The 57,671-nt window shown below is 73.9% G+C and carries 44 protein-coding genes, 1 other RNA gene and 1 pseudogene (2 of these 46 cut by a window edge); 9 read left to right on the top strand and 37 right to left on the bottom strand.

Annotated elements, in window-relative coordinates; translation table 11 throughout:
• The 7 genes from AC5K6T_RS24765 to clpS form a co-directional block, all read right to left on the bottom strand.
• A protein-coding gene (locus AC5K6T_RS24765; protein ID WP_493212361.1) for a PLP-dependent cysteine synthase family protein crosses the window boundary here: on the bottom strand, positions 1–690 show its 5' portion. The gene continues 261 nt to the left of window position 1, outside the view; only the first 690 of its 951 coding nucleotides appear in the window; the start codon lies at positions 688–690; its stop codon lies off the left edge, out of view.
• A gap of 14 nt (positions 691–704) precedes the next feature.
• The gene (locus AC5K6T_RS24760; RefSeq protein WP_493212360.1) at positions 705–992 is read right to left on the bottom strand and encodes a MoaD/ThiS family protein; all 288 of its coding nucleotides are present in this window, start codon (positions 990–992) and stop codon (positions 705–707) included.
• Positions 993–1,117: 125 nt separating this feature from the next.
• A complete protein-coding gene (locus AC5K6T_RS24755; protein WP_312025360.1) occupies positions 1,118–1,213 on the bottom strand; it encodes a putative leader peptide in 96 nt (31 codons plus the stop codon).
• Positions 1,214–1,304: 91 nt separating this feature from the next.
• Positions 1,305–1,727 carry a M67 family metallopeptidase gene (locus AC5K6T_RS24750; RefSeq protein ID WP_493212358.1) on the bottom strand — a complete coding sequence of 141 codons (423 nt, stop codon included), beginning with the start codon at positions 1,725–1,727 and terminating at the stop codon, positions 1,305–1,307.
• A gap of 383 nt (positions 1,728–2,110) precedes the next feature.
• A complete protein-coding gene (locus AC5K6T_RS24745; RefSeq protein ID WP_493212356.1) occupies positions 2,111–3,529 on the bottom strand; it encodes an amino acid permease in 1,419 nt (472 codons plus the stop codon).
• Positions 3,530–4,039: 510 nt separating this feature from the next.
• Positions 4,040–4,645: a DUF2017 domain-containing protein gene (locus tag AC5K6T_RS24740; protein ID WP_493212354.1), complete on the bottom strand. Its 606-nt coding sequence runs from the start codon at positions 4,643–4,645 to the stop codon at positions 4,040–4,042.
• An 11-nt stretch (positions 4,646–4,656) separates the two neighbouring features.
• Positions 4,657–4,974: an ATP-dependent Clp protease adapter ClpS gene (clpS, locus tag AC5K6T_RS24735; protein ID WP_493212351.1), complete on the bottom strand. Its 318-nt coding sequence runs from the start codon at positions 4,972–4,974 to the stop codon at positions 4,657–4,659.
• A gap of 180 nt (positions 4,975–5,154) precedes the next feature.
• Here clpS and AC5K6T_RS24730 point away from each other — a divergent pair, with 180 nt between their 5' ends.
• Positions 5,155–6,486, top strand: a complete 1,332-nt coding sequence (locus AC5K6T_RS24730) for a nicotinate phosphoribosyltransferase (RefSeq protein ID WP_493212349.1) — start codon at positions 5,155–5,157, stop codon at positions 6,484–6,486.
• Between the two features lie 129 nt (positions 6,487–6,615).
• A complete protein-coding gene (locus AC5K6T_RS24725) occupies positions 6,616–7,200 on the top strand; it encodes a nicotinamidase (protein WP_493212347.1) in 585 nt (194 codons plus the stop codon).
• Between the two features lie 275 nt (positions 7,201–7,475).
• Here the strand turns inward: AC5K6T_RS24725 and AC5K6T_RS24720 are convergent, their stop codons facing one another.
• Both AC5K6T_RS24720 and AC5K6T_RS24715 read right to left on the bottom strand, forming a co-directional pair.
• The gene (locus tag AC5K6T_RS24720) at positions 7,476–7,811 is read right to left on the bottom strand and encodes a hypothetical protein (RefSeq protein WP_493212345.1); all 336 of its coding nucleotides are present in this window, start codon (positions 7,809–7,811) and stop codon (positions 7,476–7,478) included.
• A gap of 121 nt (positions 7,812–7,932) precedes the next feature.
• The gene (locus AC5K6T_RS24715) at positions 7,933–10,278 is read right to left on the bottom strand and encodes an immune inhibitor A domain-containing protein (protein ID WP_493212344.1); all 2,346 of its coding nucleotides are present in this window, start codon (positions 10,276–10,278) and stop codon (positions 7,933–7,935) included.
• A 413-nt stretch (positions 10,279–10,691) separates the two neighbouring features.
• Here AC5K6T_RS24715 and AC5K6T_RS24710 point away from each other — a divergent pair, with 413 nt between their 5' ends.
• The gene (locus AC5K6T_RS24710) at positions 10,692–11,012 is read left to right on the top strand and encodes a hypothetical protein (RefSeq protein WP_493212342.1); all 321 of its coding nucleotides are present in this window, start codon (positions 10,692–10,694) and stop codon (positions 11,010–11,012) included.
• 128 nt (positions 11,013–11,140) lie between these two features.
• Here AC5K6T_RS24710 and AC5K6T_RS24705 read toward each other — a convergent pair whose 3' ends face one another.
• Positions 11,141–11,854, bottom strand: coding sequence for an RDD family protein (locus AC5K6T_RS24705; RefSeq protein ID WP_493212341.1), 714 nt, complete (start codon positions 11,852–11,854; stop codon positions 11,141–11,143).
• 117 nt (positions 11,855–11,971) lie between these two features.
• Entirely contained in the window at positions 11,972–13,564 is a 1,593-nt protein-coding gene (locus AC5K6T_RS24700) for an RDD family protein (RefSeq protein WP_493212339.1), read from the bottom strand.
• 263 nt (positions 13,565–13,827) lie between these two features.
• Here AC5K6T_RS24700 and AC5K6T_RS24695 point away from each other — a divergent pair, with 263 nt between their 5' ends.
• Complete coding sequence (locus tag AC5K6T_RS24695) at positions 13,828–14,304, top strand: SsgA family sporulation/cell division regulator (protein ID WP_493212338.1); 477 nt, start codon at positions 13,828–13,830, stop codon at positions 14,302–14,304.
• 216 nt (positions 14,305–14,520) lie between these two features.
• Here the strand turns inward: AC5K6T_RS24695 and AC5K6T_RS24690 are convergent, their stop codons facing one another.
• Positions 14,521–15,927, bottom strand: coding sequence for an FAD-binding oxidoreductase (locus AC5K6T_RS24690; protein WP_493212336.1), 1,407 nt, complete (start codon positions 15,925–15,927; stop codon positions 14,521–14,523).
• A 638-nt stretch (positions 15,928–16,565) separates the two neighbouring features.
• Between AC5K6T_RS24690 and AC5K6T_RS24685 the strand changes: the two genes are divergently transcribed.
• Complete coding sequence (locus AC5K6T_RS24685) at positions 16,566–17,912, top strand: tetratricopeptide repeat protein (protein ID WP_493213449.1); 1,347 nt, start codon at positions 16,566–16,568, stop codon at positions 17,910–17,912.
• A 96-nt stretch (positions 17,913–18,008) separates the two neighbouring features.
• Here AC5K6T_RS24685 and hppD read toward each other — a convergent pair whose 3' ends face one another.
• Positions 18,009–19,154, bottom strand: coding sequence for a 4-hydroxyphenylpyruvate dioxygenase (gene hppD, locus AC5K6T_RS24680; RefSeq protein ID WP_493212335.1), 1,146 nt, complete (start codon positions 19,152–19,154; stop codon positions 18,009–18,011).
• A gap of 122 nt (positions 19,155–19,276) precedes the next feature.
• Between hppD and AC5K6T_RS24675 the strand changes: the two genes are divergently transcribed.
• The gene (locus AC5K6T_RS24675; RefSeq protein ID WP_493212333.1) at positions 19,277–19,783 is read left to right on the top strand and encodes an Lrp/AsnC family transcriptional regulator; all 507 of its coding nucleotides are present in this window, start codon (positions 19,277–19,279) and stop codon (positions 19,781–19,783) included.
• A gap of 403 nt (positions 19,784–20,186) precedes the next feature.
• On the opposite strand, the gene AC5K6T_RS24670 is transcribed toward AC5K6T_RS24675, so the two are convergent.
• From AC5K6T_RS24670 to AC5K6T_RS24630, 9 genes and pseudogenes are all read right to left on the bottom strand, one after another.
• Positions 20,187–20,978, bottom strand: coding sequence for a S16 family serine protease (locus AC5K6T_RS24670; protein ID WP_493212331.1), 792 nt, complete (start codon positions 20,976–20,978; stop codon positions 20,187–20,189).
• Between the two features lie 165 nt (positions 20,979–21,143).
• The gene (locus AC5K6T_RS24665; protein WP_493212329.1) at positions 21,144–21,785 is read right to left on the bottom strand and encodes an IclR family transcriptional regulator; all 642 of its coding nucleotides are present in this window, start codon (positions 21,783–21,785) and stop codon (positions 21,144–21,146) included.
• Between the two features lie 335 nt (positions 21,786–22,120).
• The gene (locus AC5K6T_RS24660) at positions 22,121–23,917 is read right to left on the bottom strand and encodes a DEAD/DEAH box helicase (protein ID WP_493212328.1); all 1,797 of its coding nucleotides are present in this window, start codon (positions 23,915–23,917) and stop codon (positions 22,121–22,123) included.
• A gap of 421 nt (positions 23,918–24,338) precedes the next feature.
• Positions 24,339–25,814, bottom strand: a complete 1,476-nt coding sequence (locus AC5K6T_RS24655; RefSeq protein ID WP_493212326.1) for an MFS transporter — start codon at positions 25,812–25,814, stop codon at positions 24,339–24,341.
• Between the two features lie 346 nt (positions 25,815–26,160).
• Positions 26,161–26,595 (bottom strand): annotated as a pseudogene (locus tag AC5K6T_RS24650) (SUKH-4 family immunity protein); the annotation flags it as partial.
• 508 nt (positions 26,596–27,103) lie between these two features.
• On the bottom strand, positions 27,104–29,425 hold the full coding sequence (locus tag AC5K6T_RS24645) for a xanthine dehydrogenase family protein molybdopterin-binding subunit (RefSeq protein ID WP_493212325.1): 2,322 nt from the start codon (positions 29,423–29,425) through the stop codon (positions 27,104–27,106).
• Complete coding sequence (locus tag AC5K6T_RS24640; protein ID WP_493212323.1) at positions 29,422–31,653, bottom strand: (2Fe-2S)-binding protein; 2,232 nt, start codon at positions 31,651–31,653, stop codon at positions 29,422–29,424. Before AC5K6T_RS24640 ends, AC5K6T_RS24645 begins: the two co-directional genes overlap by 4 nt.
• On the bottom strand, positions 31,650–32,543 hold the full coding sequence (locus tag AC5K6T_RS24635) for an FAD binding domain-containing protein (RefSeq protein WP_493212322.1): 894 nt from the start codon (positions 32,541–32,543) through the stop codon (positions 31,650–31,652). The genes AC5K6T_RS24640 and AC5K6T_RS24635 overlap by 4 nt, the downstream gene beginning before the upstream one ends.
• Before the next feature lie 457 nt (positions 32,544–33,000).
• Positions 33,001–34,656 (bottom strand): beta-N-acetylhexosaminidase, encoded by a 1,656-nt coding sequence (locus AC5K6T_RS24630; RefSeq protein WP_493212320.1) that lies wholly within the window; start codon positions 34,654–34,656, stop codon positions 33,001–33,003.
• 100 nt (positions 34,657–34,756) lie between these two features.
• On the opposite strand from AC5K6T_RS24630, the gene AC5K6T_RS24625 reads away from it, so the two are divergent.
• On the top strand, positions 34,757–35,059 hold the full coding sequence (locus AC5K6T_RS24625) for a hypothetical protein (protein ID WP_493212319.1): 303 nt from the start codon (positions 34,757–34,759) through the stop codon (positions 35,057–35,059).
• Between the two features lie 904 nt (positions 35,060–35,963).
• On the opposite strand, the gene AC5K6T_RS24620 is transcribed toward AC5K6T_RS24625, so the two are convergent.
• Both AC5K6T_RS24620 and AC5K6T_RS24615 read right to left on the bottom strand, forming a co-directional pair.
• Entirely contained in the window at positions 35,964–36,257 is a 294-nt protein-coding gene (locus AC5K6T_RS24620; RefSeq protein WP_493212317.1) for a DUF3039 domain-containing protein, read from the bottom strand.
• Positions 36,258–36,285: 28 nt separating this feature from the next.
• On the bottom strand, positions 36,286–36,858 hold the full coding sequence (locus AC5K6T_RS24615; protein ID WP_493212315.1) for a YqgE/AlgH family protein: 573 nt from the start codon (positions 36,856–36,858) through the stop codon (positions 36,286–36,288).
• Positions 36,859–37,275: 417 nt separating this feature from the next.
• On the opposite strand from AC5K6T_RS24615, the gene murA reads away from it, so the two are divergent.
• The gene (gene murA / locus AC5K6T_RS24610) at positions 37,276–38,616 is read left to right on the top strand and encodes a UDP-N-acetylglucosamine 1-carboxyvinyltransferase (protein ID WP_493212313.1); all 1,341 of its coding nucleotides are present in this window, start codon (positions 37,276–37,278) and stop codon (positions 38,614–38,616) included.
• 153 nt (positions 38,617–38,769) lie between these two features.
• On the opposite strand, the gene AC5K6T_RS24605 is transcribed toward murA, so the two are convergent.
• From AC5K6T_RS24605 to AC5K6T_RS24555, 11 genes are all read right to left on the bottom strand, one after another.
• Positions 38,770–39,051 carry an HU family DNA-binding protein gene (locus AC5K6T_RS24605; RefSeq protein WP_210925055.1) on the bottom strand — a complete coding sequence of 94 codons (282 nt, stop codon included), beginning with the start codon at positions 39,049–39,051 and terminating at the stop codon, positions 38,770–38,772.
• A gap of 438 nt (positions 39,052–39,489) precedes the next feature.
• Positions 39,490–40,911 (bottom strand): NAD-dependent malic enzyme, encoded by a 1,422-nt coding sequence (locus AC5K6T_RS24600; RefSeq protein ID WP_493212311.1) that lies wholly within the window; start codon positions 40,909–40,911, stop codon positions 39,490–39,492.
• 399 nt (positions 40,912–41,310) lie between these two features.
• Entirely contained in the window at positions 41,311–43,608 is a 2,298-nt protein-coding gene (locus AC5K6T_RS24595; RefSeq protein ID WP_493212309.1) for a HelD family protein, read from the bottom strand.
• Between the two features lie 60 nt (positions 43,609–43,668).
• Positions 43,669–44,481, bottom strand: a complete 813-nt coding sequence (locus AC5K6T_RS24590; RefSeq protein WP_493212307.1) for a zf-HC2 domain-containing protein — start codon at positions 44,479–44,481, stop codon at positions 43,669–43,671.
• Entirely contained in the window at positions 44,481–45,002 is a 522-nt protein-coding gene (locus AC5K6T_RS24585) for a sigma-70 family RNA polymerase sigma factor (protein WP_493212306.1), read from the bottom strand. Before AC5K6T_RS24585 ends, AC5K6T_RS24590 begins: the two co-directional genes overlap by 1 nt.
• A 380-nt stretch (positions 45,003–45,382) precedes the next feature.
• Positions 45,383–45,979 (bottom strand): CGNR zinc finger domain-containing protein, encoded by a 597-nt coding sequence (locus AC5K6T_RS24580; RefSeq protein WP_493213447.1) that lies wholly within the window; start codon positions 45,977–45,979, stop codon positions 45,383–45,385.
• 174 nt (positions 45,980–46,153) lie between these two features.
• Positions 46,154–47,305, bottom strand: coding sequence for a uroporphyrinogen-III synthase (locus AC5K6T_RS24575; RefSeq protein ID WP_493212305.1), 1,152 nt, complete (start codon positions 47,303–47,305; stop codon positions 46,154–46,156).
• Between the two features lie 143 nt (positions 47,306–47,448).
• Positions 47,449–48,867, bottom strand: coding sequence for a nitrate/nitrite transporter (locus AC5K6T_RS24570; protein WP_493212304.1), 1,419 nt, complete (start codon positions 48,865–48,867; stop codon positions 47,449–47,451).
• A 226-nt stretch (positions 48,868–49,093) separates the two neighbouring features.
• The gene (locus tag AC5K6T_RS24565; RefSeq protein WP_493212302.1) at positions 49,094–50,722 is read right to left on the bottom strand and encodes an acyltransferase family protein; all 1,629 of its coding nucleotides are present in this window, start codon (positions 50,720–50,722) and stop codon (positions 49,094–49,096) included.
• The gene (locus AC5K6T_RS24560; RefSeq protein WP_493212300.1) at positions 50,719–52,917 is read right to left on the bottom strand and encodes a bifunctional polysaccharide deacetylase/glycosyltransferase family 2 protein; all 2,199 of its coding nucleotides are present in this window, start codon (positions 52,915–52,917) and stop codon (positions 50,719–50,721) included. The genes AC5K6T_RS24565 and AC5K6T_RS24560 overlap by 4 nt, the downstream gene beginning before the upstream one ends.
• On the bottom strand, positions 52,917–54,485 hold the full coding sequence (locus AC5K6T_RS24555; protein WP_493212298.1) for a hypothetical protein: 1,569 nt from the start codon (positions 54,483–54,485) through the stop codon (positions 52,917–52,919). Before AC5K6T_RS24555 ends, AC5K6T_RS24560 begins: the two co-directional genes overlap by 1 nt.
• A 1,029-nt stretch (positions 54,486–55,514) precedes the next feature.
• On the opposite strand from AC5K6T_RS24555, the gene AC5K6T_RS24550 reads away from it, so the two are divergent.
• Complete coding sequence (locus AC5K6T_RS24550) at positions 55,515–56,531, top strand: LacI family DNA-binding transcriptional regulator (protein ID WP_493212296.1); 1,017 nt, start codon at positions 55,515–55,517, stop codon at positions 56,529–56,531.
• A 462-nt stretch (positions 56,532–56,993) separates the two neighbouring features.
• Here AC5K6T_RS24550 and ssrA read toward each other — a convergent pair.
• Together ssrA and smpB are read right to left on the bottom strand one after the other, a co-directional pair.
• Positions 56,994–57,362, bottom strand: a transfer-messenger RNA (tmRNA) gene (ssrA, locus tag AC5K6T_RS24545).
• A gap of 110 nt (positions 57,363–57,472) precedes the next feature.
• Positions 57,473–57,671 carry the final stretch of an SsrA-binding protein SmpB gene (gene smpB / locus AC5K6T_RS24540; RefSeq protein ID WP_493213445.1) on the bottom strand. The gene runs 341 nt beyond the window's last position, so the window shows 199 of its 540 coding nt (coding positions 342–540); its start codon lies off the right edge, out of view; the stop codon is at positions 57,473–57,475.

Raw genomic sequence — 57,671 nt, 5'->3', positions numbered from 1 at the left:
GGTGGTGAGCACGGAGGCGTCGTAGAGCTCGGGCACGAAGCCCTCGTCGAGGTTGCGCAGCCCGTAGACCAGGTCGTCGTAGCGGGGTTCGGCGGCGACGACGGCGACGTCCGGCTTGTGCTCGCGCAGGTAGCGGCCGACACCCATGAGGGTGCCGGTGGTGCCCAGGCCCGCCACGAAGTGGGTGATGGAGGGCAGGTCGGCGAGGATCTCCGGGCCGGTGGTGGCGTAGTGCGCGCCGGCGTTGTCGGGGTTGCCGTACTGGTAGAGCATCACCCAGTCCGGGTGCTGGGCGCCGAGTTCCTTGGCGACGCGGACCGCGGTGTTGGAGCCGCCCGCGGCGGGCGACGAGATGATCTCCGCGCCCCACATGGCGAGCAGGTCGCGGCGCTCCCGGGAGGTGTTCTCGGGCATCACGCACACGATCCGGTAGCCCTTGAGCCGGGCCGCCATGGCCAGGGAGATGCCGGTGTTGCCGGAGGTCGGCTCCAGGATGGTGCAGCCCGGGGTGAGCCGGCCGTCCTTCTCGGCCTGCTCGATCATGTACAGGGCGGGGCGGTCCTTGATCGAGCCGGTGGGGTTGCGGTCCTCCAGCTTGGCCCAGATCCGCACGTCCTCGGACGGCGACAGCCGCGGCAGGCGCACCAGGGGGGTGTTGCCCACCGCGGCCAGCGGGGAGTCGTAGCGCATCGCGGGTCAGGACCTCAGGCCATGCCGCCGGCCACGGCCGGCAGGATCGTGACGTTGTCGCCGTCGGCGACCTTGGTGGTGATGCCGTCGAGGAAGCGGACGTCCTCGTCGTTCAGGTAGACGTTGACGAAGCGGCGCAGTTCGCCGCCCTTGGTCTCGTCGATGAGACGGGCCCGGATGCCCGCGTGCCGGGTCTCAAGGTCGGCGAACAGGTCGGCGAGGGTGTCGCCCTTGCCCTCCACCGCCTTCTGACCGTCGGTGTACTGGCGGAGGATGGTGGGGATGCGGACCTCGATGGCCATGGCTGTGGGCTCCTGTCGGGAGTACGTCGGGAGTGTGGCGTCGGCGGGCGCGCGGCAGCGCCGTTCCTGCGGGTGGTGGTGCGGTGAGCGCCGCGGCTCCACGGCCGTGCGGCGGCAGGGCAGCGTCAACAGATGGCGCTGGCGAGCCTGCACAGGTCGACGTGCAGCCGCGCCACGAGCAGCATGCCCGGCGTCTTCTCACTCACGTCGTGGAGAACCATGGGCTCATCGTAACGATTCCCGTCCCGGGACCCGGAGTGTGATTCCACATCCCGGACTGTTTTCGTCCGGCATGCGGGACGGAGGGGTGGTTCAGTAGGCCTCCACGACCGTGACCTCCTCCTCCGTCACCTCGCCCTCGACGATGCGGAAGGAGCGGAACTGGAAGTCGCCGAGCCCGTCGGTGTCCGCGGTGGAGACGAGGACGTAGTGCGCGCCGGGCTCGTTGGCGTAGGAGATGTCCGTCCGGGAGGGGTACGCCTCGGTCGCGGTGTGCGAGTGGTAGATCACCACCGGCTCCTCGTCGCGGTCGTCCATCTCGCGGTAGAGCTTGAGGAGGTCGCCGGAGTCGAACTCGTAGAACGTGGGCGACATGGCCGCGTTCAGCATCGGGATGAAGCGCTCGGGGCGGTCCGTGCCCGCGGGGCCGGCGACGACGCCGCACGCCTCGTCGGGGTGGTCCTTGCGGGCGTGCGCGACGATCCGGTCGACCAGGGCCTGGGTGATGGTCAGCATGCCCGCCAGGATATGCAGCCGCCCGGCGGGGGCCGGGGCGCGGGCCGGGCGGCGGCCCTTCGGGGACTGCCCGGCGCTCCCCACGGGGTACGGGCGGGGCGCGGGCGGGTGCGGGGCGGGTGCGGGCCGGTTCGTATCGAGGAGTGGTACGAAGGTCCCGCATTCCGGACAGTTCCGGGCGGTCCGAACGGTTCCGGGCCCGTCCGGAGGGTTCCGGACGGGCCCGGAGGGTGCGGACGGGTGGTGCGGACAGGCCCGGAGGGGTGCGGACGGAAGGTGCGGACAGGCCCGGAGGGTGCGGGCGGGAGGTGCGGTGCGGCCGCCGGGGGCGCCACGAGTGCCCCCGGCGGCCGCACCGGCGCCGGGCCGTGCCGGGCCGGTGGTCAGCCGACCTTCTCCAGTCGCGGCTCGCGGCCCTCGCCAGCGCGGGTGCCGCGGGCCTTCAGCGTTCTCCAGCCCGCGCCGAGGACCAGCGCCCAGCCGGCCATCACGTAGAGGCTGACCCGGGCGTCGGTGTCGTAGGCGATCAGGCAGGTGACGAAGAGCAGGAACACGATGGCGATCCAGGAGCACACCGCGCCGCCCGGCGCGGGGAAGGAGGAGGCGGGCAGCCGGCCCGCGTCGACCGCGCGGCGGTACCGGACGTGGCTGATCAGGATCATCAGCCAGGTCCAGATGCCGGCGCCGGTGGCGACGGAGGTGACGTAGCCGAAGGCCTTCTCCGGGACGACGTAGTTGAGGATGACGCCGATGCCCATGAACAGCACCGAGACGAGGATGGCCAGGGCCGGTGTCCGGGTCGAGGACAGCCGGGTGAAGACGCGGGGGGCCTCCCCGCTCTCGGCCAGGTTCCGCAGCATGCGGCCGGTGGAGTACATGCCGGAGTTGCAGGAGGACAGGGCCGCGGTGAGCACCACGAAGTTGACGATGCCGGCGCCCGCCGGGATGCCGATGACGGCGAAGGCCCGTACGAACGGGCTGACGCCCTCCGCGAACTCCGTCCACTTCACCACGCACAGGATGACGGTGAGGGCGCCGACGTAGAACAGTGCGATGCGCCAGGGCAGCGTGTTGATCGCCTTGGGGAGGGTCTTCTCCGGGTTCTCCGACTCGCCGGCCGTGACGCCGACCAGTTCGACGGCGAGGTAGGCGAACATGACGCCCTGGAGGGTCATCAGCGAGGAGCCGACGCCCTTGGGGAAGAAGCCGTCGAACGCCCACAGGTTGGAGACGGCCGCGGTGTCGCCGGCGGCGCTGAAGCCGAAGGTGAGCACGCCCAGGCCGATGACGATCATGCCGAGCAGGGCCGTGACCTTGACCATGGAGAACCAGAACTCCAGCTCGCCGAAGAGCTTCACGGAGATCAGGTTGGCCCCGAACAGGACCACCAGGAACACCAGCGCGGTGACCCAGCGCGGGATGTCCGGGAACCAGTAGTTCACGTAGATCGCGGCCGCGGTCAGCTCGGCCATACCGGTGACGACCCACATCAGCCAGTACGTCCAGCCGGTGAAGTAGCCGAAGAACGGGCCGAGGAACTCGCGGGAGTACTCGGCGAACGAGCCCGAGACCGGTCGGTAGAGCAGGAGTTCGCCGAGCGCCCGCATGATGAAGAAGATGATGACGCCGGCCAGGGCGTACATGACGATCAGACTGGGACCGGCCTTGGCGATGTTCGCCCCGGCTCCCAGGAACAGACCGACGCCGATCGCGCCGCCGATCGCGATCATCTGGACCTGGCGGCTGCCGAGCCCTCGCTCGTACCCCTCTTCGGGAGCGTCGGCGACCTTCGCGGAGGTCATGGTGTGAGTGCGCCTTTCTCCATGGCCGACCCGGGCCGGTGGACGGCCTCGGATCGGGTCTCGATCCCCCCGGACTGATGGAGTGGGGCGGGCTGCACGGAGCCTGCCCGTGCCTGGCCGGCGGTGGCCGGCGCGGTGGCGCACCCGGACGGACAGGGGTGGCGTCCGCCGGGCGGTCGTGAAGATCTATCACGGTTGCGACACGGTCCGCCGGGGGCGCCGTGTGGCGCACTTCACGAGAAGAAGGGGGCAAACGGGCCGGAAAAGGGGCGTACGCGACCGGTCCGGTGATGTGATCGTTATCCGGATCTGAGCGTCCGCTGAGCGAACGCGCAGCCGGCCGGCAGGTCCGGACCGGCTGCACGGAGTGCGCCGTCAGAGGCCTCACCGCCGGGAGCCCTGACCGACCGGCCCCGCCGGGCAGGGCTCCGCGCCCTGGAGCGCACAGGGCCACTCAGGGCTTCAGGGCCTCACGGCCTCACGGCCTCACGGCCTCACGGCCTCACGGCCTCACGGCAGCAGAGTGGCGACGAGGGTGTCCTGCAGGCCCCCCAGCCACAGGTACGCCATCACCATGGGCTTGCGGGCGTCGTCGTCCGGGAGCCGGTAGAGCAGGTCGGTGTCGTCCTCGTCGGTGATGTCCAGCCGGGAGCCGATGGCGAGGCGCAGGTCGTTGAGGGCGCTCAGCCACTGGCGGGACTCCTCGGGCGTCAGCTCCAGCACGGCCCCGCCGTCCTCGACCGGGCCGAGCGCGTCCAGGGAGCGGATCACCGCGAGGGCGTTCTCGCGCTTGCCGGCCCGCAGGTCGTTCTCGGTGTAGCGGCGGAACTCCGCGGAGTGGGCCTGCTGCTCCTCGGCCTCCTGCGGGGAGGCGGGCTCGCGCCGCGGGTCGCGGTAGGCGTCGGGGAACAGCCGGCGCAGCACCGGGTCGGCGGGAGGCTCGCTCGGGCCCTCCGCGAAGAGTTCGGCGAGCGGGTCGTCGGGCGTGTCCTCGGCGGGGCCGGGGCCGATGAGCTCCAGGAGCTGCACGGCCAGCGACCGGATGATGGAGATCTCGACCTCGTCGAGGGCGACGGCCGCACCGCCGCCGGAGAGCGGTTCGAAGGTTCCTGGCATGGAAATGGTCGCTACTTCCGGTCCTGCTGGAGGGTGGCCCACAGACCGTAGCCGTGCATGGCCTGCACGTCGCGTTCCATCTCCTCGCGGCTTCCGCTGGAGACGACCGCCCGGCCCTTGTGGTGGACGTCGAGCATGAGCTTGGTGGCCTTGTCCTTCGAGTAGCCGAAGTACGACTGGAAGACGTAGGTCACGTAGCTCATGAGGTTGACCGGGTCGTTGTGGACGATCGTGACCCAGGGGACGTCCGGCTCGGGGACGGCAGAGACCTCCTCCGCCGACTCGGTGCGTTCGATCTCGATGGGAGCGGCTGACGTCACAGGTTCCATGCTGCCATGCCCGCGATAAATCGTCACACTGACGAAATGGGAGTACCATCGGGCGTCATGCCGCGTCCCCCGGGGACGGTTCCCCGGCTCCGGGGCTCCTCCGGGGACGCCCCGGGAGGCCCTGGGAAGGTCCCGGGAAGGCCCCGGGAGGCAGGGCACGAGATGACGAGGAGAGGTTGCGTGGGCGTTGCGGACCTTGGGCTGCCGGTGGAGGTTCCCTCGACGGCGCTCTTCACCGACCAGTACGAACTGACCATGCTCCAGGCCGCCCTGAGGGCGGGCACCGCGGACCGACGCTCGGTGTTCGAGGTGTTCACCCGCCGGCTGCCGCACGGGCGGCGCTACGGGGTCGTGGCGGGCACGGGGCGGGTCCTGGACGCGGTGGAGAACTTCCGCTTCGACCCGGATGTGCTGGGCTTTCTGCGCGAACGGGGGATCGTCGGGGAGGAGACCCTCGAATGGCTCGCCGGTTACCGCTTCTCGGGTGACATCTGGGGCTATCCCGAGGGCGAGGTGTACTTCCCGGGCTCGCCGGTGATGCGGGTGGAGGGCTCGTTCGCCGAGTGCGTGCTGCTGGAGACGGTGATCCTCTCCGTGCTCAACCACGACTCGGCGATCGCGGCGGCCGCCTCCCGGATGTCGTCGGCGGCCGGGGACCGCCCGCTGATCGAGATGGGTGCCCGCCGCACCCACGAGCTGGCGGCGGTGGCCGCGGCCCGCGCCGCCTACCTGGGGGGTTTCACTTCCACCTCCGACCTCGCCGCGGGCTTCCGCTACGGCATCCCGACCGTGGGCACCTCCGCGCACGCGTTCACCCTCCTGCACGACCGGGAGCGGGACGCCTTCCAGGCGCAGGTGGACTCGCTGGGCCGCGGCACGACGCTGCTGGTGGACACGTACGACGTGGCCGAGGCGGTGCGGACCGCGGTCGAGGTCGCCGGGCCCGAGCTGGGCGCGGTCCGCATCGACTCCGGGGACCTGCTGCTGGTCGCGCACCGGGTGCGGCAGCAGCTCGACGAGCTCGGCGCGCGCGACACGAAGATCATCGTGACCTCTGACCTGGACGAGTACGCCATCGCCTCGCTGGCCGCCGCGCCGGTCGACGCCTACGGGGTGGGCACCCAGCTGGTCACCGGCTCCGGGCACCCGACCTGTTCGATGGTGTACAAGCTGGTGGCCCGCGCCGGGTCGGGGGACGCGGGGGCGCCGCTGGTGCCGGTGGCGAAGCGGTCCGGCGGTGGGAAGACGTCCGTCGGCGGGCGCAAGTGGGCCGCGCGCCGCCTCGGCGCCGACGGCGTCGCGGAGGCCGAGGTGGTCGGCACCGGCCCGGTCCCGGCCGAGCTCGCCGGCCGGCAGCTGCTGGCCGAGCTGGTCAGGGGCGGGGAGGTGGTGGCGCGCGAACCCCTGGACGCGGCCCGTGCGCGGCATGTCGCGGCCCGTGCCGGGCTGCCCCTGTCCGCCACCCAGCTGTCCCGCGGGGAGCCCGTGCTGCCCACGGAGTACCTGCGCTGAGCCCCCGCGGGGCGCGCACCGTACGGGGCCCGGCACCCAGGACCTCCGGCGCCCCCGAAGACCCCCTCCCGCACCGGCCCCGCAGTCTCTAGGCTCGTAGACTCCAGCCCTCGTCGAAGGACACCCACCATGCGTCGCGCCTTGATCGTCGTAGATGTGCAGAACGACTTCTGCGAGGGGGGCAGCCTCCCGGTGGCCGGGGGTGCCGATGTGGCGGCCGCCATCACCGAGCTGATCGGGCAGGCACCGGCCGGCTACCGGCACGTCGTGGCCACCCGGGACCACCACATCGCGCCCGGCGGCCACTTCGCCGACAATCCGGACTTCGTCCGCTCCTGGCCCGCGCACTGCGTGGCGGGCACGGAGGGGGTGGGCTTCCATCCGAACTTCGCCCCGGCCGTCGCCTCCGGCGCGATCGACGCCGTCTTCGACAAGGGCGCGTACGTGGCCGCCTACAGCGGCTTCGAGGGGGCCGACGAGAACGGGGTGCCGCTGGCGGAGTGGCTGCGCGCCCGGGACGTCGACGAGGTGGACGTCGTCGGGATCGCCACCGACCACTGCGTACGGGCCACCGCCCTGGACGCGGTCCGCGCGGGCTTCCGTACCCAGGTGCTGCTCGATCTGACCGCGGGCGTCGCCGAGGAGAGCACCGGCCGCGCGCTGGACGAGATGCGTGCGGCCGGTGTGGAGCTGACCGGCAAGCCCGTCGTGTAGGCGTCCCGGGGCGGCGGCTCCGGTGACCGGGCCGGACGGGGACCGCCCGCCGGACGTGTGGCGGGCGGGGCTGCGCCCGGACCGGCCCTGCCGCCGCCGGGCCCGCGGGCCCGGGCCGGGCGCTCCGCCGGAGGTGCCGCGCCATGACGCCGGCCGGCCGCGGCACCGTCGTGGCCGGCCGGGCGGCTCCCCGGGCCCCCGTGAGGGGCACCGCCGCTCCCGGGAGCGGCGGCTGCGGCTGCGGCTGCGGCTGCGGCTGCGGCTGCGGCTGCGGGCTACGGCCTCACGGGCGCCGCGGGCCGTCTGAGCAGGGCGCGGATGGGGTGCCACAGCTCGGTGACGGTGACACCGTTGTCGGGAGCGGTACGCCATATGAGGCCGTCGGGATGGTGCAGCACGGCCGTGACCTCGTCCGGGGTGGGCGGGGCGGCGTTGCCCCGCAGGTAGACCGCCCTGAGCCCCAGGTTCCGCAGCCTGGTCAGGGCGCGGGCCCGGTTCTGGGCGAGGACGAGGACCCGCACGGCGGCGGACCCGTCGGCGGCGGGGCTGGGCAGGTTCAGCGCCACCACCACGCTGCCGTTCGGCAGCTTGCAGAAACCTCCTGCGGCCATGCAGTCACACCCCCGTGTGCACCGGTGTCAATAAGAGAACCACAGCACGCACCTAAACACGATCGGCGGCAACCCGCCAGGGGGTTGCCGCCGATACGCTTCTGACCTGCGGAGATGCTGCTTACCAGGTCGCGGGGGACACCATGATGGTCATCGAGGAGCCGTTCCAGGCCTCCCGGAGAATCCTGATCTTGGTGTTGGTGTCAGTGACCTTGACACCGGCGCGCGGGTTCTCCTCGCTGTAGTAGGTGTGCCGGTGGTCGTTGAAGACCGACACACCGCGGGAGGACGGGACGCGCGTCGCGACGTCCGCCTTGTGCAGCTTCAGCCCGTCCGTGCGGTACAGGCTGAACGGCGAGTCGTAGGACTGGATGCGGTTGCGCATCAGCGTGCCGTCGGACCACTTCAGCTGGGCCGGGTGGGAGTCCACCGGCAGCACCAGGCCGGTGCCCGGGTGCTGGCTGGTGTTGTTGTCCGCCTCGGAGGTGTCCCACTTCCAGATCAACAGGCCGTTCTGGTACGGGTAGTGCTCCACCCACGAAGGCTTCGACGCGAAGCCGAAGTTGTACGGGCCGACCTTCAGGGTCTTGTCGTACGACACGTACTGGCGGTTCTCCGCGATGTAGTACTGGTCGTAGTCCTCCGTGTAGGAGGCGCCCATGCGGGCGAAGCCCTTCTTCGCCCAGCCGGCGTCGTCCGTCTCGGCGTTGTCGGTGAAGACCGTCGCGCCGTCGGCGGTGATGGCGATGCTGTCGGCCGCGAAGCCCTTCAGCGCGACGCCGCCGTCGGTCTGGTAGCGGAAGCGCAGGTCGAACTTCTTGCCCGCGTAGGCGTCCAGGGAGTACGCCAGCTTCTGGTAGCTGTCGACCGTGCCGGACAGGGCGGGCTTGCCGCTGCCGTCCCGCGCGATCGGCTGGCCGTCGGCCGTGCCGTCCAGGGCGGTCCAGGTGGCGCCGCCGTCGGTGGACACCTCGGTGTAGAGGTAGTCGTAGTCCTTCTCGATCTGGTACCAGCCGTCGAGGGTCAGGGACGCCGACGCCTTGCCGGTCAGGTCGACCGAGCGGGTCAGGGTGTTGCTCAGGTCGTCACCGCTGCCGCTCCACCACTGCTTGCTGCCCTCGGCGGGCGGCACGATCTCGGTGGTGACGGTCTTCTTCGGCAGCTGCACCACCACGGCCTGCGCGTGGCGGTTGTTGTACTCCGCGACGCCCAGCTTGTGGAAGGAGTACTTGCCGGCCTTGGCGGTCTCGTAGTCCAGCCAGCCGAGCTGCAGCTTGTCCCAGGCGTTCATGTCGCCGGGCATGTCGCCGATGGTGTCCTTGCCCATGCCCAGCCAGGAGCCGGAGGACATCAGCGTCCAGAACCCGGTGGAGTTCTCGCCGCCCTGGGTGTCGTAGTGGTCCGGCAGACCGAGGTCGTGGCCGTACTCGTGGGCGAAGACGCCGAGTCCGCCGTTCTCGGGCTGGATGGTGTAGTCGCCGATCCAGATGCCGGTGTCGCCGACCGGGGTGCCGCCGAGCTTGTTGCCGTCGGGGCCGGTGGCTCCGGCGTCGGTGCCGAACGCGTACCAGCGGTGCGCCCAGATGGCGTCGTCGCCCTGCGCGCCGCCGCCCGCGGACTCGTCCTCACCGGCGTGCACGATCTGGAAGTGGTCGATGTAACCGTCGGGCTCGTTGAAGTTGCCGTCGCCGTCGTGGTCGTAGCGGTCCCACTGGTCGTACTGGGCGATCTTCGCCTTGATCTGGGCGTCGGTCTGGCCGGCCGCCTTCTGCCCGGCGACCCAGGCGTTGATGCCGTCCTGCACGGCGAACCAGGCGCAGTTGTCCGGGTCGCACGCGTTGGAGCCGTAGCGGGCCTCGTTGTACGGGACCTTGACCCAGTCCTGCACCTCGCCCTCGACCGAGTAGCGGCCCGAGGACTGCTTCTCGTAGTACTTCTTCATCGAGGCGGTGCCGTTGCCGAAGTACAGGTCCTGGAAGTGCTCACGGTTGTAGTCGGCCTGCCAGGCGGTGCTGTTGTCCTCCTTGCGGTCCGGCTCGGCTATCTCGTTGTGCAGCGGACCGGGCGTGCCGCCGTAGCGGGGGTCGGTCTTGTCGCCGAACTCGACGAGGATGGTGAAGATCTTGTCGGTCTTCTCCCGGCCGAGCTCGACGTACTTGCTGCCGCCGCGCCGCGAGTGCAGCTGGACGACCTGGGAGGCGCCGCGCTTCTGCACCTTCGCCTCGCCGGATATGACCTGCTTCAGCGCTTCTTCCCGCTGAGCGGCCTGGGTCTTGCTGAACGGGCCCTCGAGGTCGTGCTCCTGTTCGAGGACCTTGGGGGCCGCCGGGTCACGGCGGTCCGCGGCCGGCGCCTTGGCGCCGCCCGTGTCGGCCTGGGCCACGGCGGACGTCGAGAACGTCGCAGTGGCCGCGGCGAGCGCGACGGCGGTCGCCGCTGCTCTGAACGTCCAGGGTCTACTGGTCACTTGATTTCCTCCCCCACGCCCGAGCGCGCGGAACGAAGGGCCTGGTCTCATTGGGGCACCCGCGCGCACGTGATCAACGCGTGTTGTCAAGTGACGACATTTGACTAGAGGTTGAGCAGAAAAAACAGACCTTGACTTGAGCAGGACAAGTGCACTATGCGGAGTTCCCGTCTCGCTCAGCGAACGTTCCGGCCTGCGCCGTCCGTTCTTCAACAGGCGCGTGCACAGGTCCACTTGCTGGACACCATGACTCGGTGCGCCCCCCGTGCACCGGCACTGTTGGTCAGGTCACGCTTACCGTCGGTTCCGCTCGGGCACACACGCGATTAGAGTCGGCTGGCGGAACGCCCGGAAGTCGGCGGAAAGCCAGGCCGACACCCTAGTCTCACCCCACTTCCGAGGACACGATTGCCATGCCTCGTCCGAAAGCCGCCCAGTTCGTCTACGGTTCGTGCACCGTGATCCTGTCCACGCTCGCCATGCTGCTGCTCTCCGGGACCGGTTCACCCGTGGGGATCGCCTTCATCGCGGTCACCGGGCTCGCCCTGGGGCTGCTGGTCGCCCTGACCGTCCCGGCCCGCAGGACCGCGCGGCCCGCGCAGCGGACGGGCCGGGCCGAACAGGCACGGCCCGCAACGCGGACACGGCAGGCACAGCAGGTCGCCGCGGTGCCGCACTCCCCCGCGCCGCAGAAGCCGGTGCACGCCGCCTCGGGCGCCGTGTCCGACACCTGACCGGGGCCCGCGGACAGGGTGGAGGGCGGACCCCGGCCGGGGTCCGCCCTCCACCCTGTCCGCCGGTGGACGCCGGTGGACGCCGGTGGACGCCGGTGGACGCCGGTGGACCCCGGTGGACGCCGCGGTCAGCGGGTGCCGGTGCTCACCACCACCGTCTTGGCCGCCTTGTCGTGCAGGCCCTGCTTGTACGGCTTGTCGAAGAAGCTCCAGCCGCCGCAGATCACGGTCCACAGGCAGGCGCAGCAGAACGCGAAGGGCACCCACAGCACCGCCGCGCGGATCAGCGAGGTCTGCACCGAGGGTGTCGCGCCGTTGTCGAGGTTGGCCACCCGCAGGCCGAGCCACCTCTTGCCGAGCGTCTGGCCCGTGCGGCTCATCGTGAAGGTGTCGTACGCGATGTAGAGGACCGCGGCCACCACGGACTGCGCGAAGGACCTGCCGACGTTGACGTCACTGCCGTTCACGTTGTAGTTGTCCACGCCGAAGCCCCAGGTGAGCAGCCAGACCACGATGCCCACCAGGATCAGGTCGATGATCCGTGCGAGGGTGCGTCTGCCGCTGTCCGCGAGCGGGGGCATGCCGGCCAGCGGGTCGGCCGGGTAGCCGCCGCCGCCCTGGGCGTCACCGCCGTAGGGGCCGCCACCGTAGGGCGGAGGCTGGCCGCCGCCATAGGGGGGCGGCTGGCCTCCGGGCGGCGGCGAGCCGCCCTCGGGCGGCCGGTCGCCCCCCGAGGGTGTGTCGTACGGCGAACCCGACCCCGGTCCGGGTGGCGGCTGCTTCCTGAACGGGTCGTCATCCGGCGGCTGGCCGCCGGAGCCGGCGGGCGGTTCGGTGCTCATGGCCCGAGTGGATCGCGGCGGCCCGGGCCGCGCATCCGGCGCGCCGCCGTCCGGAGTACCGGATCCTCTCCCTCCCCGTGCGCTTCCGCGTCCGCGGGGCGGCGGACACGGAAGGCCTCACCCCGCCACGAACGTACGGGCCGCCTTGTCGTGCCAGCACTGGCGCCACGGGCGGTCGAACACGCACCACAGCACGCCGATGACGCCGAAGCAGAGCAGCCCGGGAATGCTGTAGACGAGCCAGCGGCGCAGGGCCGCGCCGAACCCGGGCGGCTCGTGCGCCTCGATGTCGCGGACCTCCAGGCCGAGCACCCGCTTGCCGAGCGTACGGCCCCACCTGGCGGTCGGCAGGGCCTCGTAGAGGACGCCGGTCAGCAGCAGGACGGCCACCACCACGCCGAGGCCGAGCGACGTCGTGCCGTCCAGCAGCCAGACCGTGACGGTCTCGCCGGACTGCTTGGCCGCGTCGATCTTGCCCTGGATGTGGTCCAGGGCCTGCGCGCCCAGCGGGACGGCCGCCACGGCGGTGACACCCGCCACGACGACGGTGTCGATCAGCCGGGCGGCCAGACGCCGGCCCAGTCCCGCGGGGCGCGCCGCGGCCTGCCGACGGGCCGCCGCCTGGAACGGGTCGTCCACGGGTGGCTTCCACGGGGCGACGGGCTGTTCGTCACCGGCGCCGCCCGCAAGGCGGTGCACCTGCTGGGCCCAGGAGGGCTGCCCGCCTCCGGCGCCGGCGGTGACGGGCGCACCGGCGGCCTGCTGCCGCTGGGCGGCGGCCGACTGCGCCGGCACGCCCGCGGCGGGCTGCCGGGGCGACGGGGCGGCCCCGGGGTCGGCGGACGCGGGGGCGGCCTGGGCGGACGCGGCCCGTTCGGCGGCGGCCTTCCCGGCGCCGAAGCCGGGCCCGGCAGGCACCGCCGGCGTGGCGCGGAAGGTCATGGTGCCCTCGTCCGCGGCGGCACCCGCGGCCTCGCCCTGGAGTCCGGCCTGGCCGTGCACGGCCGTCGTGGGCGCCGCGGCCCGGCCGGCCGGGGACGGGGCGCTCGCCGGACCCGTCGCCGCGGACCCGCCCGCGAAGCGGGGGCCGCCGTCCACGCCCGTCGGCGCGGAGCCCCCCGAACCGGTGACGCCCGGACCGCCGGCCCCGTCACCCGGTGCACCCGGTGACGCCGTCGCCGCGGCCGTGCCGTCACCCGGGACGGGGCGGCCGGACACGAACGTGCCGTCGGGCTGGGCGGGCGGGGCGTGCGCGGGCACCCGGGGGTCGGCCGGCGGGGCGCCCCAGGAGACGCGGCGGTCCTGGTCGCTGCCGAAGCCGGACTGGTGGGCGCGGTCGGCGCCCCACGCGGACGCGGGCCGGGGTCCGCCGCCGTAGGGCGCGCCGGGCTCCGGGTCCTCGTCGAAGAAGTGCGGCCCGGTCTCCTCCACCGCGTCCGGAAGCGCGCCCGGAACGGAACCCGGAACCGGACCCCGCACGCCACCCGGCTGCCCGCCGTCCGCCGCCGCCGGCGTGTGCGGGGGCTGCCGGGGCGGCTGCGCCACGGCGGGGGGCGGGGTGAGCAACTCGCCGCCGGACGGGGCGGGGCGGCTGGTGCCCGGCACCCAGGCGGACCCGTTCCAGTACCGGACGTAGCCGGGGATGGACGGGTCCGGGTAGTAGCCCTCACGGGGTCTGTCGTCGCCGGGGGCCGGGGAGGGGGCACTCATGTCCGTCGTCCCGTATCTGCTCGGGGGTCGTATGGGGGCCTCCACATCTACCAGACCGGCGCATCCGCCAGGGCCCGTCCGGCAGTACCCGCCCCGATCCGGGCAACCGCATGCACCCCCTCGCGCCGGCCCGGACAAAGATTTCCCGGAACCCGCGTAATGCTCCGGGCCCACCCCGCTCCCCACTCGTACGGGCCCGCGCCAGGGCCCGCGACCGACCCGTACGACAGACCCGTACGCACCCGTACGAGAGAGGAACGGCCATGCACCACACCGTCGTGGAACGCGAACTGGAGCTGAAGCTCGTCCTGTCGCCCGAACGCAGCATCCCGGTCCCGGCCCGGCTCGGCTACCGCACCGACGACCCCTTCGCCGTGCACGTCACCTTCCACATCAACTCCGAGCACCCGGTGAACTGGACCTTCGCCCGCGAACTGCTCGTGGAGGGGGTGTTCCGGCCGTGCGGGCACGGCGACGTGCGGGTATGGCCGACCAAGGTGGAGGGGCGCAGTGTGGTGCTGATGGCACTGAGCTCACCCGACGGGGACGCCCTGCTGGAGGCGCCCGCCGCACAGGTGTCGGCCTGGCTGGAGCGCACCCTGCGGGTGGTCCCGCCGGGCTCCGAGGGCGGGCAGCTCGGCATCGACGACGGCCTCGCCGAGCTGCTCGCCCCGCTCCCGGCCGACGACCCGTGGCTGCGCGACCCGTGGCCCTCGGACGAGTCTCCGGACGGGGAGTGAGCCCGTGCGCCGCGGCGCCGCGCCGCGCCGTGCCGGGCGGTGGCGGGAGAACCGGTGGCGGGAGGACCAGTGGTGGGAGGACCGGTGGCGGGAGGACCGGTGGTGGGAGAACCGGTGGTGGAAGGACCAGTGGCGGGAGGCCGGTGCCGGACGGGTGGTGCCGGGACGGATGGTGCGTGAGGTGCGGGAGGGGAGGGTGCTCCGGGCCCGGGTGGGTCAGAACAGCTTGCCGGGGTTGAGGATGCCGAGCGGGTCGAAGGCGTCCTTGATCCGGCGCTGCATCTCCGTGCCCACGGGGCCGATCTCGCGGGCCAGCCACTCCTTCTTCAGCACGCCCACGCCGTGCTCGCCGGTGATGGTGCCGCCGAGCTCCAGGCCGAGCGCCATGATCTCGTCGAAGGACTCGCGGGCGCGCCGGGACTCGTCGGGGTCCTGCGCGTCGAAGCAGACGGTGGGGTGGGTGTTGCCGTCGCCCGCGTGCGCGCAGACGCCGATGGTCAGGGCGTACTTGTCGGCGATGCGCTGGACGCCCTCCAGCAGGTCGCCCAGCCGGGAACGCGGCACGCACACGTCGTCGATCATCGTGGTGCCCTTGACCGCTTCCAGCGCGGTCAGCGACAGCCGGCGGGCCTGGAGCAGCAGGTCGGACTCGGCGGTGTCGTCGGCGGGCACGACCTGGGTGGCGCCGGCCGCCTCACACAGTTCGCCGACGGCGGCGAGGTCGGCGGCCGGGTCGGGCGTGTCGAAGGCGGCGAGCAGCAGCGCCTCGGTGGCGTCGGGCAGCCCCATGCGGGCGAGGTCGTTGACGGCCTTGACGGTCGTACGGTCCATCAGTTCGAGGAGGGACGGGACGTGTCCGCCGGCCATGATCCGGCACACGGCGTCGCAGGCGGCGGCCGCGGAGGCGAACTCGGCGGCCAGCACGAGCTGTCGCGGCGGCTGTGGCCGGAGTGCGAGGGTGGCCCGCACGATGACGCCCAGGGAGCCCTCGGAGCCGACGAACAGGCGGGTCAGGTCGTATCCTGCGACGCCCTTCGCGGTGCGCCGGCCGGTGGACATCAGCCGCCCGTCGGCCAGGACGACGTCCAGGCCGAGCACGTACTCGGCGGTGACCCCGTACTTCACGCAGCACAGGCCGCCCGAGGCGGTGCCGATGTTGCCGCCGATGGTGCAGGTCTCCCAGCTGGAGGGGTCCGGCGGGTAGGCGAGGCCGTGCTCGGCGACGGCGCGGGAGAGAGCGGCGTTGACGACACCCGGCTCTACGACGGCCACCCGGTCGACGGGGTTGATCTCCAGGATGCGGTCCATCCGGACCAGGGACAGCACGATGCAGCCGTCGGAGGCGTTCGCGCCGCCCGACAGGCCGGTCCGGGCGCCCTGCGGGACGACCGGTACGCACAGCTCGGTGGCGGTGCGCAGGACGTGCTGGACCTCCTCCACCGTGCGGGGCAGGACCACCACGGCGGGGGCGCCGGCCGGGCAGAAGCTCGCCATGTCGTTGGCGTAGGAGGCGGTGACGTCGGGGTCGGTCAGGACGGCCTCGGCGGGGAGGCCCGTGAGCAGCCGGGCGGTGAGGTCGCCGCGCGCCCCGTCGGGTGCGGCTTCGGTAGGGCTCATGATCACAGCGTGACACTCGGGGCCATCGGTGTGAACCCCGCGGGCCGCCCCCTTGGGCCGGGCGGATGTGGTCGTCGTACTGACGCACAGTGAGCGCCATGGAGAGCGAGGAGAGCCGGGGACACGGGGAGAACCGGGGACACGGGGAGAGCACGCACGGCAGGGCGAGCACGGCGGAGGCCCGGAACACGGAACAAGCCCGGCACACGCCGCGCAATCCGCCCACGCCGCGCAATCCGCACACGGAACACGTGGGGCACGTGGGGCACGTGGAACACGTGGGGCACGTGCAACACGTGGGCGACACGGGGTGTACGGAACACACGGAGTGCACGGGACGCACGGGATGCAGGGAGCACGTACCGGGCACCGTGGGCGCTGTGGGCGCTGTGGGCGCTGTGGGCGCGGAGGGCGCGGAGAGCGCGGAGAGCGCGGAGAGCGCGGAGAGCGCGGAGAGCGCGGAGAGCGCGGAGAGCGCGGAGAGCGCGGAGAGCGCGGAGAGCGCGGAGAGCGCGGAGAGCGCGGAGAGCGCGGAGAGCGCGGAGAGCGCGGAGAGCGCGGGGGGCGCGGAGGGCGCGGGGGGCCTCGCGTCCTCGCAGGGGACCGGCGGTGCGGGAGGCGGCCGGGCGAGGCGGCGGTACCTGGTGGCCGCGGGGGCGGTCGTCGGGTGCCTGGGGCTCGGCGCGGCGCTGATGCCGTGGCCGTGGGACGGGCGGGACGGCCCGCGGGGCGCGCCGGGCCCGGAGGCGCTGGCGCGGGCGGCGGTGGCTGCGGGGGTTCCCGCCGCGCTGCCGGACCTGGCGGCGCTGATCACCGACCGCGAGGCACAGGTGCGCCGGCACCCCGGGGACGCCGGGTCGTGGGCGGTGCTGGGAAGGGCCTACGTCGAGCAGGGGCGGCGGCTGGCGGACGCGGGGGCGTTCCCGCGCGGGGAGCGGGCCCTGCGCAGGTCGCTGAAGACCCGCAGGAGCGCGCAGGCGCTGGAGGGGCTCGCGGTGCTGGCGAACGCCCGGCGGGACTACCGGGCGGCCCGCGGCCACGGCGAGGCCGCGCTGAAGGCGGAGCCGGGCCGGTGGACGGCGTACGGGCCGCTGATCGAGGCGTACAGCGGGCTCAACGACCACAAGGCCGCCAAGCGAACCCTCGACCGGCTGCTGACACGGCGGTCGGACCCGGCCACGCGGGCGCGGGCGGCGGCGGTGTACCGGGACCGGGGCCGGCGGGAGGACGCGGCGGCCGCGCTGTCGGACGCGGTGGCGGCGGCCCGCACGCCGGCCGAGCGGGCGGCGTGGCTGGAGCGGGCCGGGCAGCTGGCGTTCGAGCGCGGGGACCGCGAGGCGGCGCTGCGGCACTTCCAGGAGGCGCTGCGCACCGACCCCGACCAGCGGGCCGCGCAGGCCGGGCAGGGCAGGGCGCTGGCCGCGCTGGGCCGGGCCGGCGAGGCGCTGAGCGTGTACCGGACGGCGCTGGAGAAGCAGCCCAGGCCCGCGTACGCGCTGGAGCTGGGCGAACTGTACGAGTCGCTGGGGCTCGGGCAGGCGGCGCGGGTGCAGTACGACCTGCTGCGGGAGCGGGTGCGGGAGGCGGCGGCGGGCGGCGTGGACGAGTATCTCGTGCTGGGCCTGTTCGAGGCCGATCACGGTGATCCGGCGGAGGGTGTGCGGCTGCTGCGCGAGGAGTGGCGGCGTCAGCCGGGGATCGCGGTCGCGGACGCGCTGGGCTGGGCGCTGCACCGGGCGGGCGACGACGCGGAGGCGCTGGAGTACGCCGTGCGGGCGACCGACCCGGAGCGGGGCGGCGGGGTGCGCAGCGCCCTGTACGCGTTCCACCGCGGGATGATCGAGCGGGACCTGGGGCGGGCCGGTGCGGCGCGGCGGCATCTCGGCGAGGCGCTGCGGATCAACCCCTGGTTCTCGCCGCTGCACGCGCCGGCGGCCCGCCGGGCGCTGGGCGCGCTCGGCGAGCCGGGGGACGGGCCGCTGCCGGACTGAGGGTGCCGCCGCACCGGAAGGTGCCGGGGCGGGGTGCCGGCGTCCCCGCCGGGGCCCGGTGCGGGGGCGGAGAGGCGGAGCCGGGCGGGGCGGGTGTCAGAGGTTGCCGCGCTTGGCCTGCTCGCGCTCGATCGCCTCGAACAGGGCCTTGAAGTTGCCCTTGCCGAAGCCCATGGAGCCGTGCCGCTCGATGAGCTCGAAGAACACCGTCGGGCGGTCCTGGACCGGCTTGGTGAAGATCTGCAGCAGGTAGCCGTCCTCGTCGCGGTCGGCGAGGATCTTCAGCTCGCGCAGGGTGTCGACCGGCACCCGGGTGTCGCCGACCCACTCGCCGAGGGTGTCGTAGTAGGAGTCCGGGGTGTCGAGGAACTGGACACCGGCCGCGCGCATGGTGCGGACGGTCGCCACGATGTCGTTGGTGTTCAGCGCGATGTGCTGGACGCCGGCGCCGCCGTAGAACTCCAGGTACTCGTCGATCTGGGACTTCTTCTTGGCGACGGCGGGCTCGTTGATCGGGAACTTGACCTTGAGGGTGCCGTCGGCGACCACCTTGGACATCAGCGCGCTGTACTCGGTGGCGATGTCGTCGCCCACGAACTCCTTCATGTTCGTGAAGCCCATGACCTTGTTGTAGAAGCCGACCCACTCGTTCATCCGGCCGAGTTCCACGTTGCCGACGCAGTGGTCGACGGCCTGGAAGGTGCGCTGCGCGGGCGGCTCCACGAGCGGCCGGGCGGCGACGTACCCGGGCAGGTAGGGGCCGTCGTAGCCGGAGCGGTCGACGAGGGTGTGGCGGGTCTCGCCGTAGGTGGCGATGGCGGCCAGGACGACGGTGCCGTGCTCGTCCTTCACCTCGTACGGTTCGGCGACCGGGGTGGCGCCGTGCTCGACGGCGTAGGCGAACGCGGCGCGTGCGTCCGGCACCTCGATGGCGAGGTCGACGACGCCGTCGCCGTGCTCGGCCACGTGCGCGGCGAGGAAGCGGCCCCAGTCGGTGCTCGGCTTGATGACCGAGGTGAGCACGAAACGGGCGGAGCCGTTCTCCAGGACGTAGCTCGCGGTCTCGCGGCTGCCGTTCTCCGGTCCGCAGTACGCGACCAGCTTCATGCCGAAGGCGGTGGAGTAGTAGTGCGCCGCCTGCTTGGCGTTGCCCACGGCGAAGACGACCGCGTCCATTCCCTTGACCGGGAAGGGATCGGCCTGCCGGGCGGTGTCGGGAGTGTGGTGTGTGGTCTGCGTCATAGCCGAAGGGTCGCCCCACTCTGCAAGGTGCGCAATAGTTCCCTTGATTGCTGGTCAACATGTACAGCGACGGAGCAGGAACGGCAGGCTATCTGTACAGGATGACCACCTGGAGGTGGGGTATGGCGATCGATCGTCTGGACGGCCGGATCATCGTGCTGCTGGCGCGCGAGCCGCGGATCGGTGTGCTGGAGATGTCGCGGCGGCTGGGCGTGGCACGCGGGACGGTGCAGGCGCGGCTGGACCGCCTCACGTCGAACGGGGTCATCCGGGGATTCGGTCCCGACGTCGATCCGGCGGCCCTCGGCTACCCGGTCACCGCCTTCGCCACCCTGCAGATCCGGCAGGGGCAGGGGGCCGACGTACGGGCACACCTGGCGAGCGTTCCGGAGGTGCTCGAACTGCACACGACCACGGGCAGCGGGGACATGCTGTGCCGGCTCGTGGCGCGTTCCAACGCCGATCTCCAGCGTGTGATCGACCGGGTCGTCGGTCTCGACGGGATCGTCCGGGCCTCCACCGCGATCGTGATGGAGAACCCCGTGCCGCTGCGGGTCATCCCGCTCGTTCAGCAGGCGGCGCTCGGGGCGCAGGCGGCCGAGGACCGGGAGCAACCGATGCGGTCGTGAGGCGGGCGCGGGTGACGTTCTGACACGGAGCCGAGGGCCAGGGGTCGCGAGCCGGGCGCGGAGGGCCAGGGGTCGCGAGCCAGGCGCGGAGGGCCAGGGGTCGCGAGCCAGGCGCGGAGGGCCAGGGGTCGCGAGCCAGGCGCGGAGGGCCAGGGGTCGCGAGCCAGGCGCGGAGGGCCAGGGGGCGCGAGCCGGGCGCGGAGGGCCAGGGGGCGCGAGCCAGGCGCGGAGGGCCAGGGGGCGCGAGCCAGGCGCGGAGGGCCAGGGGTCGCGAGCCAGGCGCGGAGGGCCAGGGGTCGCGAGCCGGGCGCGGAGGGCGAGAGGGCGGGCGGTCCGGGGAGCCCTGCTCGGCGGCTCGGCGGCTCGGCGGCTCAGCGGCTCAGCAGCTCGGCGGCTCAGCAGCTCAGCAGCTCGGTACGGTGCCGGAGCCCGACTCCAGGGCCAGCAGTGCGTCCACCGCGCCGGTGAGGGTGGTCACGGGGATCAGGCGCAGGCCCTCGGGCAGCTCCGACTTGGCGTCCGAGCACTCCGCCTTCGGCACCAGGAACACCGTGGCGCCGTCGCGCCGCGCGGCCTGGGTCTTCAGGGACACCCCGCCGACCGGGCCGACCTTGCCGTCCGGGTCGATGGTGCCGGTGCCGGCGATGGTGCGGCCGCCGGTGAGGTCGCCGCCCCGTCCGTCGCCGTCCAGCTTGTCGACGACACCGAGGGAGAACAGCAGGCCCGCGCTGGGGCCGCCGACGTCGGCGAGGTTCAGGGAGACCTTCACGTCGTCGGAGTCCAGCTTGAGGTAGTTCAGCGCGGCCTCGGCGGCGTCGTCCTGGGACTCCTTCATCTGCTCGGTGTTGTGCCGCTCGATCTCCTCGACGCTGCCGCCGGTCGGGTACACCGAGTCGCGCGGCATGACCGCCCGGTCGGTGCGGAACCAGCTGTCGGCCACGTCCGCGAGGGTGACGTGCGCGTCCGGACCGGTCGCCTCGATGGTCGTCATCCGCAGCTGACCGCTCGTGGGGCGGGTCGGGGCGCCCGAGATGGTGATCACCTGGGTGCCCTGGTTCCGGCCCAGCACGTTGGCCGTGAGGCCCGGCTGCGCCACCGTGAACGGCAGCGGCGCGAACACCGCCGTGGCGATCAGGGCCACGACGGGTGCGGCACAGACGGCGACAGCCTGGGGGCGTGTGAGACGAGAGAGCACAGAGTCAATCTAACGTGGCCGCCGCGACGCCCCGGGCCCCGGCCGGGTTCCCGGGCCCCCGCCGGACCGTCGGCCCGGGAACCCGGCCGTCCCCGCGACACCGCGGGCCCCGGCCCTTCCGCGGACGCGGAGCCGCCTCCCGTGCCCTTGTGCGGGGGCCGGGTCTCAGCGCAGCGCCTCCGCGACCTCGCGGGCCGCCTCGACCACTCTGGCCCCCACCCGCTCGGGCACCGCGTCGACCAGCATCACCACTCCGACGCTGCCCTCGACGCCGGTGACGCCGAGCAGCGGCGCGGCCGCCCCGCTGGCGCCCGCCTCCAGTTCGCCGTGGGTGAGGGTGTAGCCGGGGTCCTCCAGCGGGCTGAACCGGGCGGACAGGATCGCCTTGCCCGCCGCCCCCCGGTCCAGCGGATGCCGGAAGCCGGCCCGGTAGGCCACGTGGTAGTCGGTCCAGGTCGGTTCCACCACGGCGACCGCCAGCGCCTCGGCCCCGTCGACCAGGGTCAGATGCGCGGTCGCGCCGATGTCCTCGGCCAGCGACCGCAGCGCCGGCAGCGCGGCCTCCCGGACCAGCGGGTGCACCTGGCGGCCGAGCCCCAGCACCCCGAGGCCGACCCGGGCACGCCCGCCGAGGTCACGCCGTACCAGGGCGTGCTGCTCCAGCGTCGCGAGCAGGCGGTACACGACGGTCCGGTTGACGCCGAGCTTCTGGGACAGCTCGGTCACCGTCAGCCCGTGGTCGGTGTCGGCCAGTAGTTTGAGGACCCTGAGTCCCCGGTCGAGCGTCTGGGAGGTCTCCGCGGTCACGACGCCCACTCCTTAGTGGTGAGGTCGACGGCCCCTCGCGGCGGATGCGTCGCGAGGTCCCGCCGGCGACGCGCTACAGAGGCCGCCGATCGGCGGACGGCCCGGTCGGTCCGGGCCCAGTCGCTTCACGGCTGCGCTCCGCGGCGGCGCTGCCACGGGGCGTGTGCGTAGCGGGACATTAGCGAAGGGGGTTCGCTGAGCGGAAGGCTCCGTCCAGAATCCGGTCAGTGGCCGGAGAAGACTGCTGCCCTTTGTCCTGATACACGCAGGCGCCTCCGGCACGATCGTGTCCCGCACGACATGTCCCGGGGCGCCCGGCGGAGTGACGCGGAGCGTCAGCGCATCCGCGTGGCCCACTCCTGCACCTTGGCGATCCGCTGCCGCAGCTGTCCCGCGGTGGCCTCCGCGCTCGGCGGCCCGCCGCACACCCGGCGCAGCTCGGTGTGGATCACCCCGTGCGGCTTGCCGCTCTGGTGCACGTACGCGCCGACCATGGTGTTGAGCTGCTTGCGCAGCTCCATCAGCTCCTTGTGGGTGACGACCGGCCGCCGTTCGGCGGGCATCTCCAGCAGGTCGGCCTCGGCGTCCGGCTTCTTGCGGCTGTGCGCGATCTGCCGGGCCTGCCGCTTCTGCAGCAGCATCTGCACCTGTTCGGGCTCCAGCAGCCCCGGGATGCCGAGGTAGTCCTGCTCCTCCTCGCTGCCCGGGTGGGCCTGCATGCCGAACTCGGCGCCGTTGTACATCACCCGGTCGAAGACGGCGTCGGACTCCAGCGCCTCGAACGGCAGCATGTCCTGCTCGCCGGTGTCCTCGTCCTGCTGCCGCTCGGCCTCCTTGAGGAGCTTGTCCTCCTCGGCGTAGGGGTCCTCCTCGCCGTGCTTCTTCGGCCGGTCCAGGACGTGGTCGCGCTCGACCTCCATCTCGTGGGCGAAGGTGAGCAGGTCGGGCACCGTCGGCAGGAACACGGACGCCGTCTCGCCGCGCCGCCGCGACCGCACGAAACGCCCGACGGCCTGCGCGAAGAACAGCGGCGTGGAGATCGTCGTCGCGTACACCCCGACCGCGAGCCGCGGCACGTCCACGCCCTCGGACACCATGCGGACGGCGACCATCCAGCGGTCCTGGCTGCCGCTGAACTCGTCGATGCGGTCCGAGGCGCCCGCGTCGTCCGACAGCACCAGCGTCGCCCGGTGCCCGGTGATCTCGCGGATCAGCTTGGCGTAGGCGCGCGCGGAGTCCTGGTCGGAGGCGATGACGAGGGCCCCCGCGTCCGGGATGGCCTTCCTGACCTCGGTCAGCCGCTGGTCGGCGGCGCGCAGCACGCTCGGCATCCACTCGCCGCGCGGGTCGAGCGCGGTCCGCCAGGCCTGGCTGACGGCGTCCTTCGTCATCGGCTCGCCGAGCCGGGCCTCGATTTCGTCGCCCGCCTTGGTGCGCCAGCGCATGTTGCCGCTGTACGACAGGAAGATCACCGGGCGGACGACGTGGTCGGCGAGGGCGGAGCCGTAGCCGTAGGTGTAGTCGGCCGCGGACCGGCGGATGCCGTCCTGCCCCTCCTCGTACGCCACGAAGGGGATCGGGTTGGTGTCCGAGCGGAACGGCGTACCGGTGAGTGCCAGGCGCCGCGTGGCGGGCTCGAAGGCCTCCAGGCAGGCCTCGCCCCACGACTTGGAGTCGCCCGCGTGGTGGATCTCGTCGAGGATGACCAGCGTCTTGCGCTGTTCGACCCGGTTGCGGTGCAGCATCGGCCGTACGCCGACACCGGCGTAGGTGACGGCGACGCCGTGGTACTCCCGGCCGAGCGGGCCCGCGCTGTACTCCGGGTCCAGCCGGATCCCTATCCGGCCGGCCGCCTCCGCCCACTGCTTCTTCAGGTGCTCGGTCGGCGCGACCACGGTCACCTGCTGCACGACGTGGTGGTGCAGCAGCCAGGACGCGAGCGTCAGCGCGAAGGTCGTCTTGCCGGCGCCGGGGGTGGCGACCGCGAGGAAGTCGCGCGGCTGCTCCTGGATGTACTTGTCCATCGCACCCTGCTGCCAGGCCCGCAGCTTGCTCGCGGTGCCCCAGGGGGCGCGGCCGGGGAACGCCGGCGACAGGTGGTGGGAGTGCGTGGAGGCGGCGGAGGTAGTCACGGTCTCCGAAGGGGTCGGGCTCGGCTGGGATGACGACCGGGCCACCCTACCGGCGGCCCGGCCGCGTCAACCCGCGAACGCCGCGGGGTCGCCCGCGGGTGGGACCGACGTCACAGTCGGCGTGCGCGGTACGGCCTGCCGGGCCGCTGTCCCGCCGCGTCGCGCTCCTCCGGCCCGCCCCGGGCACGAGGGGGGGGTGCGGCGTACCGACCGTGCGCGGCGGCGTCGGTGCAGGGTCCGGCCCCCCCGGGTCCGGCCCCCCCCGGGTCCGGCCCGGGTCCGGCGGGGGTACGTGGGCGGGTCCGGGGGAGGTACGCGGTGCGCGCGCAGGTCCGGCGTGGGTGTGCGGGCGGGTGCGGCGGAGGCGCGGGGGCAGGGGCCGGTGCCGGGGCCGTGCCGGGCGGCGGTCGTCCCGCCCGGGTCAGGCGCCTTCCGTGCGCAGCCGCGTCGTCACCCAGGCTCCCACCAGCGCCACCGCCGCCATCGGCAGGAACACCGCGGTGAAGGCGGCCGGATGGGAGCCGGAGGACTGGGCGGCGGCATGGCCGGCCGTGCCGCCGCCGAGCGCGGCGAAGGCGGCGCCGCCCGCGGCCAGGAGCAGGACGTTGGACAGGCCGTCGGATATCTGCAGGGCGGCCGAGTTGGCGCCGGCCTCCTCGGGGGCGGACAGCTGGAGCAGCAGCACGCTGGTGGAGGAGATCACCAGCCCCATCCCGAAGCAGCCGAACGCCCAGGCGACGGCGACGGTCCAGGCGGGCACCGCGTCGACGAGGACGCTCGGGGCGGCGGCGACGGCTGCGGCGACCAGCACCATCCCGACGGTCATCAGCCGCTGCCGGTGGGGCTCGACGCGCGGGCGCGACTGCACCCAGGAGCCCGTCGCCCAGGTCAGGCCGCCCGCCGCCAGCGAGAACCCGGCGAGGGTCGGCGACAGTCCGCGCTGCGTCACCAGCATCAGCGGCACGAACGACTCGGCGGCGATGAAGGAGCCCGCCGCCAGCCCGCGCAGCAGCACCACCGAGGGCAGTCCCCGGGCCGCCCGGTACGTTCCGCGCGGCAGCAGCCCCCGCACGGCGGGCCCCAGCAGGGCCGCCCCGGCCACGGCGGGCAGCAGTGACGGCCAACGCAGGTCCTGGGCGGCGTACTGCAGCAGTCCCGCCCCCAGCGAGATGCCCAGCGCGAGGCGGATGCGGCGCCGGTCCGCCGAGCCCCGCGGGCCGGCCGGGCGGCCCCCGTCCGGGCCGGTCACCGGTCCGGACGCCCGGCTGCGTATCTGCGGGAGTGCCAGGGCCAGCGGGACCACGACCAGGGCGGGGATGCCGACGAAGACCCAGCGCCAGCCGAGGTGTTCGGTGACCGCGCCCGCGGCGAGCGGGCCGACCACGGACGGAACGACCCAGCCCGCCGCGAACGCCGCCATGATCGCCGGGCGGAGCCGCTCCGGGTAGGCGCGGCCCACCACGACGTACAGGGCGACGATCACCAGGCCGCCGCCCAGCCCCTGGACCGCCCGGCCGAGGATGAACAGCCACATCGCGCCGGCCGTCCCGGACAGCAGCAGCCCCGCGGCGAAGGCGGACATCCCCGCGGTGAGCGGGCCCAGCGGTCCTCGCCGGTCGGCCCACTGGCCGGCGAGCACCATCCCGAACAGGCTGGTCGTGAAGTACCCGGAGAACGCGAACGCGTACAGCGGCACCCCGTGCAGCTCCCGCGCGGCGACCGGCATGGCCGTCCCCACCGCCGTGGCCTCGAAGGCGATCAGCACGATCACGGACACGATCCCGATGCTCAGCGCCCGGTGGGCCCGGCTGAGCACGCCCTCGTCGGCCTCCGCGTCGGGCGGGAGGGCGACAGGGATGGGGGCGACGTCCGCGTCGCGCGGGTCCAGGGCAGTCATGGCCGTCAGCGTAAGGCGCCAAGCGCGGGTTGACCCCTGTCGGGAGGCCCGGCCGCACTGCGACCTTGGTCGTAGGCCCCGGCCTCCTGCCGCACCGGTCCGGCAGGGCGGTCGGGTGCTTCCGCGGCTTGAGCGGCTCCCGGTGCTGCCCGTGAACGCCGTGCGGCGGGCCGGCAGTTGAGGCCACGACCGCCTCCCTGCGGCGCCGTCCGGTCTCTCCGTGCGGCCGGGCGCACCGGGTCCGGCGGGAGGGCGCAGCCGGGAGGACCGGCCGACGGCCGCGTGCCCGGGTGGGTCAGGAACGTGCCCGTGCCGGGGGGCAGCCGGGCCGGCTCCCCGCAGCGGCCTCCAGCAGGGCGCTCTCCCGGCGTATCTGCCACAGCGAGAAGGCGAGGGTGGAGACGTCCGTGCTCAGCGGGTGGAGGGTGCCCTCCGGCTCGCTCCAGTCGAGGATCTCTCCCCCGTGGCCGTCCAGGACGACGCTGCTGTCGTCCGTGAGCCGGCCGAGGCGGACGAGGCGGCGGGCGTCCCGCCCGGACCCGGCCGGCCGGAGCAGGCCGGGCCGCTCCTCGGCGCAGTACTCCGTGACCGGCGCCAGCGGTACGTCCGTGTCCAGGTGGAAGAGGAAGCCCTCCTCGGGCAGGCCGGTCTCGCGCAGGAAGCGGCGGGTCGGTTCGTGGGTGAGGACCGCCGGGAAGTCGACGTCCTCGAACCGCACCACCCGGCCGCGGCCGAACTCGCGGTCCAGCAGGCGGTAGGGCAGGTCCAGGGCCAGTCCGGACCGGCCCCGGGCGTGTTTCGGCGGGAGCCGCAGTGACGGCTCGCAGCTCAGCAGACTCATGTTCTCCCCCGTGCGTGGTCGTGCTCAGGAGCAGCGGCCGCCACACGTCCGGGCAGCCGCGCCCACTGCCAGAAGACTACGCGCCCCCACTGACAGCCGCCCCGCCCTGTGGACGACGGACACGGGGCTCCGGGTTCCGCCCGCCGGCCCGCCCGGGCCCCCTCGCGGGCCCCGCCTCACGGGCCCCGGCCCGCGGGCCGTGCCACCGGCCGCGCCCGCCTCGCCAGTCCGCGCCTCGCCGGTCTGCGCTTCGCCGGTCTGCGCCTCGCCGGTCTGCGCCTCGCCGACCGCACCTCGCGGACCGGGCCTCGCGGACTGCGTGTCGCGGACTGCGTACGACTGCGCATCACCGGCTGACTGCGCATCACCGGCTCCGGGGATCACCGGCTCCGGGGATCACCGGCCGTGTCCCGCGGCCTGCCCCTCAGGGGCTCGCGCGAGTCCCGCCTCAGGTGCTCTGGACGACGACCGCGGCCTGCGGCCTGATCGGCAGCCGGTTCACGGGCCGCCCGGTGGCGGCGCGCACCGCGGACGCGATCGCGGCCGGTGACGCCACGACCGGCACCGCGCTGACCGCCTTCGCGCCGAACGGGGCCACCACGTCCCGCTCCTCGACGAGCTTGACGATGCGGATGTCCGGGGCGTCCAGCGCCGTCGGCAGGGCATAGCCGGTCAGGTCCGGGTGCCGGATCGTGCCGCGGGGGGTGCGCAGGTTCTCGGTGAGCGCGATGCCGACGCCCTGCGTCACACCGGCCTCGATCCGGGCGGCGAGCTGCGCCGGGTTGAGCACCCGTCCCACGTCCTGGGCCACGGCGACCTCCACCACGCGCACCGACCCCAGCTCGACGTCGACGTCGACGACGGCCCGGATCGCGCAGAAGGCCAGCCCGACGAACGCGTCGCCCTGCCCGGCCCCGTCCAGCGGCTCGGTGGGATGCGGGCGGCACTGGGCGGTCGCCCACAGCTCCTTGCCCTCCAGCGCCTCCGCCACGGTCGTCGACAGCACCCCGTCGTACGAGGTGATCTTGCCGTCCGCGATCTGCAGCAGTTCCGCGGACATGCCGAACGTGTGCGCCAGCGGCTGCAGCAGCTGGGTGCGGACCATCTTGGCGGCGCGCTCCACCGCGCCGCCGGACACCCAGGTGTGCCGTCCGCGGCAGCCCGGCCCGGCGGGCGGCTGGTCGGTGTCGACCGGGGCCACGTGCACCTCGTCGACGCCGAGCGTCTCCTGCACGATCTGCCGGGCGAGCGTGCTGAAGCCCTGCCCGGTCTCGACGGCCGCGCACAGGACGGTCGCGACGCCGTCGTGGACCTTCACGGTCGCGGTGGACACCTCGTCGGCTCCCTCCGCGCCGAGCATGTGCACCATGCCCAGGCCGTAGCCCACGCCGCGGCGCACCGCGCCCGGTTCGCCCGCGCCCTCGGGGCCGCCGGGCAGCAGCCACTCGTCCTCGGGGGTGTCCTTGGGCAGCGGGGGCAGCGGGAAGTCCCGTACGGCCTGGAGGAGTTCGGCGACCGGTGCCGGGCAGGTCACCGTCTGGCCGATGGGCAGGACGTCGCCGGTGGCCAGCACGTTGCGCAGCCGCACCTCGGCCGGGTCCAGGCCGAGCTTCTTGGCGAGCTTGTCCATCTGCGCCTCGTGGGCCGCGCACACCTGCATGGCGCCCTCGCCGCGGACGTGGCCCGAGGGAGGGTTGTTGGTGCGGACGGCCCAGCCCTCGATGAACGCGTTGGGGACGACGTACGGGCCGCAGGCGAAGGAGACGGCGGCGGCGAGCGCCTCGGCGGAGGTGTCGGCGTAGGCGCCCGCGTCCAGCAGGATCTGCGCCTCCACCTTGACCAGCCGGCCCTCGGCGTCGGCGTGGTGGCGGTAGCGCAGCAGCGTGGGGTGGCGGTGGGCGTGGCCGAGGAAGGACTCCTCGCGGGTCGCGGTCAGTTTCACGGGGCAGCCGGTCTTCAGTGCCAGCAGTCCGAGCGGGAGCTGGAAGCCCTGGTCCTCGCGGTCGGCGGTGGCGCCGGGCACTCCGGTGACGACGATCTTCACCAGTTCGGGTGCCAGGCCGTAGCAGGCGGCGAGCGCGTCGCGGTCGGCGTGCGGGTCGGTGGAGGCGGTGTACAGCTCGACACCGCCGTCCGGGCGGGGCACCGCCAGGCCGGCCTCGGCGCCGATGGGGGCCGGGTCCTGACGGCCGATCCGGTACAGGCCCTCGACGACGGTCTCGCCGACCGCGTCCGGGTCGCCGTGGCGCAGCGGGATGTGCCGGATCAGGTTGCCGTCGGGGTGCAGCGGCTCGGCCTCGAAGGCGAGTTCGGGGTCGGTGACCGGGTCGAGGACGTCGTACTCCACGATGACGGCGGCGGCGGCCATCCGTGCGGTGTCCGGGTGGTCGGCGGCGACGGCGGCGATGGGCTCGCCGTGGTGGCGGACCACCTCGGAGGCGAAGACCGGCCGGTCGGCCGTGCCGCGGCCGTGCACGGAGCTGCCCGGCACGTCCTCGTGGGTGACGACGGCGCGCACGCCGGGCATCTCGCGCGCGTGGGCGGTGTCGATGGATGTGATGCGGGCGTACGGGTGCGGGGAGCGCACCACGGCCGCCCACAGCAGGCCCTCGGCCCACAGGTCGGCCGCGTAGGGGAAGGTGCCCTCGGTCTTCGCGCGCACGTCGGCCGGGGGCAGGGAGGAACCGATTCCGTGCGGCAGCGCCTCGGGAGCAGCGGTCGTGGCGGCGGTGGTGGCGGCGGTGGTCGCCGCGGCGGCATCGTTGCTCACGCCTGGCCTCCGTCCTGTCCCGGTCCGTCGTGGCCCCGGCCTGATCCGTGGCCCGGTCCGTGGCCGGGTCCGTGCCCCTGATCCTGCCCGGGCCCGTGGTCGTGGCCGTGGCCCGGTGAGTACGTCTGGTCGCCGTACGCCGGATCGCCGTACGACCGGTCGCCGTACGGGTGGCCGCCGTACGCCTCGTCGCCGTACGACCGGCCGCCGTACGGGTGTTCGTCGTACGTCTCGGCGTCGTGCGTCTCGCCGTCGTACGTCTCGTCGTCGTACGCCTGGTCGCCGTACGTCCGGTCGTGCGGGTCCGGTGCCCCCTGCTCCCCGGCCTCGTGCGCCGGGACCGGCGGCGTCGCAGGGGGGTGGACGCCGCCCCCGCCCGGTCCGGCCTGCTGCGGGATGCGCGGCTCGTCGTCGTGGTCGCCGGACTCGGCCTCCCGGAGCGCCTCGCGCCCGGCGACGACCTCCCGCACGGCGTCCAGGACACCGCGGTAGCCCGAGCAGCGGCAGAGGTTGCCGCACAGGGCCTGCCGGGTGGCCAGTTCGGTCGGCGCCGGGTCGCCCTCCAGCAGGTCGTGCACGGTCATCGCCATGCCGGGCACGCAGAAGCCGCACTGCACCGCGCCGCATCGGGCGAGCGCGCGCTGCACGTCGGAGGGCCGGCCGTCGGCCGCCAGGCCCTCCACGGTGCGCACCTCGCTGCCCGCCGCGGTGGCCGCGGGCACCAGGCAGGAGGCGACCAGCCGGCCGTCGACCTGCACGTTGCACGCCCCGCACTCGCCTTGCGAGCAGCCGTCCTTGGCCCCGGCGAGGCCGAGCCGCTCGCGCAGCACGTACAGCAGCGACTCGCCGATCCAGGCGTCCGTGACGGGCCGGTCGGCGCCGTTGACCCGCAGGACGTACGAGGCGAGCGGGTGTTCCTCGGAGGGAGCCGGTGCGGACTCGCCGGGCACAGGCTCCCCGGGCACGGGCTCCCCGAGGTCCTCCGGGGCCGTCTCGGAGGCGGCCCCGTCCTCGGCGGGCGCACCGGAACCACCGCGCGCCACCGGAGCGGCGGCGTCGGTGCCGCGGGCGGAGACGGTGCCGGTCGCGGTGCCGGTCGCGGTGCCGGTCGCCGCGCTGGTCGCGGTGCTGGTGGCGGTGTCCGTGCCGGAGCGGGCGGAGGAGGCGCCGGCGGTGGCGTCCCCTCCGGCCGCGCCGTCCGCGCCGTCGGGTGCGGGCCCGAAAGCCCCTGCGGCGGGGGATCCGGCGGCGGCCGCGGCGGCGTGCGCGTCCGTGGCGGTCGCGTCCGGCCGGGCGGGCGGCTCGGCGTCCGCCGCGGCCCGGTGGCCGCCGGCCCCGGCGGGGCCCTCTCCGGCCTCCGCGGTCCGTCCGGCCTCCGCCGCGTACGGGGATTCCCCGGGCGCCTCCTCGGCCCCTCCGCGCGGCGGTGCGCCCGCGGCGGGCGCGGTCGGCCGGTCCGGGCCGCGTTCACCGTGCCCGGGCGCGGCGGCCGCACCGGCCGGTCCCCGGCCGCGCCCCTGTCCCCGGTCGTGCGCCTGGCCGTGTCCCGGGTCGTGTCCCTGGCCCCGGTCGTGCGCCTGGCCGTGTCCCGGGTCGTGTCCCTGGCCGGACCCCCGGTCCGGCCCGTGGTCGGTGAACGGACCGGCGGCCGGCCCCTGTCCGCCCCACGTCCGCTCGGGGTCCTGCGTGGCCCAGGGCGCGGGCGCGCCGCCCGGCAGCGTGGCCGGAGCGGTGCCGCCCCACTGCTCGACGAGCGAGGTCGTGGTGTACTCGCCCGACTCGTCGGGGAGGTCGCCGCCCGCCACCGGGATGGACCACTGGCCCGTCACCTGGTGGCCGGGGGCGGGCTCCCGGGCGGCCGGGTCCTGGAACGTCCACTGGCCGGTCGAGCCGGGGTCGTGGGCGAACCGGTCGTCGCCGGCGGCACCCTGGGCGGGTGCGGGCCACCCGGCGCCCTCGACGGGAGCGGCGGGCTCGGCGGGCATGGTCCAGGCGCCGGTGGCGGCCGGGCCGGTGCCCTCGTGCGGGGCGGGGGCCGCCGCTATCGGTGGCGGTACGTAGCCGTGGCCGGGCGCGGCGAGCGGGCTGTCCCCGGCGAACAGGGCGTCGATCCCGCCCTCGGGCAGCTTCACGAAGGCGGTGGCGCCGTCGTCGTAGTCGCCCTGCGGGAGCGGGTCCCAGCGGCTCGGCTCCGGGGAGCCGCCGTCCCCGTGCTGGTCGTCGGTCATGCCAGTGCCCTCCCCAGTGCTCGTCGGGCCAGCGCGGCGACAGTGCGCCGCAGGTGCAGTACGGCGGGCGGCAGCGGCGTCACGGAGCCGTCCTCCTCGGGCACCGGGTCGGGGATGCAGGCCGCGGCGACGTACTCGCCGAAGGCGCCGAGTGCCTCGGGGACGATCGACCGGTCGTTGTCCCAGTCGATGAGCTGCGCGATCCACTGCTCGGCCTCCAGCGGCCGCAGCGGCATGGGCGCTATGGCACCCACCGCGCAGCGCACGCCCCGGCGGGCGGGGTCGAGGACCAGTGCCACCGACGCGACGGCGCGGCCGGGCCCGGTCCGCCCGGTGGCCTTGAGGAACACCTGCGGGGCGTGCAGCAGGGGTACCCGCACGTAGCCGATGAGTTCCCCGCCGCGCAGCATGTCCATGCCTGCCAGCAGGTGGGAGACGGGGATCTCGCGGCGTGCGCCGCCCGGCCCGGCGACGACGACGGCCGCCTCCAGGGCGGCGAGCACGGGCAGTGCGTCGCCGGTCGGGGCGGCGGTGGCGATGTTGCCGCCGAGGGTGCCGGCGTTGCGGATGTGCGGCGGGCCGGCCGCGCGGGCGGCGGCGGCGAGCGCCGGGATCAGGGCGGCGAAGTCGGGGCGGCCCATGCGCGCGTGCGTGAGTCCGGCCCCCAGCAGGGCGTGGCCGTCCTGGTACTGCCAGCCGCGGATCTCGCTGATCCGGCCGAGGCCGACCAGCGCGGTGGGCCTGAGCTGCCCGGAGTTCACGGCGGTCATCAGATCGGTGCCGCCCGCGACGGGGACGGCGGCGGGCATGGCGGTGAGCGCCGCCACGGCCTCGTCCAGCGTCGTGGGCAGCGTGACGGCCTGCGTCGCCTGCGGTGCGTGCGTGGTCAAACCGGCTGCCCCTTCCCGCTGCCCCACCTGGTGCCACCTGTGCTGCCGTACGGTACGTGCTCACAGGGCGGACGTGGCAACTCTGGCACATCATCGCAGGGACCGAACGCGGGGGTCCGCTAGGAGTCTTTCGCCCGTTTCACCGGCCGGATGACCGGTTCACTCCGTTCCACCGATGAGTGCCGATTGCCCCGTTCCAGCGACACTTGCGGGGTTTCAGCGGAGCTGCACCCCCCGGTGGTTCCGTCGTCCCGCCCGTCGCCATACCCGGGCGAGGCGGCGGGGCGTCGGTCCCCCGGCCGGCTCGGCCGCCCCGGCGCCGGTCGCCGCGCCGAGCGGGCCGAGTGCGGTCCGCCCCGGTGCGGCAGCGCCGCGGAGGGACGCGGGGAACCGCGCGGCCGGCCACGACGGCGCTGCGGCCGGCCGGGGCCTTGCCACGGCACTCCCGGCGGAGCGCTCAGCGGTCGGGCGGCGTCCCCTCCAGGGGGCGGCCCAGGACGCCGGGCCGCCGCTGCCAGGGGTGGGGTCCGGCGGGCGGCCGGTAGGCGACGCCCAGGGCGTCCAGCCGCGGGTAGTGGGCGGCCATCCGCCGCTCGAAGGCGGCGAAGTCCCGCTCCCGCGGTCCGGGCAGGGGGCTCCAGGCCACCTCGGCGAAGGCCGCGAGCCGGGGGAAGACCTGGTAGTCCACGCGCGCGTGATCCTCCATCACCTCGGTCCACACGTTGGCCTGGGTGCCCAGCACGTGCCGGGCCTGCTCCGGGGTCAGCGCGGCGGGAACGGGCTCGAAGCGGTAGACGTCCTCCAGGGTGCGGACGTGTCCGATGGGGACCGGCTCGTCCGGGCCCGCGGCCTGACGGTGGTCCAGGTACACATGCTGCTCGGGGCACATGACGACGTCGTGCCCGGCCCGCGCGGCGGCGATCCCGCCCTCGTAGCCCCGCCACGACGACACGGCGGCCCCCCGGGCGAGGCCTCCCTCCAGGATCTCGTCCCAGCCGACCAGCCTGCGCCCGCGCGCGGTCAGCCAGGTGTCGAAGTGCTGGATGAACCACGCCTGGAGGCCGTCCTCCCCGGCGAGCCCGAGTTCCCTGATCCGGGCCTGCGCGAAGGGCGACCGCTGCCACTGCTCCTTGGGGCACTCGTCACCGCCGACATGGATGAACTCCCCCGGGAACAGGTCCAGGACTTCCTCGAACACGCCTTCGTAGAAGCGCAGGGTGGTGTCGGTGGGGGCGAGTACGTTCCCGGAGACTCCCCAGTCGTCCCAGACGGTGAGGGCGGTGGTGTCGACGACGTCGGTGTTGCCGAGTTCCGGATACGCGGCGATGGCGGCCTGCGAGTGGCCCGGCAGATCGATCTCCGGGACGACGGTGATGTGCCGTTCGGCGGCGTAGGCGACGATCTCCCGGGCGTCGTCCTGGGTGTAGTGGCCTCCGTGCGGCTTCTCCTCCCACAGCGGTGAGGCGCGGTGGCCGAATCTCGTCCGGCCGCGCCAGGACCCGACCTCCGTCAGCCGCGGGTACCGCTTGATCTCGATGCGCCAGCCCTGGTCGTCCGTCAGGTGCAGGTGCAGCACGTTCAGTTTGTGCGCGGCCATCAGGTCCAGGTAGCGCAGGACGCCGTCCTTGGGCATGAAGTGCCGGGACACGTCGAGCAGCAGGCCTCGCCAGGCGAATCGGGGCCGGTCCTCGATCCGCAGCACCGGCAGCCGCCATTCCCGGCCCGGCAGGGGCGCACGCCGGTACGCGTCCGGGCCCAGCAACTGCCTCAGCGTCTCGACCCCCCAGGACAGCCCGGCGGGGCCGCCGCCCAGGAGGTCGACGCCCTCCGGCGTGACGGTGAGGCGGTAGCCCTCGTCGCCGAGGTCCTGCGCCGACGCCGGATCCACCCGCAGGCGGATGACGTCCCGGCGGTCCGCGGCCCCGGGGGCCAGCGGCAGGCCCGTCGCGGCGCCGAGGGTGTGGCGCAGTCGCCGTTCGGCCCGCTCCGCGCCCTCGCCCGCGGCGAGCCGCGTCGCCGGGCCCAGGACACAGAACCGGCCCGGGTCGGCCGTCAGGTGAACGGGCCCGGGAACGAGGTCGGTCGGCGAAGTCGCCGCATTCACGTCAGACACGTCGGCAGTCCTTGGTCCTTTTTCCGGATGACGCCCGGTCCGCGGACCGGAGGAACTCCCACCCGACCGTTCTCCCGAACGCCCCCGGCACACCGGTCCCGTGACCGGCCGCCACGCACGGCGAAGCGGGCGGGCGAAGCGCGACGGACGGAGGGAGGAAGGAGAAGAAGAGAAGGAAGAGAGCGGAGGGAGAGGAGACAGCGAGGGAGAGGAGACAGCCAGGCAGGAGAGCGAGGCAGGAGAGAGGGCGAAGAAGGAGGAGAGGGAGGAGAGAGGGAGAGAGAGGAAGGGGAGGCAGGGGAGGCAGGGGAGGCAGGAGACACGGGAGACGAGGGAGGAGGAACGAGGGGCGGTGAAGCGAGGGGCGGTGAAGCGCGGGGGCGGTGAAGCGCGGGGGCGGTGAAGCGCGGGGGCGGTGAAGCGAGGTGTGGGACTGCGGGCGGGAGGACGCTTGGCCCCTGCGGGCCGTGCGGCAGTCACCGCGCCGCGCGCGGCACTCACCCTGCCCGGTGCGGCAGTCGCCGCGTCCAGCCCGGGAATCGCCCTGCGCCGACGGGCGGTTCCCGGCCGCGCCGCGTGACCGGAGGCCGCGTCACGGGAGCCGGCCACGTGGTGCGGGCGGCGGCAGCGGGCGGAAGGCCGGGCCCGTCGTCATGAAGCCTCCCTCCGGGGCGTTGCGGTGTGTGCAACGCCCCTACCGCGCTGCGCAACCTCTAGGGCGTGTTTCGAAAGTCCCGCCTGCCTGGCGGCGTCTGGCACGCACGCTCGCCGCGTTGTCGGGCTCGCCCCGATACATCCAGTATCGGGGCGACCCTCCGCCTTGCGATCGCACGCACCAGACGCCGCCAGGCCTGCCCTTCGGGCAGACGACGCTACTTTCGAAACACGCCCTAGGAGGGTAGGGACGCCACAAGTCGCTGCACAAGAGGTCTGAACCAGTTCGGAGCCCGGTGGAGAACCAGCGGAACCGGGAGAACCAGCGGAACCGGGGGAACCGGGAGAACCGGCGGGACAGATCGGACAGGTGGGACCGGATTCCCACCCCCCGCCGAGACCCGCCGAGACCCGCCGAGCCGCCGCCAGGTCACCACCAGGCCACCACCGGGCCACCACCGGGCCACCACCAGGTCACCACCAGGCCACCGCCGGGCCACCGGGTGACGCCCCGGGCCGCTCCGTGACGTGCGAGGGCCCCCGGCAGTGCGCGCGACGGCGCGCACTGCCGGGGGCCCTCGGACGTCTGCCGTCCCGAGCGGGACCGGGGAACCGGGCGGCCGCCCGCCGAAGGGCCGGCCGTCCGGGCGGACCTACTTCTTGTCGCCGCCCTTGCCCTTGCCCTTGTCGTCCCCGCCGGCCCCCATGGACTCGTAGATCTCCTTGCACATCGGGCACACCGGGTACTTCTTCGGGTCGCGGCCGGGCACCCACACCTTGCCGCAGAGCGCCACGACGGGAGTCCCGTCGAGGGCGCTCGCCATGATCTTGTCCTTCTGGACGTAGTGGGCGTAGCGCTCGTGGTCGCCGTCGCCGTGGGAAGTCTGCGGCGTGGGCTCGACGAGGGTCCCCGTACCTGTCCCGCGCTCGGGCTCGAGAGTGCTCATACGGCAAGGGTACTGAAACGCGTGGGGATCAGTTCAGCGAAGGGTCGTCGGGGTACGTCGCCACCATGGCCAGTTCGCTGCGCTGGCGGCGGAGCACCTCGCGCCAGAGCCGTTCGGGGGCCGGGGAGGAGACGTCGCCGGGCTCGGAGTCGACCACGTACCAGGCGCCGTCGACGAGTTCGTCCTCCAGCTGGCCGGGGCCCCAGCCCGCGTAGCCGGCGAAGATGCGCAGGGAGCCGACGGCGGAGGCGAGCAGCTCCGGCGGGGCCTCCAGGTCGACGAGGCCGATCGCGCCGTGCACCCGGCGCCAGCCGAGCGGTGCGGCCTCGGAGGTGGAGCCGCCGGGGATCACGGCGACGCCGAGCGCGGAGTCCAGGGAGACGGGCCCGCCCTGGAAGACCACGCCCGGCTCGCCGGCGAGGTCCGCCCAGGCCTCCAGGATGTCGCCCACTCCCACCGGGGTGGGCCGGTTGAGGACGACCCCGAGGGAGCCCTCCTCGTCGTGGTCGAGGAGCAGCACGACCGCGCGGTCGAAGTTCGGGTCCGCCAGGGCGGGCGTGGCCACGAGCAGCCGCCCTGTGAGCGAGGACACCTCGGTCATGCCAGACATGATCCCGCATCTTGCCCCGGCGTGGGGAGCGCATGGCGCTTCCCGCGGATGCGCAGGGGCCGGGGCGGGCGCGAAGCGGCCTGTCGGAGCGGGGCGCGCGGCGGCCCCGCACGCACCCGGCCCTCCCGGGACCCGGCCCCGCTCCCGTGCGCCCCGGGCCCCGCGGTCCGTCCGGCCCCGGAGTCCGCGCACCCCGGCCGCCCCCGGTCACGCCCCCGCCCGCGCCCCGGGGTCGCCGCGGACCGGTGCCCCGCATCCCCGGTGACCGCGCGTGTGCACGGCGAAACGGTTCGTGTTGTGACAGAGCCATGACGGTCCCGGGCCCGCATCGGGCTTACGGACCGGGGGCCGACGGCGATTACTCTGTCTCTCTCTGGCCCCTGCCCGACTCCACGGAACGCGAGATCGATGACCGTCAACGACGATGTCCTGCTTGTCCACGGCGGAACCCCGCTGGAGGGCGAGATCCGTGTCCGCGGTGCGAAGAACCTCGTGCCGAAGGCCATGGTCGCCGCCCTGCTGGGCAGCGCGCCGAGCAGGCTGCGCAATGTTCCGGACATCCGTGACGTCCGCGTCGTGCGCGGGCTGCTGCAGCTGCACGGGGTGACGGTCCGTCCCGGGGACGAGCCGGGTGAGCTGGTGCTCGACCCGTCGCACGTGGAGAGCGCCAACGTCGCCGACATCGACGCCCACGCGGGGTCGTCGCGCATCCCGATCCTGTTCTGCGGCCCGCTGCTGCACCGCCTGGGTCACGCCTTCATCCCCGGGCTGGGCGGCTGCGACATCGGCGGCCGGCCGATCGACTTCCACTTCGAGGTGCTGCGGCAGTTCGGTGCGACGATCGAGAAGCGCGCCGACGGCCAGTACCTGGAGGCCCCCGGCCGGCTGCGCGGCACGAAGATCCGGCTGCCGTACCCGTCGGTCGGCGCGACCGAGCAGGTGCTGCTGACGGCGGTGCTGGCCGAGGGCGTCACGGAGCTGTCGAACGCGGCGGTCGAGCCGGAGATCGAGGACCTGATCTGCGTCCTGCAGAAGATGGGCGCGATCATCGCGATGGACACCGACCGCACGATCCGCATCACCGGTGTGGACCGGCTGGGCGGCTACACGCACCGGGCGCTGCCGGACCGGCTGGAGTCCGCCTCCTGGGCGTCCGCGGCGCTCGCGACCGAGGGCGACATCTACGTCCGGGGCGCCCAGCAGCGCTCGATGATGACGTTCCTCAACACCTACCGGAAGGTGGGTGGCGCGTTCGAGATCGACGACGAGGGCATCCGCTTCTGGCACCCCGGCGGGCAGTTGCAGTCGATCGCGCTGGAGACGGACGTGCACCCCGGCTTCCAGACCGACTGGCAGCAGCCGCTGGTGGTGGCCCTGACGCAGGCGACGGGCCTGTCCATCGTGCACGAGACGGTCTACGAGTCCCGGCTGGGGTTCACCTCGGCGCTGAACCAGATGGGCGCCCACATCCAGCTCTACCGCGAGTGCCTGGGCGGTTCGGACTGCCGCTTCGGGCAGCGCAACTTCCTGCACTCCGCGGTGGTGTCCGGCCCGACCCGGCTGCAGGGCGCCGATCTGGTGATCCCCGACCTGCGGGGCGGGTTCTCGTACCTGATCGCCGCGCTGGCGGCCCAGGGCACCTCCCGGGTGCACGGCATCGAGCTGATCAACCGGGGCTACGAGAACTTCATGGAGAAGCTGATGCAGCTCGGCGCGAAGGTCGAGCTGCCGGGCCGGCTGCTCGACTGAGCCCGCCCGGACACGCCGATGGGGGCGGTCACCCGAGTCCGGGTGACCGCCCCCATCGGCGTTCGGCGCAGCGCCCCGGGGCGCGGGCACCGCGCGGCGCACCGCGCCGGGCCCGCGGCCGCCCGGCGCTGGGCCGGCCGGGCGCCTATGCGTTCACTTGCCCTTGGCGGCTTCCTTGAGCTTGGACCCCGCGGAGACCTTCACGCTGTAGCCGGCCGGGATCTGGATCGGCTCGCCGGTCTGCGGGTTGCGCGCCGTGCGGGCGGCACGGTGGGTGCGCTCGAAGGTGAGGAAGCCGGGGATGGTGACCTTCTCGTCGCCCTTGGCGACGACATCGCCGACGACGTCGGCGAACGCGGCCAGCACGGCGTCGGCGTCCTTGCGGGTCACCTCGGCGCGTTCGGCCAGCGCGGCCACCAGCTCACTGCGGTTCATGTTGTTACTCCCGTGTTCTTCTTGCCGTTGGGGCGTGCCGCGCGGCGGAGCCGCTGTCCGGCACAGCGCAGCCGATGCTGCCAGGGTCCTCGGACAGTCCCTGGAGCCGGGTCCGCCGTCGGACGCTCGCGCCCAGAGACGCATCCTGCCTCTACCTGCGGCGGTAAAGCCAATCCGGCACTCGCAGGAGTCGTGAGAACACCCTTGGGAGTCACACGAAAAGAGGGCCGGAGCCTGGCCGACACCCTAGAGGGACTTCGGCCGGGTCCGGTTCCGCGACGCGCCGGGGAGCGGGCGTGGGGAGGTTCACAGCCGGTTCACGGCCCGTTCGGTCTCCCGCCGTCCGTGACGGCGCGGCGGTCCGGAGGCCCGGCGCGGCCGGAAGGGGGCGGAGCCGCCGCGGGGCACTCCCGGCGGCTCCGCCCCGCCCGGGCGGTGTCACGCGTGCTGGGCCACGCCCGCCGCCTTCGCGGCCTCGCGCACCGCTCCGGCCACGGCGCCCGCGACCTTGTCGTTGAAGACGGACGGGATGATGTAGTTGGGGTTGAGTTCGTCCTCGGTGACCACGTCGGCGAGCGCCTTGGCGGCGGCCAGCATCATGCCGGTGTCGACGGTGCGGGACTGGGCGTCCAGCAGGCCGCGGAAGACGCCCGGGAAGACCAGCACGTTGTTGATCTGGTTGGGGAAGTCGGAGCGGCCGGTGGCGACGACGGCGGCGGTCAGGCGGGCGACCGCCGGGTCCACCTCGGGGTCCGGGTTCGCCAGCGCGAACACGATCGCGCCGTCGGCCATGGCGGCCACGTCGGCGCCGTCGAGGACGTTCGGGGCGGAGACGCCGATGAAGACGTCGGCGCCGCGCACCGCCTCCTTGAGGGTGCCGGTGAGGCCCTCGTGGTTGGTGTTGTCGGCGATCCAGCGCAGCGGCGAGTCGGCCGGGGCGCCCACGAGGTCGGTGCGGCCCGCGTGGACGACGCCGTGGATGTCGGCGACGACGGCGCTCTTGACCCCCGCGGCGAGCAGCAGTTTGAGGATGGCCGTACCGGCCGCGCCGGCGCCGGACATGACGACCCGGATGTTCTCCACGGCCTTGCCGGTCACCCGCAGCGCGTTCGTCAGCGCGGCCAGCACGACGATGGCGGTGCCGTGCTGGTCGTCGTGGAAGACGGGGATGTCGAGGGCCTCGCGCAGCCGGGCCTCGATCTCGAAGCAGCGGGGGGCGGAGATGTCCTCCAGGTTGATGCCGGCGAAGCCGGGGGCGATGGCCTTGACGATCTCGACGATGGCGTCGGTGTCCTGGGTGTCCAGGCAGAGCGGCCAGGCGTCGATGCCGGCGAACCGCTTGAAGAGGGCCGCCTTGCCCTCCATGACGGGCAGCGCGGCCTTGGGGCCGATGTTGCCGAGGCCGAGCACGGCGGAGCCGTCCGTCACGACCGCAACGGAGTTCCGCTTGATGGTGAGGCGGCGTGCGTCCTCGGGGTTCTCGGCGATCGCCATGCAGACGCGGGCGACGCCGGGCGTGTAGACCATGGAGAGGTCGTCACGGTTGCGGATCGGGTGCTTGGACTGCATCTCGATCTTGCCGCCGAGGTGCATCAGGAACGTACGGTCGGAGACCTTGCCGAGGGTGACGCCCTCGATGCCGCGCAGCTGCTGGACGATCTCGTCGGCGTGGGTGGTGGAGGAGGCCGCGATCGTGACGTCGATGCGGAGTTTCTCGTGTCCGGACGCGGTGACGTCGAGGCCGGTCACCGAGCCTCCGGAGGACTCCACGGCGGTGGTGAGCTGCGATACGGCCGTTCCGCTGGCGGGCACCTCCAGCCGGATCGTCATCGAGTAGGAGACGCTGGGCGCCGTTGCCATGGCCGACTTCCTCTGCTTTCACCGTGTCGCGAAGTTGTGCCGTCCGATCGTCGCACCTACCAGCCAGTACGTGGTAGCTGCCCGGGATTGCGGACGTTGAGTTCACAGGGGTGCGAGAACTTCGGAAAGCATATTCCACGATACGAGAAACATTCGGCCAGGGCCGGAACGGCAAAGAGGCCCACGTCACATTCGACGTGGGCCTCTCGCACGCTCATGACACCGGCCCGCCATGCTCGCCTCGCGGCAAGTGGTCGCTCGCAGCGACTAAGGTTGGGCCCGGGGGCTTGGATCGGGCCGGTGCCACGACAAGGCTAACAAACACGTCCCGGCAGGCCATTCCCGTCCGGCAAAAGATCCCCCGGGCCGGTTCCCGGTCAGAACCGGGCCGGTTCCCGGTCAGTCCCGCAGCAGGTCCGGGACGCCCGCGGCGTCCGGATCGTCCCGCTCCCCCGACACGACCGTGAGCTGCTGCGTGGCCCGCGTCAGGGCGACGTAGAGCACCCGCAGGCCGGCCGGCGACTCGTCGGCGATCTCCGCCGGGGAGACCACCACCGTCGCGTCGTACTCCAGGCCCTTGGCCTCCAGACTGCCCAGCGCGACGACCCGGTCGCCGAGCCCGGCCAGCCAGCGCCGCGCCTCCTCCCGCCGGTTCATGGCGACCACGACACCGACCGTGCCGTCCACCGCCTCCAGCAGCCGGCCGGCCTCCGCCCGCACGGTCTCGCCCAGCGCCTCCCCTGCGGCGGCGAAGCGCGGGACGACACCCGTGGAGCGGACCGCCGACGGGGCCTCGGCGCCCGGCATGGCCAGGGCCAGCACCCTCGCCGCCAGGTCGGCGATCTCGGCCGGGTTGCGGTAGTTCACGGTGAGCTCGAAGCGGCGGCGCGGCCGGCTGCCCAGCGCCTCGTCCCGGGCCTCGGCCGCCTCGTCCGGGTCGGACCAGGAGGACTGGGCCGGGTCGCCCACGACCGTCCAGGTGGCGTGCCGCCCGCGGCGCCCGACCATGCGCCACTGCATCGGCGTCAGGTCCTGCGCCTCGTCGACGATGACGTGCGCGTACTCCGTCCGCTCGGCGGCCAGCCGCTCGGCGCGCTCGCGCTGCGACTCCTCGCGCACCGGCATCAGCTCCTCCAGGCCGGTGAGCTGGTCCAGCGGGTCGGGCTCACGTCTGCGGCGCGGGCGGGCCGGGGTGCCGAGGACCGCCTGCAGTTCGTCCAGCAGGGCGACGTCGTGCACCGAGAGGCCGTCGCGCCTGAGCGAGCGGGCCACCCTGCGGACCTCCCCCGGGTTCAGGATGCGGCGCGCCCAGCGGCCCAGGCGCCGCTCGTCGGCCATCGCGGCCAGCACGGCGCGCGGGGTGAGCTCGGGCCACCAGGCGTCGAGGAAGCCGGTGAAGGAGTCCTCGCCGGTGACGTCCTCGTCGAAGGAGGAGCGCAGTTCGGCGGCCAGCTCCGGGTCGGTGTGCCGGGCCGCGGCGCCGGACTGCTCCCACAGCGCGTCCAGCAGCAGCTTGCGGGCGCGCGGGCGGAGCAGGTTGACGGGGGCGGTGCCGCCGAGCGCGACGTGCCGGATCCGCTCCAGCGCGGCGGCCTCCAGCTCCAGCCGCCGGTTGAAGGCGACGACCCGCAGCCGCTGCGGGGAACCGTTCCCCTCCAGGGCCCCGCGGGCGGCCTTGCGCAGCACCTTCAGCATCCGGTGGGAGCCCTTGACACGGGCCGCGGCCGGGGAGTCGTACAGGGTGGCCTCCGCGCCGTCGACGAGCGAACCGATCGCCCGGACGGCGACCTGCCCCTCCTCCCCGAGGGAGGGCAGCACACCTTCGGTGTAGGCGACGAGCAGCGGCGTCGGCGAGACGATCAGGATGCCGCCCGCGTAGCGGCGCCGGTCCTGGTAGAGCAGGTAGGCCGCACGGTGCAGGGCGACCGCGGTCTTGCCGGTGCCCGGCCCGCCCTCGACGTACGTCACGGAGGCCGCGGGGGCCCGGATGACGAGGTCCTGCTCGGCCTGGATGGACGCCACGATGTCCCGCATGCTGTGGCCGCGCGCCCGGCCGAGGGCGGCCATCAGGGCACCGTCGCCGATCACCGGCAGCTCGCGGCCGTCGAGGAACGCCGTCAGCTCGGGACGCATCAGGTCGTCCTCGACGCCCAGCACCCGGCGGCCCTTGGAGCGGATGACCCGGCGGCGTACGACGCGGCCGGGGTCGACGGGCGTCGAGCGGTAGAACGGGGCGGCGGCCGGGGCACGCCAGTCGATCACCAGCGGGGCGTACTCCTCGTCGAGCACGCCGATCCGGCCGATGTGCAGGGTCTCGGCGATGTCGGCGGTGCGGTCGGGCCGCACCGCGCCCTGCGCGGGCTCCACGGCGGTGTAGGCGCCGTCGGGTCCCTTCTCGCCGTCCTGGCCGGCCAGCAGGTCGATCCGCCCGAAGAGGAAGTCCTCGAACTCGCTGTTGAGCCGGTTGAGGTGGACGCCCGCCCGGAAGACCTGCGCGTCGCGTTCGGCGAGCGCGCCGGGCGTGCCGACCTGTCCGCGCCGGGCCGCGTCGTGCATGAGGAACTCCGCCTCGTGGATCTTCTCCTCCAGGCGGCGGTACACCCGGTCCAGGTGTTCCTGTTCGATGCCGATCTCGCGGTCCCGGACGGAGTCCGCAACCGCGCCGACCGCGGTTTCCTGCTGAGCCTGAGCGGCCACCGGGCCCCCTTCTGACGTGCTGGGCAGCCGTCAACCGTACGCGAAGGGGACCCGGGAAGGCTACGCGTCGACCTCCACCAGGCGCTCGCCGCCGAAGGTCATGACCTCGAAGTGGTCGATCTCGTTCGGCTCGAAGGCGGCCCCGCCGTGCACGTACAGCGGCTGGCGGGCCTGCTCGGCGGTGGCGTCCTCGATGCCGTACCCCCAGTTCGGCACGGACCAGGAGGTGACGGTCTCCCGCTCGCCGTTCTTGCCGACGGCGATCAGGGAGCACCGCTCGGGGCCCTTGACGTTCTTCAGCTCCAGCACGGCGTGCGTGCCCCAGGCCTTCTTCTCCACCGCGACCGTGGCGCTGACCCGGGTGGCGGGGTCGGTGGCGCGCAGCTTGTCGTGGATGACGTCGAAGGCCGCCTTGGCGGGGCTGGAGGCCTGCGTCTGGACCTTGGTGCCGGTACCGCTCCCCGGGGAGGCCGCGACCGCGACCAGTGGGCCGCCGGCGATCAGCGCGGCCGCGGCCGCCACCATGTAGAAGCCGCGCCGCCGCTTCTGGGCGCGCCGCTCGGCGACCTCGTCGACCAGCCGCTCGGCCAGCCGCGGGCTGGGCCGCGCGGACAGCGACTCGCCGATCACGGGCGTGCCGGTGCCGGGCAGGTCGGCGAGCGCGGCCAGCATCGGCTCCATCCCGGCCAGCTCGTCGAGCTGCTGGGCGCACCACTCGCAGGTCGCGAGGTGCGCTTCGAAAGCGGTTGCTTCGGTGTCGTCGAGGAGCCCGAGGGCGTAGGCGCCGACGGTCTCGTGTTCGTTCGGGCCCGCTGATCCCATGGGAGCAGGATGTCCACTCCCCGTCGGGCCGAATCCCCCGTAGTTGCTCATCACGCCGTCACCCCCCGCTCCTCCAGTGCCAGCTTCATCGAACGCAGGGCGTAGAACACCCGGGAACGCACGGTGCCGCTGGGTATGCCCAGCGTCTGTGCGGCCTCATTGACGGTACGCCCCTTGAAGTACGTCTCCACGAGCACCTCCCGGTGGGCCGGGGTCAGGTCGTCGAGAGCATCGGACAGCGTCATCAGCCACAGCGCCTTGTCGATCTCGTCCTCCGCGGGGATGACCTCCAGCGGCGACGGATCGACCTCCTGCGGCCGGGCCTGCCGGCTGCGGTGGCCGTCGATGACGATGCGGCGCGCGACCGTCACCAGCCAGGGGCGTACCGAACCGGTCGCTCGATTGAGCTGACCGGCGTTCTTCCAGGCACGGATGAGCGTCTCCTGCACGACGTCCTCGGCGCGCTGCCGGTCCCCCGCGACCAGTCGCAGCACATACGCCAGGAGCGGTCCCGCGTGTTCCTGGTACAGCGCGCGCATCAGCTCCTCGTCCGGCTCCGAGGACGCGGACATGCGATGTCGGGCCCTCGTTCCACGTTCTTTGGCCACGGCCGCATCCTTGCGCACGCCCACCTCCGGTGTCCGGGGGTTCCCCCAGTCGGTCGCTCGACACCGGGTACGCACGGCGGGCGGCGGGTGTTCAAACCCGGGTGGAGTTTTCTGTGCGGCGGCGAGACGAGTGAGGACATGCCCTCACATGTCCCCCGCTTCTCCTTCACATGTCCGCGGTTCGCGTACAGCGCCGCCCAACGCGGCCCTTCTCCTGCCCTGTTGCGCACCTCACACCGCCCGCCGGTTCCCCGGCGCCCCGTCAGCCCCCGGGGAGCGCCGCGCAGGCACCCCCGCCGCCGCGGGGCGGACCGCTCAGCCCCCGCCGCCGCGGGGCGGACCGCTCAGCCCCGGCCGCCGGGTGCGGCCGCGCGCCGGCGGTGCCGGGCGACCCGCTCGCGGTTCCCGCACACCTCGCTCGAGCACCAGCGCCTGCGACGTCCCCGGGAGGTGTCGACGTACACGAGGGGGCAGTTGTCGCCGGCGCAGCGCCGCAGCGCGCCCAGCGCGGCCGGGTCGGTGAGCAGGTCGACGGCGTCCCGCGCGACGGCGCCGACCAGGGCGGCGCACTCGGGCCGCCCGTCCAGGGCGCGGACGAGGCCGCCGTCGGCGGCGCGGACGGCGTACGGCGCGGGAGGCGCGGGCCGGGCGAGGAGGTTCAGGCTTCCGAGCGCGGTCTCGCGGGCGGGCCGCCCGGCCAGCTGGGCGTCGACGAGCAACCGTACGACGGCCCGGAGTTCACGGAAGCGGTCCGCCCAGCGGGCGTCGGCGTGGTCCAGCGGTGTCCCGGCCGGCACGAGTCCGCTCCCGGTGATCCAGGCCCGCAGCACGTCCACCGACCCGAGCCGCTCGGCCGGGTGCGCGGTGGCCAGCAGGTCGAGACACACCCTCCCGGCGTCGAACCGGAGTCCCCGGGCACCCGCACCCGCCGCCTCTATCATGCACATGCCACCGCCCAGCGGTCGGACCGACACCGGGAAGCCCCACGCCCCTCCTCCACAGTGCCCGCCCCCACCCCCGCTGAACACCCCCCGAAACCGGAGGATCCGGGCCATGATTGCGGCGCCCGGCGGCCCGGCCACGGCCGGAATCCTCCACTCCCCGCTCCAACGGGGTCACGCCTCGGCGTACTTGGTGTCCGTGGTGGGGTCCAGGGAGAGGCGGTAGCCCCGTTTGACCACCGTCTGGATGAGTTTGGGGGCGCCCAGGGCCGTCCTCAGGCGGGCCATCGCGGTCTCCACCGCGTGTTCGTCGCGGCCCGCGCCCGGGAGGGCCCGGAGGAGGTCGGCGCGGGGGACGACCCAGCCGGGGCGGCGGGAGAGGGCGCGCAGCAGGGACATGCCGGCCGGGGGGACGGGGCGCAGCACGCCGTCGACGAGGACGGCGTGGCCGCGGATCTCGATCCGGTGGCCGGCGACCGGCAGGGAGCGGGCGCGGGCGGGCAGTTCCTGGCACACCAGCTGCACGAGCGGGCCCAGCCGGAACCGCTCGGGCTGGACCGTGTCGACCCCGTGGGCCTGGAGCGGCAGTGCCGTCACCGGACCGACACAGGCCGGCAGCACGTCGTGGTGGAAGGCGGACAGCAGCTGCGGGAGCAGCCCCCGCTCCTCGGCGCGGGCGAGGAAGGACGCCGCCGCGGGGGCGCTGGTGAAGGTGACCGCGTCCACCCCGCGCGCCAGGGCGGCGTCCAGGAGGCGGTCGACGGGCGCGAGGTCCTCGGGCGGCATCCACCGGTACACCGGCACGCCGATCACCTCGGCACCGCCCGCCCGGAGTGACTCCACGAACCCCGGGAGCGGCTCCCCGTGCAGCTGGATGGCGATACGGCGGCCGTCGACGCCCTCCGCGAGCAGCCGGTCCAGCACCTCCGCCATCGACTCCGACGACGGCGACCACTCCTCCGTCAGGCCCACCGCCCGGATCGCGCCCTTCACCTTCGGGCCCCGCGCGAGGAGTTCCACGCCGCGCAGCCGCTCCAGGAGGAGCTCGCCGAGGCCCCAGCCGTCGGCTGCCTCGACCCAGCCGCGGAACCCGATCGCGGTGGTGGCCACCACGACGTCCGGGAGCCGGTCGATCAGGTCCTTGGTGGCGGCGAGGAGTTCGCCGTCGTCCGCGAGCGGCACGATCCGCAGGACCGGCGCACGCAGCACGCAGGCGCCGCGGCGCTGCAGCAGCGCGGCGAGTTCGTCGGCGCGGCGCGCGGCGGTCACTCCGACGGTGAAGCCCGCGAGGGGGCCGTGCTCCGGTGACTGCGTCTCGTCGTACATAGCTCTCGTCCCGCACTCGATCGGGTCAGCGGGGCGCGTCGGCCCCTGGTGCATGTGCACGCGGCCGAGCCTGTCAACGTCACGTGACAGGCTCGGTTCCGCTCGATTGCGCCGCCGTTACGGCGGCCGTCGTGTGGTGCCGCTCACACCTCGGCGTAGTCGAGCTGCGGCTCCGGCTCCGACGCGGTGGTTCCGGGCTGCGGCTGGGCTGCCGGGCGGCGAAGGTATACGGCCCAGGTGACCAGGAAGCACAGCCCGTAGTACCCGAGGAAGGCGACGAACGCGCCGGTCCCGCTGCCCACCGAGAGGAAGGACTGGCGCAGCGAGAGGTTGATGCCGAGGCCGCCGAGCGCGCCGACGGCACCGATGAGGGACATCGCGGCGCCGGACATCCGACGGGCGTGCACGGCGGCGGCCTCACCGGTCAGGCCGCGGGCGGCGGCCTTCGCGCGGTGGATGCCGGGGATCATCTTGTACGTGGATCCGTTGCCGATGCCGGTGAGGACGAACAGGGCGATGAACCCGGCGATGAACAGCGGCAGCGACTCGCGGACCGAGGCGGCGACGATGACCGCGCTCGCCACGGCCATCAGCGCGAAGTTCCACAGGGTGACCCGGGCGCCGCCGAGCCGGTCGGCGAGCTGTCCGCCGACGGGCCGGATCAGGGAGCCGAGCAGCGGGCCGACGAAGGTGAGCGCGGCGGCCTGCAGCGGAGTCCGGCCGAACTGGTTCTGCAGGACGAGGCCGAAGGCGAAGCTGTAGCCGATGAACGAGCCGAAGGTGCCGATGTAGAGGAACGACATGATCCAGGTGTGCGGCTCGCGCAGGGCCTCCTTGGCGGCGCCGGTGTCGTTGCGGACCGGGGCGAGGTTGTCCATGGAGCGGGCGCTGAGCACGGTCGCCACCAGGATGAGCGGGATGTACACCGACAGCAGGACGCGGGGGTGTCCGGCGCCCGCGACGCCGATGACCAGGAGGCCGAGCAGCTGCACGACGGCGACGCCGATGTTGCCGCCGCCCGCGTTCATGCCGAGCGCCCAGCCCTTCAGGCGCTGCGGGTAGAAGTTGTTGATGTTGGTCATGGAGGACGCGAAGTTCGCGCCGCCGACGCCGGTGAGGACGGCGACCACCATGAACGTGGAGTACGAGGTGCCGGGCTCCATCACGACCAGCAGGGCGGTGGCGGGCACCAGCAGCAGGCCCGCGCTGAAGACGGTCCAGTTCCGGCCGCCGAACCGGGCGACCGCGAAGCCGTAGGGCACCCGCAGGATCGCGCCGACCAGGGAGGCGACGGCGACCAGGAAGAACTTGCCGGCGGGGTCGATGCCGTACTCGGGCCCCATGAACAGCGCCAGCACGGAGAACATGCTCCACACCGAGAACCCGATGTGCTCGGAGAGGACGGAGTACGTCAGGTTGCGGCGGGCGACCTTGCGGCCCTCCGCCTCCCAGAAGGCCTCGTCCTCGGGGTCCCACCGCTCGATCCAGCGGCTCCCGCGGTGTGCGGCGGGTGCGGTGGGGGGGCCTGCGGGGGGTGAGGGGCTCGTACCGGTTGCAGTCATGACGCCTCCACGGGGCTCCGGGGCTCAGGTGTGGGTGTGAGAGGGAGTGGCTGAGCACCGAAGGTAGAAAGAGCGCGTTTCCGCACTGTGGCCGCGGGTGACCGGAAGGGAACGTTGCTCTCACCCGGGGCACCGGGCGGCTGAGAGGTCGCGGGCGGGCCGGGCGCCGCCGGCGCTCCCGCGCCGCCGCGGGAGGCGGGCGCGGGAGCGCCGGGAGAGGCTCCGGTCAGGCGGTGCGGCGGCGGGACCCCTTGCGTCCGCGCGGGGTCCCGCCGCCGGGGCCCCGGGCCCCGGAGCCGGTGGACCCCGTACCGGTGGACCCCGTACCGCCGGACCCGGTACCGCCGGAGCCGGTCCGGCCGGAGGGGCGTTCGCGGCCGGCTCCGCCGCGGCGGGTGCCGTTCGGCCACAGCCGCGGCTTCCGCTTGGCCGCCAGGTCCTCGATCCAGCCGAAGCCGAGGACGGTCAGCGCGATCAGCGGCCACACCAGGCAGAACATCCAGATCGAGTAGGTCGCGTCGAGCGCGCCGCCGGCCCGCCGGTCGTCCATGAAGGGCAGGTTGTAGGCCAGGTCTATGAGCGGGACCGTCGCCATGATCAGCATGTTGTGCCAGAGGTAGATCGTCACCGCGCGGTTGTTGGACAGGGTGACGAGCTTGTCCCACCTGGCGAGGCGGCCGGGGAGCTCCTGCCAGGACGGCGAGTACTGGAGGAGGATGACGACGAACCCGAACGACCAGGTGGCCTGGGACAGCGGGATGTCGTTGAGGTCCCAGCCGTCGGGGCCGAGGTGGCCCGAGGCCCACCACAGGCCGAACGCCATCAGCAGGCCGGAGCAGGAGACCGCGATGTAGCGCGGGATGCGCTTCAGCAGGCCCTCGTGGTGGGCGAAGCCGAGCACCCAGCAGCCGCCGTACACCGCGAAGTCGGTGACCGCGTTGCCCGTCTCGCCGGGGATGCTCACCAGGCCGGTGCCGACCACCGCCGTCAGCGCCAGCGGCGCGAGCACCGTCGCCCACGGCAGCCGGCGGAACGCCCACAGCAGCAGCGGGGACGCCACCACGAACCACAGGTAGGCGCGCAGGTACCACAGCGGGCCGGCCGCCTGGACCGCCCAGGTCTCCTCCAGCAGGCCCGACCTGGATCCCAGCTGCCACGGGTAGGGCGGGGCGCCGATCGGCACGATGTAGTTGACGAGCTTCAGCAGGGCCCAGGTGGGGCTGTCGTCGGAGCTCTTCGACGGGTTCCAGCCGCCCGCCAGCATCAGCGTCAGCACGACCGCGCCGAAGGCCCACATCGGCGGCAGCAGCCGGCGGACCCGGCCGCGGATGACGCCCCACGCCGGACGGTTCAGCGAGCGCGCCATGAGCGAGCCGGCCAGCGCGAACATCACGCCCATGGACGGGAACAGCACCGTCAGCCAGGCCCAGCCGAACAGGTGGTAGACCACCACGCGCACCAGGGCGATGGAGCGGAGCAGGTCGAGGTAGCGGTCGCGGCCCGAGGCCCGCTTCGGGGCCGCGGGCGCCGCGGCCGGCTCCGGCGCGGCGGGCTCCTGCGCCGGGGGCCCGCCCGCGTCCCGGGCCGGGCGCGCCTGCGGGTCGGGCGGCGGGTACGCGCCCGTGCGCGGGCCCGGGTGCCCGGCCGCCGGGTCCGTCACCCGCTGCTGCGGTATGCCGTACTCCTGCGCCCCGCCCGGCGCGGCGCCGTCGTGGGCCGGTGCCCGGCCGGGTGCCCCTGCGTCCGGGGGCGTCTGCCCGCCGTGGGGCGCCGGCTGCGGGCTGCCCGCGCCGTACAGCGCGTCGTACGCCGACCCGTAGGACGGGTCGGGGCCCGTCGTCCGTCCCTGGCTCATCCCACCGGCCTCCGGTCGTCGTCGGCGGCCGCGCGCTGCCGCGGGGCCGGTCCGCCCGGTGCCTCCACGACACCGGTGCGGCGCAGCTTCTGCCAGCGCAGCCGGCCGCCGGTCAGGGCGGTGATCCAGGACTGGAGGAGGACCACGTACATCAGCTGGCGGTAGAGGATCTGCTGGAGCGGCAGCGAGATCAGGTGCGTCATGCGCTCCCGGTCCAGGCGGAAGGCGTACGCGGCGCAGACGGCCTGGATGGCCAGCACGCCCAGCCACGCCCCGATGGTCTTCTCGGTCGGGCCGAAGACGACGCCGTAGAGCAGGAACACGTCGATCAGCGGGGCGAGCAGCGGCGCCACCACCATGAACAGCGAGACGAAGGGCAGGCCGACGCGGCCGAAGCGGCCCGACGGTCCCCGCTCCACGACCGCCCTGCGGTGCTTCCAGATGGCCTGCATGGTGCCGTACGACCAGCGGTAGCGCTGCGACCACAGCTGCTGGACGGTCTCGGGGGCCTCGGTCCAGGCGCGGGCGTTCTCCGCGTAGACGACGCGCCAGCCGTCGCGGTGGAGCGCCATCGTGACGTCGGTGTCCTCGGCGAGCGTGTCGTCGCTCATGCCGCCGATGGGCTCCAGCGCGGAGCGGCGGAACGCACCGACCGCGCCGGGGATCGTCGGCATGCAGCCGAGCACGTCGTACATGCGGCGGTCGAGGTTGAAGCCCATCACGTACTCGATGTGCTGCCAGGCGCCGATCAGCGAGTCGCGGTTGCCGACCTTGGCGTTGCCCGCGACGGCGCCGACCCGCGGGTCGCCGAAGGGCTGGACGAGTTCCCGGACGGTGGACGGCTCGAAGACGGTGTCGCCGTCCATCATCACGACGATGTCGTGGCTGGCGTTGGCCAGGCCCCGGTTGAGGGCGGAGGGTTTGCCGCCGTTGAGCTGGCGGATCACCCGCACGTTGGGCACGCCCATGGCCTCCACGATCCGCGCGGTGCCGTCGCTGGAGCCGTCGTCGATGACGAGGATCTCGATGGGGTGCTCGCTCGCCATCAGGGAGCGGACGGTGTTCTCGATGCACTTGGCCTCGTTGTACGCCGGCACCAGCACCGACACCGGTTCGGTGACCGGCGGACCCCAGCGGAAGCCGCGGCGGCGCACCCTGCGGGCGTGCAGCGCGGAGAGCAGCAGCATCAGCACGAAGCGGCCGATGACCAGGGTGCCGATGACGGCCAGCCCGGCCACCAGACCGGTGGTGATCTTCTCCGAGGCCTGGACCAGGAAGATCCACGCCTTGCCCTTCCACAGGTCGGCCCCGGTCACCTCGGTGTGGGCGCTGGGCGCGCCCAGGGCCTCCGTGAGGTTCTGGAACTTGTAGCCCTCGGACTGCAGTTGCGGGAGGAACTCGTCCAGGGCCTCGACCGTCTGGTGGCGGTCGCCGCCGGAGTCGTGCATCAGCACGATGGCGCCCTCGCCGTGCTCGGGCGTGGCGCGCCGGATGATCTCGTCGACGCCGGGCTTCTGCCAGTCCTCGCTGTCGGTGTTGTTGACGACCGTGATGTAGCCGCGCTTGCCGATGTACTCGGTCACCGGCCAGGACTTGTTGTCCATGGCGTCGGCGAAGGAGGAGTACGGGGGGCGGAACAGGGAGGTGCGGATGCCGGCGGCGCCGGTGATGGCGAGCTGCGTCTGCGACAGCTCCCAGTCGATGCGGTCGGGCGACTGGTAGGAGAGGTCGGGGTGGTTGAAGGTGTGCAGGCCGACCTCGTGGCCCTCGTCGACCATGCGCTGGATCAGGCCGGGGTAGCGCGAGGCCATGGTGCCGGTGACGAAGAAGACGGCGTGCGCGTCGTGCTTCTTCAGGACGTCGAGGACCTTCGGCGTCCACTCGGGGTCGGGTCCGTCGTCGAAGGTGAGCACCAGGCGGTGGCGTTCGACGCTGAGGGTGACGGCCCGGCCGCCGCGGGTGTCGATGACCGGGCCGCCCTCCAGGATGCGCTCGGGCACCTTGCTGGTGGGGGCGGGGTCGCGCACCCGGTGGTCGGCGAGGATCTCGCTGTGGACGTACCCGCGCAGCATCAGCATCGCCATCAGGGCGACGAGGACGAGCGCGGGGAGCAGCAGGCGCATGGGGACACGGCGGCGCTGGGAGCCGTCCCGTGTCCCTGCTCGGGGCCTGGGACGGCGGGTGCGGGATGCCATCAGAGGACGTACTCCGGGGACGGGGAGGAGGGAGCGGTGGAGAACGCGGGAACCGCGGTGGGGCCGGAGCGGGCGGAGATCACGGACAGCGTGGTCCGGTCGCCGCCGGACCGGTCGGAGCCGATGCCGTCGGAGGCGACGGGGCCGTTGGCGGTCGTGCCGGTGCCCGTGCCGCCCGTGGTGCCGGTGCCGCCTGCGGTGGTGCCGCCGGTGGTGCCGCCGGTGCCCGCCTCGGTCGGGTCGGGTGCGGTCGGTTCCGTGGTCGGCGTCGTCGGCTCGGGGTCGGGCCCGGTGGTGGCCGTCGGCGTCGGGTCGGTGGCGGGCTGGGTGGCGCCGGTGCCGGGCTGGGGGCCGGTGCCCCCGGTGCCGGTCGGGGCCGGGTCGGCGGTGGTGCCGGGCTGGTCGGCGGTGGGCGAGGCGCCGGGTGCGGCGGGACCCGTGCCCGGGGTCGCCGCGGCCGTGCCGGCGGAGGCCGTGGGGGCGGAGGCCGGTGAGGAGGGGACGGCGCTGCCGGACGGCTGCACCGACTCGCTCGGCACGAGCGGGGTCTCGACCTGGCCGGCGGGTTCGTCGTCGTTCTCGGGCACGGGCAGCCAGGGCGCGTCCGAGCTGCCGGAGAGCAGGGTCATGACGATGACGACGGCGTAGACGGCGCAGGCGAGGCCCACGGCTATGCCGAGCCGGCGCCAGCGGCGGCTGCGTCGGCCCGTCTCGTCGACGAACACCGGGGCGTCCGCGTCCTGAACGGTCGTGCCGCCCTTGACCGGGCGCAGCGTCACGTCGCCGAGTTGCACGGCGTCCATCTGGACGGTCACCTCGTGCGGGTCGTGCTCCTGCGCGTCGGCGGGGGCGGCGCTCGCCTCGGGGGACGGTCCGGGTCCGGCGTCGTCGGTGTCGGCCCACGGGTCGCGGGGGGCGGACGGTACGGCGTCCGCGCGGTCCGCCCGGGCGCTCGGGTGGTGTCCGTCCGCGTACGGCAGGACGGCCGTCGCGTCGGCGTCCGGGGCGTGGCCGGAGCGGTGCCGGCCGGCCGCGGTCGGCAGGGCGGCGGTGGCGGCGGCTGCTGCCGAGGTGGTGTCGTCGACGAACACGTCAGCGGCGGCGCCGGCGGCCCCGGTCGTGCCCTGCGGCTCGTTGCGTGTGCCGGCGGCGCGGTCGAATGCGCCGTGTCCGAACCCGCCGTAGGGGGCTCCGGACGGGCCGTAGGAGCCGGCGGGGTCGCCGTGCGCACCGGCGGGGTCGCGGCGGGGCCCGGCGGCGGCGTCGAAGAACGACGCGGCGCGTGTCCCGTCGGGAGCCGCGGACGCGCCGGACGCGGTGCGGGAGCCGGCCGGGGTCTTGCCGGGGCGGGCGAACCAGTCGGTTCCGGCGGAACCGGTGGCGCCGCCGGTCGCGGGGGGAGTGCCGAGGCGGGGCGCGCCGCCCCGCTCTCTGCGCGGCAGCGGACCCGGGCCGCCCGACTCGGGCGACTGCCGCGGCCGGACGGCCTTGGGGAGGACGGCGGTGGCGTCGGCGTCCCCTTCGGCTCGCGTCGCGGGCCGCCCGGCGATGTCCGGCAGCAGCCACATCCCGTCGGAGCCCGGCCCCGCGCCGGGACCCGTCGCGGCGGACGGCGGGGCGAAGGAGGAGGAGGAGGCGGCGGCGGCGGGTGAGGGCGAAGGGGACGACGAGGACGACGGGACCGACGGAGACGACGGGAACGAGGTGGAGGGCCCGGGGGGCGACGTCGGAGTGCCGGACGTCCCGGACGCGGCCTCCGGCCACTCGGGTTGGGCGTCTTCTCGCCAAGTGTTCACGTGCTTACATCCCCCCACGGGACAGGTCTGGGTGCGAGTCCGACGCCGAGCACCCGTCGTTCGAAACAGGCCCCCACCCTGGGTCGAGCGCCCCATTTACCACACTGTGCTCAGGCCAAGAATGTAGCGCACCTCCATGTGCTCTGGTTCCGGACCGGGACAGACAAACCGACATGATCTTCCCATCGATGGCTGGAAATCACTCTTCGTCACGTGGCCGAAGCCTGTCGCCGCGCGCGGCGATCTCCGCCGCGGTCGGCCGCCACGGCTCGCGAAGGGGATGCACCAGCCGCTTTCTCCCCATCAGGGACACGGACAGTGGGGGGATCGGTTCCCGGGGTAGCCGGGGGACCGCCTCGGCCGTGGCTGGAACGACCACCCCGCAATACACAGGAATCCGTGACCAGGACGTGATCCAACCCGGGCCGTTCGGCGTCCCGGACCATCGGATGGAGTGACGTGCCGCCGACGCCCGCCCCTCGGACAGGTGACGAGCGCGCCGCCTCCGCTCCGGCGTACGCGGACCCACCGCACCGGGCGCATCCGCCCCCGCGCCCGCCGCCCCGGACCGGCACTCACCCGCGCCGCGCCGCTCCCCCGTCCCCGCCCGGGCCGGGCACCGCCACGCCCGTCCCCGGCGGGGACGGATCACTTCCCGCCCGACCACGCACCCTCCAAAGCCATTTCCCTCCGGTCCCATTGACGCTCCCCGACCCCCCGCATAGCGTCCTGCCGAAAGCGCTTCGACGGTACGGACGGCCCCTGCAGTAGACCTGCAACGCCTGTGAGCGAGCTGGACCGATGGTCAGGATCACCGATGTGGCGCGGCGTGCCGGGGTCGCCCCGAGCACCGTCTCCTACGCCCTGAGCGGCAAGCGCCCGATCTCCGAGGAGACCCGGCGCCGGGTGGAGGCGGCCGCCCGCGAGCTCGGCTACCGGCCCCACCCGGGACCGCGCCCCCGCGCGGGCGGGCGGTCGAAGGTGCTGGCCCTGGCGATGCCGCTGCGGACGGGTGTGCACGTGCCCGCGATGATGGCGCTCGCGATGGCGGTCGTCACCGCGGCGCGCGGCTACGACCACGACGTGCTGCTGCTCACCGAGGAGGACGGCGAGGACGGGCTGCGGCGGCTCGCGGACACCGCCCCGGCGGACGCGGTGATGGTGACGGACGTCCAGCTCGACGACGCCCGGCTGCCGCTGCTGCGCGCCCTGGACCGGCCGTCGGTGCTGATCGGGCTGCCCGCCGAGCCGGCCGGGCTGACCTGTGTCGACCTCGACTTCCACGCGGCGGGTCAGGCCTGCGTGGACCATCTGGCGCGGCTCGGGCACCGGACGGTGGCCTTGGTCGGGCCGCCGCCGGAGGTGTACGCGCGGGGCACCGCGTACGCCCGGCACGTGGCGCGGGGCTTCACGGAGGCCGCCGCCCGGTCGGGGCTGGCCGCCCGGGTGCACCCCTGTGAGCAGGCGCCCTCCGCGGCCCGCCGGGCGGCCGACCGGCTGGTGCGGGAGCAGCCCGCGCCGACCGGGGTCGTGGTGCACAACGACGCCGTACTGGAGCCGCTGATCGACGCGTTCGAGCGGCTCGGGCTGCGGGTGCCGGACGACGTGTCGGTGACCGCGATCGGCCCGGAGGACCTGGCCGAGTCGGTGCGGGTGCCCGTGACGTCGGTGGCGCTGCCCGCCGCGGAGATCGGGCGGCGGGCCGTGGAACTCCTCGTCGACCAGCTGGCCGGCTCACCCGTGCCGCGGCTCACGTCCCTGGCGCCGCGGCTGACGGTACGGGCGAGCACGGCGCGCCGGCCGTCCGTCTCCCCGTAGTGCCGCGGCCACCGGGCGGCCCACGGGGAATCGGGCCCGCCGGGCGGCCCCGGGGTACGCGGGCCGCGGGCCGGCCGCCGCTCGTCGGAGGGACGTGTCCAGTCCCCGGGCACGGGCGTGCGGGAGGCCGCGCACAGGTTCACGTCGAGGAGGTACGCCCCCGCCGCCCCGCACCGGTCGCCGCCGGTGCCGGGGGCCACGGGCTGCCCGTGCCCCATGCCGGTGATGCCGTACGCCTCCACGACCGTCCGCCCGTGCGCGTCCCGGTACACCCGGTGCGGGTAGCCCGCGACGGTGTCGGACGCGTCGGCGGCCTGGTCGGCGCCGGCCCCGCCGGTCCACCGCCGAGGCGCCCTCGCCGACGGGCAGGCCGCACCGGCGGACGGCAGAAGGCCCCGCCGCTCGGAAGGACGCTGAACCAACAGCGTCCTCGGAAGCGACGGGGCCTTGCCCACATGGGGTACGTGGAGATGGCGGGAATCGAACCCGCGTCCAACGGTGCGGAACCAGGGCTTCTCCGTGTGCAGTCCGCTCTGATTTTCTCGGCCCCGGAGATCACGCGGACAAGTCTCCGACGGGCTCAGTCACTGTGAGATTTCCCTTTTCACCCCGTGACCGGGATCAAGGTTTAGTTCCCTGGCTGATGCCAGGATCCGGGTCGGGAACAGCCCCGGGCTGACACTTCGCAAGTCGCTACTCAGGCAGCGAGGGCGAAGGAATCGCGCTTGGTGTTGGCGATTATTTGTTTCGGCCTGTGGTTTACGAGATCATGGCCGCTTCCTCGACACGCTTCCCCTGCTTCGACAGCCGCTGTCGAAACCGATCATCCCCATGTTGATTTTTCAATCCGCGCACCTGCTGTGCGGTGCAGATGCCATCGTACGTGACCGACGCCCCGGCGTGCCAGCGTATTCCCGGCGTCGTACGCCACCGGGCCCGCGCTAGGCGCGCTGCCGCCGTTTCGCCGCGGCGATGGCCCGGTCCGACTCCCGCCGGTCCTGCTGCTCGCGCAGCGTCTGGCGCTTGTCGTACTCCTTCTTGCCCCGCGCGAGGGCGATCTCGGCCTTCGCCCGGCCGTCCTTGAAGTACAGGACGAGCGGCACGATCGTGTGGCCCGTCTCCCCCGACTTGGCCGCCAGC

The sequence above is a fragment of the Streptomyces sp. B8-7 genome (assembly GCF_058833805.1).
This window is presented reverse-complemented; position numbering and strand designations above follow the sequence as displayed.

Bases quoted from the DNA above. Each gene is read 5' to 3' on its own strand.
- AC5K6T_RS24760 (WP_493212360.1), bottom strand. From the start codon at position 992: ATGGCCATCGAGGTCCGCATCCCCACCATCCTCCGCCAGTACACCGAC.
- AC5K6T_RS24755 (WP_312025360.1), bottom strand. From the start codon at position 1,213: ATGGTTCTCCACGACGTGAGTGAGAAGACGCCGGGCATGCTGCTCGTG.
- AC5K6T_RS24750 (WP_493212358.1), bottom strand. From the start codon at position 1,727: ATGCTGACCATCACCCAGGCCCTGGTCGACCGGATCGTCGCGCACGCC.
- AC5K6T_RS24745 (WP_493212356.1), bottom strand. From the start codon at position 3,529: ATGACCTCCGCGAAGGTCGCCGACGCTCCCGAAGAGGGGTACGAGCGA.
- AC5K6T_RS24740 (WP_493212354.1), bottom strand. From the start codon at position 4,645: ATGCCAGGAACCTTCGAACCGCTCTCCGGCGGCGGTGCGGCCGTCGCC.
- clpS (WP_493212351.1), bottom strand. From the start codon at position 4,974: ATGGAACCTGTGACGTCAGCCGCTCCCATCGAGATCGAACGCACCGAG.
- AC5K6T_RS24725 (WP_493212347.1), top strand. From the start codon at position 6,616: ATGCGTCGCGCCTTGATCGTCGTAGATGTGCAGAACGACTTCTGCGAG.
- AC5K6T_RS24720 (WP_493212345.1), bottom strand. From the start codon at position 7,811: ATGGCCGCAGGAGGTTTCTGCAAGCTGCCGAACGGCAGCGTGGTGGTG.
- AC5K6T_RS24710 (WP_493212342.1), top strand. From the start codon at position 10,692: ATGCCTCGTCCGAAAGCCGCCCAGTTCGTCTACGGTTCGTGCACCGTG.
- AC5K6T_RS24705 (WP_493212341.1), bottom strand. From the start codon at position 11,854: ATGAGCACCGAACCGCCCGCCGGCTCCGGCGGCCAGCCGCCGGATGAC.
- AC5K6T_RS24700 (WP_493212339.1), bottom strand. From the start codon at position 13,564: ATGAGTGCCCCCTCCCCGGCCCCCGGCGACGACAGACCCCGTGAGGGC.
- AC5K6T_RS24695 (WP_493212338.1), top strand. From the start codon at position 13,828: ATGCACCACACCGTCGTGGAACGCGAACTGGAGCTGAAGCTCGTCCTG.
- hppD (WP_493212335.1), bottom strand. From the start codon at position 19,154: ATGACGCAGACCACACACCACACTCCCGACACCGCCCGGCAGGCCGAT.
- AC5K6T_RS24675 (WP_493212333.1), top strand. From the start codon at position 19,277: ATGGCGATCGATCGTCTGGACGGCCGGATCATCGTGCTGCTGGCGCGC.
- AC5K6T_RS24655 (WP_493212326.1), bottom strand. From the start codon at position 25,814: ATGACTGCCCTGGACCCGCGCGACGCGGACGTCGCCCCCATCCCTGTC.
- AC5K6T_RS24640 (WP_493212323.1), bottom strand. From the start codon at position 31,653: ATGACCGACGACCAGCACGGGGACGGCGGCTCCCCGGAGCCGAGCCGC.
- AC5K6T_RS24620 (WP_493212317.1), bottom strand. From the start codon at position 36,257: ATGAGCACTCTCGAGCCCGAGCGCGGGACAGGTACGGGGACCCTCGTC.
- AC5K6T_RS24615 (WP_493212315.1), bottom strand. From the start codon at position 36,858: ATGACCGAGGTGTCCTCGCTCACAGGGCGGCTGCTCGTGGCCACGCCC.
- murA (WP_493212313.1), top strand. From the start codon at position 37,276: ATGACCGTCAACGACGATGTCCTGCTTGTCCACGGCGGAACCCCGCTG.
- AC5K6T_RS24605 (WP_210925055.1), bottom strand. From the start codon at position 39,051: ATGAACCGCAGTGAGCTGGTGGCCGCGCTGGCCGAACGCGCCGAGGTG.
- AC5K6T_RS24600 (WP_493212311.1), bottom strand. From the start codon at position 40,911: ATGGCAACGGCGCCCAGCGTCTCCTACTCGATGACGATCCGGCTGGAG.
- AC5K6T_RS24590 (WP_493212307.1), bottom strand. From the start codon at position 44,481: ATGAGCAACTACGGGGGATTCGGCCCGACGGGGAGTGGACATCCTGCT.
- AC5K6T_RS24585 (WP_493212306.1), bottom strand. From the start codon at position 45,002: ATGTCCGCGTCCTCGGAGCCGGACGAGGAGCTGATGCGCGCGCTGTAC.
- AC5K6T_RS24580 (WP_493213447.1), bottom strand. From the start codon at position 45,979: ATGATAGAGGCGGCGGGTGCGGGTGCCCGGGGACTCCGGTTCGACGCC.
- AC5K6T_RS24575 (WP_493212305.1), bottom strand. From the start codon at position 47,305: ATGTACGACGAGACGCAGTCACCGGAGCACGGCCCCCTCGCGGGCTTC.
- AC5K6T_RS24570 (WP_493212304.1), bottom strand. From the start codon at position 48,867: ATGACTGCAACCGGTACGAGCCCCTCACCCCCCGCAGGCCCCCCCACC.
- AC5K6T_RS24565 (WP_493212302.1), bottom strand. From the start codon at position 50,722: ATGAGCCAGGGACGGACGACGGGCCCCGACCCGTCCTACGGGTCGGCG.
- AC5K6T_RS24560 (WP_493212300.1), bottom strand. From the start codon at position 52,917: ATGGCATCCCGCACCCGCCGTCCCAGGCCCCGAGCAGGGACACGGGAC.
- AC5K6T_RS24555 (WP_493212298.1), bottom strand. From the start codon at position 54,485: ATGTGGCTGCTGCCGGACATCGCCGGGCGGCCCGCGACGCGAGCCGAA.
- AC5K6T_RS24550 (WP_493212296.1), top strand. From the start codon at position 55,515: ATGGTCAGGATCACCGATGTGGCGCGGCGTGCCGGGGTCGCCCCGAGC.